50 protein-coding genes and 1 tRNA gene (2 of these 51 running past the window's edge) are annotated in these 57671 nt (G+C 42.1%); 19 read left to right on the top strand and 32 right to left on the bottom strand.

Annotated features, from left to right (window positions below):
• The 6 genes in view from H6F42_RS03295 to H6F42_RS03270 are tightly spaced (at most 50 nt apart) and all read right to left on the bottom strand, a layout consistent with a single transcriptional unit that may run on beyond the window.
• On the bottom strand, window positions 1-383 hold the 5' end (the start) of the coding sequence (locus H6F42_RS03295) for an isochorismatase (protein ID WP_190397927.1). The gene continues 670 nt to the left of window position 1, outside the view; 383 of the gene's 1053 nt are visible here — the first part of the coding sequence; the start codon lies at window positions 381-383; the stop codon falls past the left edge of the window.
• A gap of 24 nt (window positions 384-407) precedes the next feature.
• Window positions 408-1004 (bottom strand): hypothetical protein, encoded by a 597-nt coding sequence (locus H6F42_RS03290; RefSeq protein ID WP_190397926.1) that lies wholly within the window; start codon window positions 1002-1004, stop codon window positions 408-410.
• Between the two features lie 22 nt (window positions 1005-1026).
• Window positions 1027-2886: a hypothetical protein gene (locus H6F42_RS03285; protein ID WP_190397925.1), complete on the bottom strand. Its 1860-nt coding sequence runs from the start codon at window positions 2884-2886 to the stop codon at window positions 1027-1029.
• Window positions 2887-2896: 10 nt separating this feature from the next.
• The gene (locus H6F42_RS03280; protein WP_190397924.1) at window positions 2897-3685 is read right to left on the bottom strand and encodes an ADP-ribosylglycohydrolase family protein; all 789 of its coding nucleotides are present in this window, start codon (window positions 3683-3685) and stop codon (window positions 2897-2899) included.
• Complete coding sequence (locus H6F42_RS03275; protein WP_190397923.1) at window positions 3679-4458, bottom strand: ADP-ribosylglycohydrolase family protein; 780 nt, start codon at window positions 4456-4458, stop codon at window positions 3679-3681. The genes H6F42_RS03280 and H6F42_RS03275 overlap by 7 nt, the downstream gene beginning before the upstream one ends.
• Window positions 4459-4508: 50 nt before the next feature.
• Window positions 4509-5354 (bottom strand): protein phosphatase 2C domain-containing protein, encoded by an 846-nt coding sequence (locus H6F42_RS03270; RefSeq protein WP_190397922.1) that lies wholly within the window; start codon window positions 5352-5354, stop codon window positions 4509-4511.
• Window positions 5355-5463: 109 nt separating this feature from the next.
• On the opposite strand from H6F42_RS03270, the gene H6F42_RS03265 reads away from it, so the two are divergent.
• From H6F42_RS03265 to H6F42_RS03245, 5 genes are all read left to right on the top strand, one after another.
• The gene (locus H6F42_RS03265; protein ID WP_190397921.1) at window positions 5464-6156 is read left to right on the top strand and encodes an NUDIX domain-containing protein; all 693 of its coding nucleotides are present in this window, start codon (window positions 5464-5466) and stop codon (window positions 6154-6156) included.
• Window positions 6157-6317: 161 nt separating this feature from the next.
• Window positions 6318-7028 (top strand): ribonuclease H-like domain-containing protein, encoded by a 711-nt coding sequence (locus H6F42_RS03260; RefSeq protein WP_190397920.1) that lies wholly within the window; start codon window positions 6318-6320, stop codon window positions 7026-7028.
• 46 nt (window positions 7029-7074) lie between these two features.
• Window positions 7075-7365 (top strand): BolA family protein, encoded by a 291-nt coding sequence (locus H6F42_RS03255; RefSeq protein WP_190397919.1) that lies wholly within the window; start codon window positions 7075-7077, stop codon window positions 7363-7365.
• Between the two features lie 17 nt (window positions 7366-7382).
• The gene (locus H6F42_RS03250) at window positions 7383-7529 is read left to right on the top strand and encodes a hypothetical protein (RefSeq protein ID WP_190397918.1); all 147 of its coding nucleotides are present in this window, start codon (window positions 7383-7385) and stop codon (window positions 7527-7529) included.
• A gap of 219 nt (window positions 7530-7748) precedes the next feature.
• Complete coding sequence (locus tag H6F42_RS03245; RefSeq protein ID WP_347272282.1) at window positions 7749-8345, top strand: lysophospholipid acyltransferase family protein; 597 nt, start codon at window positions 7749-7751, stop codon at window positions 8343-8345.
• A gap of 29 nt (window positions 8346-8374) precedes the next feature.
• Here the strand turns inward: H6F42_RS03245 and H6F42_RS03240 are convergent, their stop codons facing one another.
• Complete coding sequence (locus tag H6F42_RS03240; RefSeq protein WP_190397916.1) at window positions 8375-9376, bottom strand: photosynthesis system II assembly factor Ycf48; 1002 nt, start codon at window positions 9374-9376, stop codon at window positions 8375-8377.
• 103 nt (window positions 9377-9479) lie between these two features.
• Window positions 9480-9881: a rubredoxin gene (locus H6F42_RS03235; protein ID WP_199288889.1), complete on the bottom strand. Its 402-nt coding sequence runs from the start codon at window positions 9879-9881 to the stop codon at window positions 9480-9482.
• Window positions 9882-10196: 315 nt separating this feature from the next.
• On the opposite strand from H6F42_RS03235, the gene H6F42_RS03230 reads away from it, so the two are divergent.
• The 4 genes from H6F42_RS03230 to H6F42_RS03215 all read left to right on the top strand — a co-directional run bounded on the left by H6F42_RS03230 (window position 10197) and on the right by H6F42_RS03215 (window position 15285).
• A complete protein-coding gene (locus tag H6F42_RS03230) occupies window positions 10197-10913 on the top strand; it encodes an SDR family oxidoreductase (RefSeq protein ID WP_190397915.1) in 717 nt (238 codons plus the stop codon).
• Window positions 10914-11161: 248 nt separating this feature from the next.
• A complete protein-coding gene (locus H6F42_RS03225; protein WP_190397914.1) occupies window positions 11162-13540 on the top strand; it encodes a hypothetical protein in 2379 nt (792 codons plus the stop codon).
• A gap of 350 nt (window positions 13541-13890) precedes the next feature.
• The gene (locus H6F42_RS03220; protein ID WP_190397913.1) at window positions 13891-15048 is read left to right on the top strand and encodes a hypothetical protein; all 1158 of its coding nucleotides are present in this window, start codon (window positions 13891-13893) and stop codon (window positions 15046-15048) included.
• Between the two features lie 152 nt (window positions 15049-15200).
• Window positions 15201-15285 (top strand) — tRNA-Ser (locus H6F42_RS03215).
• 200 nt (window positions 15286-15485) lie between these two features.
• Here H6F42_RS03215 and H6F42_RS03210 read toward each other — a convergent pair.
• Entirely contained in the window at window positions 15486-16238 is a 753-nt protein-coding gene (locus H6F42_RS03210; protein WP_190397912.1) for a DedA family protein, read from the bottom strand.
• 289 nt (window positions 16239-16527) lie between these two features.
• Window positions 16528-16932 (bottom strand): NIL domain-containing protein, encoded by a 405-nt coding sequence (locus H6F42_RS03205; protein ID WP_190397911.1) that lies wholly within the window; start codon window positions 16930-16932, stop codon window positions 16528-16530.
• 381 nt (window positions 16933-17313) lie between these two features.
• Here H6F42_RS03205 and H6F42_RS03200 point away from each other — a divergent pair, with 381 nt between their 5' ends.
• The 3 genes from H6F42_RS03200 (at window position 17314) to cobM (ending at window position 20754) form a co-directional block, all read left to right on the top strand.
• Window positions 17314-18702: an N-acetylmuramoyl-L-alanine amidase gene (locus H6F42_RS03200; RefSeq protein WP_190397910.1), complete on the top strand. Its 1389-nt coding sequence runs from the start codon at window positions 17314-17316 to the stop codon at window positions 18700-18702.
• Between the two features lie 63 nt (window positions 18703-18765).
• On the top strand, window positions 18766-19812 hold the full coding sequence (gene cbiD, locus H6F42_RS03195; protein WP_190397909.1) for a cobalt-precorrin-5B (C(1))-methyltransferase CbiD: 1047 nt from the start codon (window positions 18766-18768) through the stop codon (window positions 19810-19812).
• A gap of 147 nt (window positions 19813-19959) precedes the next feature.
• The gene (gene cobM / locus H6F42_RS03190; RefSeq protein WP_190397908.1) at window positions 19960-20754 is read left to right on the top strand and encodes a precorrin-4 C(11)-methyltransferase; all 795 of its coding nucleotides are present in this window, start codon (window positions 19960-19962) and stop codon (window positions 20752-20754) included.
• Window positions 20755-20835: 81 nt separating this feature from the next.
• On the opposite strand, the gene pyrR is transcribed toward cobM, so the two are convergent.
• A complete protein-coding gene (gene pyrR, locus H6F42_RS03185) occupies window positions 20836-21384 on the bottom strand; it encodes a bifunctional pyr operon transcriptional regulator/uracil phosphoribosyltransferase PyrR (RefSeq protein WP_190397907.1) in 549 nt (182 codons plus the stop codon).
• 484 nt (window positions 21385-21868) lie between these two features.
• Window positions 21869-22201, bottom strand: coding sequence for a thioredoxin (gene trxA, locus H6F42_RS03180; RefSeq protein WP_190397906.1), 333 nt, complete (start codon window positions 22199-22201; stop codon window positions 21869-21871).
• A 640-nt stretch (window positions 22202-22841) separates the two neighbouring features.
• Between trxA and H6F42_RS03175 the strand changes: the two genes are divergently transcribed.
• Complete coding sequence (locus H6F42_RS03175) at window positions 22842-24272, top strand: MFS transporter (RefSeq protein WP_190397905.1); 1431 nt, start codon at window positions 22842-22844, stop codon at window positions 24270-24272.
• Between the two features lie 306 nt (window positions 24273-24578).
• On the opposite strand, the gene H6F42_RS03170 is transcribed toward H6F42_RS03175, so the two are convergent.
• From H6F42_RS03170 to H6F42_RS03150, 5 genes are all read right to left on the bottom strand, one after another.
• The gene (locus H6F42_RS03170; protein WP_190397904.1) at window positions 24579-25364 is read right to left on the bottom strand and encodes a DUF3120 domain-containing protein; all 786 of its coding nucleotides are present in this window, start codon (window positions 25362-25364) and stop codon (window positions 24579-24581) included.
• Between the two features lie 75 nt (window positions 25365-25439).
• Complete coding sequence (locus H6F42_RS03165) at window positions 25440-25634, bottom strand: hypothetical protein (RefSeq protein ID WP_190397903.1); 195 nt, start codon at window positions 25632-25634, stop codon at window positions 25440-25442.
• A gap of 25 nt (window positions 25635-25659) precedes the next feature.
• Window positions 25660-26235 (bottom strand): Uma2 family endonuclease, encoded by a 576-nt coding sequence (locus H6F42_RS03160; protein WP_190397902.1) that lies wholly within the window; start codon window positions 26233-26235, stop codon window positions 25660-25662.
• A gap of 246 nt (window positions 26236-26481) precedes the next feature.
• Window positions 26482-27897 carry a DUF6602 domain-containing protein gene (locus tag H6F42_RS03155; RefSeq protein WP_190397901.1) on the bottom strand — a complete coding sequence of 472 codons (1416 nt, stop codon included), beginning with the start codon at window positions 27895-27897 and terminating at the stop codon, window positions 26482-26484.
• Window positions 27898-28186: 289 nt separating this feature from the next.
• On the bottom strand, window positions 28187-29512 hold the full coding sequence (locus tag H6F42_RS03150) for a dihydrolipoamide acetyltransferase family protein (protein ID WP_190397900.1): 1326 nt from the start codon (window positions 29510-29512) through the stop codon (window positions 28187-28189).
• Between the two features lie 407 nt (window positions 29513-29919).
• Here H6F42_RS03150 and dnaK point away from each other — a divergent pair, with 407 nt between their 5' ends.
• Entirely contained in the window at window positions 29920-31821 is a 1902-nt protein-coding gene (gene dnaK, locus H6F42_RS03145) for a molecular chaperone DnaK (RefSeq protein WP_190397899.1), read from the top strand.
• A 52-nt stretch (window positions 31822-31873) separates the two neighbouring features.
• Here dnaK and H6F42_RS03140 read toward each other — a convergent pair whose 3' ends face one another.
• On the bottom strand, window positions 31874-33361 hold the full coding sequence (locus tag H6F42_RS03140; RefSeq protein ID WP_347272281.1) for an MBOAT family O-acyltransferase: 1488 nt from the start codon (window positions 33359-33361) through the stop codon (window positions 31874-31876).
• An 11-nt stretch (window positions 33362-33372) separates the two neighbouring features.
• A complete protein-coding gene (locus H6F42_RS03135) occupies window positions 33373-33735 on the bottom strand; it encodes a DUF1830 domain-containing protein (protein ID WP_190397898.1) in 363 nt (120 codons plus the stop codon).
• An 897-nt stretch (window positions 33736-34632) separates the two neighbouring features.
• On the opposite strand from H6F42_RS03135, the gene H6F42_RS03130 reads away from it, so the two are divergent.
• Together H6F42_RS03130 and H6F42_RS03125 are read left to right on the top strand one after the other, a co-directional pair.
• Window positions 34633-36270 (top strand): photosystem II high light acclimation radical SAM protein, encoded by a 1638-nt coding sequence (locus tag H6F42_RS03130; RefSeq protein ID WP_242018307.1) that lies wholly within the window; start codon window positions 34633-34635, stop codon window positions 36268-36270.
• Between the two features lie 169 nt (window positions 36271-36439).
• Entirely contained in the window at window positions 36440-37612 is a 1173-nt protein-coding gene (locus H6F42_RS03125) for an Era-like GTP-binding protein (RefSeq protein WP_190397897.1), read from the top strand.
• Window positions 37613-37681: 69 nt separating this feature from the next.
• Here H6F42_RS03125 and H6F42_RS03120 read toward each other — a convergent pair whose 3' ends face one another.
• On the bottom strand, window positions 37682-38947 hold the full coding sequence (locus tag H6F42_RS03120) for an FAD-dependent oxidoreductase (protein ID WP_190397896.1): 1266 nt from the start codon (window positions 38945-38947) through the stop codon (window positions 37682-37684).
• A 316-nt stretch (window positions 38948-39263) separates the two neighbouring features.
• Here H6F42_RS03120 and H6F42_RS03115 point away from each other — a divergent pair, with 316 nt between their 5' ends.
• Complete coding sequence (locus tag H6F42_RS03115) at window positions 39264-41663, top strand: PAS domain S-box protein (protein ID WP_190397895.1); 2400 nt, start codon at window positions 39264-39266, stop codon at window positions 41661-41663.
• 150 nt (window positions 41664-41813) lie between these two features.
• On the opposite strand, the gene H6F42_RS03110 is transcribed toward H6F42_RS03115, so the two are convergent.
• The 6 genes from H6F42_RS03110 to H6F42_RS03085 all read right to left on the bottom strand — a co-directional run bounded on the left by H6F42_RS03110 (window position 41814) and on the right by H6F42_RS03085 (window position 48753).
• Entirely contained in the window at window positions 41814-42596 is a 783-nt protein-coding gene (locus H6F42_RS03110; protein WP_190397894.1) for a glycosyltransferase family 2 protein, read from the bottom strand.
• A gap of 118 nt (window positions 42597-42714) precedes the next feature.
• Window positions 42715-43359 carry a class I SAM-dependent methyltransferase gene (locus H6F42_RS03105; protein WP_190397893.1) on the bottom strand — a complete coding sequence of 215 codons (645 nt, stop codon included), beginning with the start codon at window positions 43357-43359 and terminating at the stop codon, window positions 42715-42717.
• A gap of 13 nt (window positions 43360-43372) precedes the next feature.
• Window positions 43373-44569, bottom strand: coding sequence for a glycosyltransferase (locus tag H6F42_RS03100; RefSeq protein WP_190397892.1), 1197 nt, complete (start codon window positions 44567-44569; stop codon window positions 43373-43375).
• Between the two features lie 141 nt (window positions 44570-44710).
• The gene (asnB, locus tag H6F42_RS03095; RefSeq protein WP_190397891.1) at window positions 44711-46546 is read right to left on the bottom strand and encodes an asparagine synthase (glutamine-hydrolyzing); all 1836 of its coding nucleotides are present in this window, start codon (window positions 46544-46546) and stop codon (window positions 44711-44713) included.
• Between the two features lie 555 nt (window positions 46547-47101).
• Window positions 47102-48259, bottom strand: a complete 1158-nt coding sequence (locus H6F42_RS03090; protein ID WP_190397890.1) for a glycosyltransferase family 4 protein — start codon at window positions 48257-48259, stop codon at window positions 47102-47104.
• A 257-nt stretch (window positions 48260-48516) separates the two neighbouring features.
• Entirely contained in the window at window positions 48517-48753 is a 237-nt protein-coding gene (locus tag H6F42_RS03085) for a hypothetical protein (RefSeq protein WP_190397971.1), read from the bottom strand.
• Window positions 48754-49149: 396 nt separating this feature from the next.
• On the opposite strand from H6F42_RS03085, the gene H6F42_RS03080 reads away from it, so the two are divergent.
• The gene (locus H6F42_RS03080; protein WP_190397889.1) at window positions 49150-50355 is read left to right on the top strand and encodes a peptidoglycan DD-metalloendopeptidase family protein; all 1206 of its coding nucleotides are present in this window, start codon (window positions 49150-49152) and stop codon (window positions 50353-50355) included.
• A gap of 56 nt (window positions 50356-50411) precedes the next feature.
• Here H6F42_RS03080 and H6F42_RS03075 read toward each other — a convergent pair whose 3' ends face one another.
• The 6 genes from H6F42_RS03075 to H6F42_RS03050 all read right to left on the bottom strand — a co-directional run bounded on the left by H6F42_RS03075 (window position 50412) and on the right by H6F42_RS03050 (window position 56600).
• On the bottom strand, window positions 50412-51272 hold the full coding sequence (locus tag H6F42_RS03075; protein ID WP_190397888.1) for a pentapeptide repeat-containing protein: 861 nt from the start codon (window positions 51270-51272) through the stop codon (window positions 50412-50414).
• A gap of 102 nt (window positions 51273-51374) precedes the next feature.
• Complete coding sequence (locus H6F42_RS03070; protein ID WP_190397963.1) at window positions 51375-53126, bottom strand: succinate dehydrogenase/fumarate reductase flavoprotein subunit; 1752 nt, start codon at window positions 53124-53126, stop codon at window positions 51375-51377.
• A 90-nt stretch (window positions 53127-53216) separates the two neighbouring features.
• Entirely contained in the window at window positions 53217-53852 is a 636-nt protein-coding gene (locus tag H6F42_RS03065) for a DUF3782 domain-containing protein (protein ID WP_190397887.1), read from the bottom strand.
• Window positions 53853-53980: 128 nt separating this feature from the next.
• Entirely contained in the window at window positions 53981-54895 is a 915-nt protein-coding gene (gene yidD / locus H6F42_RS03060; protein ID WP_190397886.1) for a membrane protein insertion efficiency factor YidD, read from the bottom strand.
• Between the two features lie 300 nt (window positions 54896-55195).
• Window positions 55196-55885: a GUN4 domain-containing protein gene (locus H6F42_RS03055; RefSeq protein WP_190397885.1), complete on the bottom strand. Its 690-nt coding sequence runs from the start codon at window positions 55883-55885 to the stop codon at window positions 55196-55198.
• 151 nt (window positions 55886-56036) lie between these two features.
• Complete coding sequence (locus H6F42_RS03050) at window positions 56037-56600, bottom strand: hypothetical protein (RefSeq protein WP_190397884.1); 564 nt, start codon at window positions 56598-56600, stop codon at window positions 56037-56039.
• A 733-nt stretch (window positions 56601-57333) separates the two neighbouring features.
• Between H6F42_RS03050 and H6F42_RS03045 the strand changes: the two genes are divergently transcribed.
• Window positions 57334-57671, top strand: partial view of a hypothetical protein gene (locus tag H6F42_RS03045; protein WP_190397883.1) — the start only. 361 nt of this gene lie beyond the right edge of the window; 338 of the gene's 699 nt are visible here — the first part of the coding sequence; the start codon lies at window positions 57334-57336; its stop codon lies beyond the right edge, outside the window.

Here is a 57671-nt window from a genome sequence, read left to right as displayed (position 1 = left end):
TGTTCACCCGCATCATTCACCCAAAAAATAGGATGGAAGATTTGCATGGCGGTGTGAGTATCCATCGTGGGTGCAATTTCGCTGATGTGGTGCAAGTTGCGATAGATAAATTCACACAGGCACACATTATCTTCGATCGCCCCAGTGCCAGATCGTCCACCCACAAATAGCTCATGATCAGGAATACAAAAGGTATTCTGCACATCGATCGCCATCAGACAAATTTTCTTGCGATCTTTAGCGGCAGGTGTGATGCCATGTTGTTTTGCCCATGCTTCGGCTTGGTTTGCCCGTTCCTGATAGGGAACGCGCCATACTGAACCGACTTTGTGGCGATCAAAAAAGGCAGGAATTGGAAGTTGTGTAACAATTTGATTAGTCATGGTTAGAGTTCTCCTGTTTTAAAATTATTGAAAAGAGAGAGAAAGAATGCCCAGAATTTTGTCAATATTGCTGAGTTGGTACTCAGTTAAGTCAATTTCGACAAGGCGATCGCAAAGGCGTAAAAACTTCCAATCGTTACCAGTAGTGGCGGCTCCATAAATTACAGAAATATCATTCTCATGTTGTTGATTAAAGAGTTTTGCTGCCCACATTTCCGCAATACATTGACCTAACGCTCCGTTGATATTTTCCTTTTTTGCCTCGACTACGACCACAACAGGCGCTTTGAGCATTAGCTGTGATGGCGATCGGCTAAGTAGAAAATCACAAACTCCATTTAATCCAGAATCACGATCAATATTTAGTTCCACGCCTGAGAATAAACTCGCTTTGTCTAAGTATTTTTTGCGAACTTCTACTAAAATTGGCGCAATAATTAACTCTGACCGCGCTTTTTCGGTATTCATGGCAAGCGCTAAAGGGACAAATTCCTTGAGAAGTTGGTTTAGGAATTCACTAGATTCTGCTAGGGGAGAATCGTTTAGTAAATTAGCACGTTCAGCAATTGTGAGGTCAAAGGCTGTCTGAACTGACTCTAAGGTAAATTCGCTGTAGGACATGGCAGATCACCCAAATATATTGCTAGGACAATTGTAACTGTATAATCTTCTGTGAGTGAATCACATAGATACCTTGTGAGCTAACGATTAGAGAACAGCCGCTATCGACATAGGGTTCAGTTTCAGGGAAAGTTTTTGTAATCATAATCTGTCCATTGTTTACCTCAACTCTAGCGATACCTTCGTCAGTGGGAACGAATAGCCAATTCGCGATCGCACTGCCGCCATGAATATTCATCAGCCATGCGCGATCGCCTTTAGGTGCGGCAAGGGTTGCTACTAAGTCACCATTGGAGCGCAACACAGAAACGCGATGGATGATGTTGCCTTGCTCTTGGGTGGCGGTGAAGAACCAGCAGAGGTCATTGCTAAAGACACAATTTGCATCAATTAGTTCTCCTTGAATGGGTGGAATATTTACGCGATCGCCTATTCCCACACGCTTAGCATCAAAGGTGAAAGCGACACTAATCGCACCAGCTCGATAAAAGCCAAAACCAAAAGTCTCTCCAATCCAGAACTGAGTTTGTCCTTCGAGAATATCGCCGATGTATTCGTTACCTAGCTTGCCATCGCGGAGTAATTGACCTTGATCAATCCAATAGCGAGAGAAGGAATTGGCTCGGATTAGCTCGGCGGCGATCGCTTGCGGTAGTTGTCCTTGCGTGAGTGTAAGCGCTTTGCCTTGCTTGGTAACGATTGTGGACTTACCAAAAATTGCGAATTGAATACTAGCATCGAGTTCTCCTGATAATAAGACTGTGTTATCTTCACGTTTGAATTCGTGGTTAGCGTGATAGAGATAATTGAGAGAATTGTTTTGTAAAGCGACTTGAAGAATTACGCCTTCGGTTTGAAAAATCTGTAAAACCTTACAAGACGTTTTTCCAATCTTGTTCCCCTCTCCCTGTGGGAGAGGGGCTAGGGGTGAGGGTCTACAAATTGGGCAAGTAGTTCTTAAATGTTCAATTCCACATTGATTACATTTTGTCCACCGCATTGATTCGAGCAGTTGCTGTGGGAAGTCTCCACGCCAATCTTTTTCAAAGCAGTTATGAAAATGCTGTAATAAATCATCGGATAGAACCTTGTAAGGAATTGCAGGTTTCGGATAGCGCACATCGGGATGAAAAACGGTGATTCTTTGCAGAGGTCTGGCACTGTGAGGAATCATTGCAGTTTGTGATTTGGGCTTGTATACACCACCATAGGGATCGACATAGAGGAGGCTCTGCATCAACATCACGGTGAAGGCATACCAGTCAGATTCAGGATTATGGGGACTATTAAGAATGGGTTGATTGGCTGTGCGATCGCACAAAATCGGATCAACAAATCGCGCTGTAAAAACCTGACAGGGAAACTGTCCAAACTGAAAGGAATCAGCATCAATAAGATTGACTTGATTTTGAGAAACAAGTAAATTCAAATCATTGAAATCGCCAATCGTGACATTGACTTGATGAATTTTCAGGACTGATTCATGAAGATCGCGAAATAGTTCGGTTATAAATTGCTGCGAGATGGCGTTAGTTTGGCGATAATTGCGATCGCTATATTTCAAAAGTGGAACTGTATTTTGCAAATAAGGCATTGCATAGCCGAGAATCATTCCCTGTTTATCCTTTGCTAAAGTTTCAGGTTTAATAACTCTCACAGGCAAATTTTGCGGAAAAGCAGGTAATTTTTGCTGATGAAGAGCAATTCTGACTTTAGCCGCCAATTGTTCTTGGGGCAGTAACTCATAATCAGGATGATCGGAGGGTTTAAATAATTTGAGAACCTTCCCATTTTTGAGATCATAGATATCTGCTTCGCCACCTTTGCCGATCGCATTTTTAGGATTAACTTTAATTCGCTTTTGATTAAGATAGATATCCATGATTTTGTGCCTAATATTTCAAATAGCAAGGCAAGTTATAAGTTCCGTTAAACTCAAGCACAGTGTTCCAAATCCGCCGATCTAGTTTTTTCCATACTTGTACCGCGATCACATTAGGCACACCACCATAAAAGGCTTCAGCAATACCTCCTGTAATTGCGGCAATCGTGTCACTGTCTCCCCCAAGGGATACCGCATTACGAATCGCATCTTCAAAATCCGTTGATTCTAAAAAAGCAATAATTGCTTCAGGCACACTTTTTTGACAGGAAACTTCAAACTTATAATTGGGACGAATTTCATCGATGGTGCGATTCAAATCGTAAGCGAAAGTTTGCTCAATATAATCTTGAATCTCTTGCTTAGTCTTACCTTGACGCGCTAAGAAAACCGCCGCCGATGTCGCCTGTCCGCCTTTGATACCTTCAGGATGATTGTGAGTTGTGGCGGTGCAACGTTCTGCTTCTTTGAGAACATCTTCGAGATTGTCATAAGCCCATGCGATCGGACTTACTCGCATCGCCGCACCATTACCCCAACTGTTATATCCTTCCTTGCCATTTCGCATTGCCCAGCAAGTAAACCTCTGTCCAAATCCTGCTAAAGGGTAGCGCCAAAAGCATTTTTTGAAGTTACTCGCATAGCTAGTTCCCGTGAGAATGGAATGAGCAACAGCATAAGTAAGAACGGTATCATCACTAAAATGACTGCCAAAGGAGAATAGTTTGAAATCTTTGCGCTTCATGGGAAGCACTTCATAAATGGAGCCGATAATATCACCAGCGATCGCGCCTAACATAGTCTATACCTCGTTCTAAATTCTTCAACTACTTCACGCATTGCTTGGGGTAAATAGCTTAAAGCTTTATCCGCTATATCCTTTGGTACACCGCCATAAAAGGCTTCAGCAATACCGCCCGTAATACAAGTGAGGGTATCGGTATCACCACCAAGGGAAACGGCATTGCGAATTGCATCTTCAAAATCCGCTGATTCTAAGAAGGCGATAATTGCTTCAGGTACTGTCCCTTGACAGGATTCATTAAATACATAGACAGGACGAATTTCATCTAAAGTTCTATCTAAGTCATAACCAAAGGATTTAGCGATCGCCGCTTTTATTTGCTCTTTACTCTGACCATTACGCGCCATATAAATCGAAACAGCCGTTGCTTGCGCTCCTTTAATTCCTTCAGGATGATTATGCGTAACTTCCGATGATCGCTTTGCTTCGTTCATTACTGATTCCCAATCATCATAGGCAAATCCGATAGAGCTAACTCGCATCGCGGAACCATTACCCCAACTACTGTAAGGTTCCATATTTTCAGAATGAATCCATTGAGCAAATCTGCCACCATACCCACCTTTTACCTGTGGATATTTACGCGCATAATGTTTGATATATTCTGCATAATTTCCAGCCTTTATCAGGCAATCAGCCACAGCCACAGTCAAAACCGTATCATCGGTAAAATCACATCCTTCACCAAAAAGAGAAAAGTCTTGAGAACGATGATTATTAAACTCGTAAATGGAACCGACAATATCACCGACAATTGCGCCTAACATAATTTTCAAGTAAAAAGATAAAAGGGAAAAATATTCTTGCTCCCCTCGCCCTATGGGAGAGGGGCTTGGGGTGAGGGTCTTCGTATTACCACCAAAGTCGTATCATCGGACAAAATACCCGATCGCTTAACTATTTCTCGTTTTTGCCAATCAGGTTTGACATCTTCCCGATTGAGCATCGCTAACTTACGTCTGATGGCATCAGGATTTTTGAAATAACGATCTTCTTGCCAAAATTGATTGATGTCTTCAACTTTTACTAAATCATCAATGCCATCGGTGGCGATGAGAAGGGAATCTAGTTCTGATGTTGGAAGGCGATCGCGTATTTCAAAATTAACCGCATCAGGTTTGTAAAGACCATAGGCAAGATAGGGCGGTGCATTATCGGCATAGGGTGGAATTTGATTAAGTTCACCATTGATAGCGATCGCGCCATCTCCCATTGAGAAAGTAACTGTTTGGCGCTCCTTAATCACAACACCAAGAATCGTAAATAATAAATAATCATTTACAAATTCCACATCGCCATTGGTAAGCACCACTAAATCCTTTAACTTTTGCAATAAATTAACTTTAATCAGATTCCAAAATTCAGGATCAGATAGTTCAAAATCATGATTGAGAAGATTGCTAATCTCCGCAATAACTAGCTTCGCTCCGATCTTTGCACCAACTTCGCTATGTTTACCACTGCCGCAGCCATCGCACACCACCGCAATCACAAATTTTTCATTAGTAAAAATCTGATAAGCATCCTGATTATTTTTGCTAGCCAGAACATGATTACGCCCGATGATGGAACCGCTTGCATATTCAAATTGATTAGCCAAATTGCTAGAAGGGCTAGAAATTTGTGGCGATCGCTCATCGAGAATATCTACTTGTTCTTGCATCGCGATATAGTGTATAAACTACACAAACTAATATAGTGTTATTTATACACTATGTCAACTATTACTTGCAAAATTTCTGCTAGGCAGAAATTTTGCCTACCCCAAACCTATGTCCTATACCTACGAATATCCCCGACCCGCATTAACAGTGGATTGCATCATCTTTGGGCTTGATGCCCAGTTAGAACTTAAAGTTATGTTAATTCAGCGCGATATCCCACCCTTTCAAGGACAATGGGCGATTCCTGGGGGATTTGTTCGCGTGGATGAAACCTTAGAGCAAGCCGCTTTGCGTGAATTGCAAGAAGAAACGGGGATTCATGATGTTTATTTGGAGCAGCTATATACCTTTGGTGATTTAGAGCGAGATCCTCGCGATCGCATTGTTACTGTTGCCTATTACGCGCTAATTAATCTCGTTGAACAACAAATCCAAGCATCCACCGATGCGCGAGAAGCTAATTGGTTCCCACTTCATGCCATACCATCTTTAGCTTTTGACCATGAGCAGATTTTACAAAAGGCGATCGCCCGACTCCGTGGCAAAATTCGTTATGAACCCATTGGGTTTGAATTGTTGCCCAAAAAATTCACCTTAACGCAATTACAAAAACTTTACGAAACTGTCCTTGCTCGCGATCTGGATAAACGTAACTTTCGCAAAAAACTTCTCTGCATGGACTTACTGCTCGAAACTGGGGAGTTAGAGCAGGGTGTATCCCATCGCGCCGCCAAGTTATACCAATTTGATGAGACTAAATACCTACAACTCAAGCAAAATGGCTTTAATTTTGAACTCTAAGGAGAGAATAAGTCGCTAAGCTCCACATTCCCTCCTTGGAGCTTACATTTTTATTTGCAATCTAACTTAGCGATCGCAAACCGAGTATTACCGTTAGGATATATAAATGGTAGTGATCTGCCTGCTAGTCTTTCTCCTAGCCCACCTCTGAGCCAAACTCTATGTATAAAAGGGAATTCAAGCTTCCAAGTCAATATATAAACAATTTCTACGATGGCTCAATCTATGATCTTGTATTTTTAGACTTAGAGTGGTGTCGCGATTTTCAGAAGGAGGGACTAGTACAAAAAATTTTTGGATATACGCTTACTCGCATTTTAGAAGATAGTAATGAGCAGTACATTAAAATTCAATTTATTGAATCAAGTACTCAAGAGAAAAAGATAATCCAAGACATTTTAAATGACCTACAAATCTTACAGGGAAAGTATTTCATTGGTTATGGACTATCAACCAGTGATATGTTTTGTCTGCGTAAAAGGATTGAAGCATTAGACTTTATTCCTAAAATTGATAGTATTAGAATCCTTGATTTACAAAGAACCAGTCAGCGTAATGATCTTAATCAAGGGTTAAATAATCTCTTTGCTTATTTAGGAATTCCGATTTATAAAAGAATTAAGGGATATTATATTTTTCGGAATGGGATTAAGATTTTAAGAAAGGATAAGGGCTACGAAACAATTCTTAATGAAATTTATGAATATTGCTTAGAGGATGCCGAAAACTATTTTCATATTATTAGTAATTGGCAAACTCAATTTCCTTTAGTCGATCGCAATAAACATCAAACCATTAATCTCAAAATTGATGCTCGCTCAGAACAACGCATAAACTCAGTTCGCAGAGCCGCTTTACAAAGACCTTCTTAAATTAGAAAATCCAGAGAATACATCGCCTAAATTAATAATCAAAAATATGGATAATATCGCCACCATTAAAAGCACTTTGCAAGAAAAAATTGGTGCAGCAATAGTTGAAATAGAAGACCGTAGCGATTTGCATAAGCATCACGAGGGACGAAAAAATGCACCTGCTGGGAGTGGTCATTATGATGCGATCGTGGTTTCCACAAACTTTGCGGGTAAGACGATGATGCAGCAACATCGTATGGTCTATGCAGCTCTATCCGACCAAATGCAAACTACAATTCATGCCCTGTCGCTGAAGACATATACCCCAGAACAATGGCAACTAATTAACCAATAGATGGAATTCCTAAAAGCGTGACAACACTTTTAGGAATTCAAAACCAAACTCATCTTGCTTGGATAGTTGACAAAGCCCAAACCCCAGAGAGAGTGGCGGCATGTGTTGCCACTCTCTCTGGGGTTTTGAATATAGAAAAGCAAGAATTAGCCAGTACAAACTAAAAACCAAAAAGCGAGTTGCGGCGCTTCGTGCCGCAACTCGCTTTTTGGTTTTTATGTCCTAAACAAAACTTACATTGCTATAAAAGTAGAGTATGTACCTAATTCGTACTAAGTTTAAGAAATAGTGTTCTGGACAATTGGTAAATGGAAAACAATACAACCTGTACAAATACCAAAATTATTGAGAAAAATCGTGGGGGAAATCCCATCTTTTATAAGATGTTCAAATGGATGGTCGTCAGACCCTTACTCTATTTGTTCTATCAAGAGCGCATTTACGGCACTGAAAATGTGCCACTGACTGGCAATCTCATCGTGGTTAGTAACCATGCCAGTGACTTTGACCCTTTGATCGTGGGTAGCTGCATGGGTCGTCCCGTTGCCTTCATGGCAAAGGAAGAACTATTTGAAGTTCCTGTGTTAAGTCAAGCTATTAAGGCTTTTGGGGCTTATCCAGTCAAGCGTGGGGCAGGCGATCGCGCCGCCATTAGATCGGCGATCGAGTCCATTAATAAGGGTTGGGCAACAGGAATTTTCTTGCAGGGGACTCGCACTCTGGATGGCAAAATTACCGAGCCGAAATTAGGGGCGGCGATGATTTCTTCAAAAACTAATGCTCCTTTTTTACCTGTCAGTGTCTGGGGTACAGAAACAATTTTGCCGAAGGGGGCTAAATTTCCGAAATTATTTCAACCTGTGACGGTGCGAATTGGGGAGTTAATCCCTGCACCAGAGTCAGGCGATCGCGCCACTCTTGAGGCGTACACAAAAAAATGCGCGGATGCAATTAACGCACTCCACGCATTAGGTAGATAAAAAGAATCCCCGCCAAGCGGGGATTCTTTTTATTCGGGAGAATAGGCAAGTAATGTGCCATTTTGTCCAACAACAAAGCCGCGATCGCGGGAAAAGAAGTAAATCTTGTAAAGGTTAGCACCCACATTAGCGGCAGAAAGGTCGCGTTTCCAAGTTTTGCCACTATCCTCGCTATGCAGCAGTCGAGAGCTACCACCAGAGATCCACACATTGTTTGCATCTTGATAGGCAAGATCGAGCAAGCCAAAGCCGCCGCCTTCTTTAGGAGTTATCTTTTTTTCCCAAGTTTCAAATTCGCCCACTTCACTAAATTGGACTAGTCCACCACGATTAAGCATCCAGAGGCGATTGTCGGGAGTGTAGCCCATATTCTGAACACGGCGAGAGCTATTGCGATTGTGCTGAATCCAAGTTGTATCCCCCGGCTGCCATGTGGAATAAAAGTTACCATTTGCCGAAATGGCGACATAACGACCATCTTCACTGCGGTTGAGATTACGAGCATTACCTACGGCTTGAGTAACCAGCGCTTTCCAGTTTTGCCCCCCATCTTGAGTGCTGTAGATTGCGCCTAAGTCCGTAACCATTTCCGCCGAGTTATAGCCAGAAGCCACGATCGCAAAGGGATCACCCGGGAGCTTAGAGCTAAGTCCGATGCGTGACCAAGATTTACCGCTATCGGTTGTATGTAGTAGTAAGGCAGGTTGACCAGTGAGCCAACCCTCTTGTCCAGAGAAGCTAATCGATGAAAAGCGATAAATGCCATCGCCTAGATCGAGTTTGCGCTCTTCCCAAGTCGTGCCACCGTCGGTGGATTCGAGCAAAGTAGCGTCAGTACCCACTAGCCAACCGTGATTGGGTTCCGACTTATCAAACCAAAGATCGAGGGGAGTAATCGCTACGGGTAGCTCGACCTTATGCCAACTGCCTCCTTCAGCCGAAGCGCTGGGCATTCCTACACCCAATAGTCCCACACATACAAATAGGCAAAGTAAACAGGATGTAAGAAAGCGTTTTATGCTTTTTTTCATAAAAGTAAATAAAAGTGAGTAAAAAATATGAGTTATGATGCCGAATATGAAATAAGTTGCCACAAGGCGACGCGATCGCCTAAGGTGATGCCCCTTTGTGACCTTAATCTAAAGCGTAAAGGCTAATAAAGAAAATTACAGCCAAGGCGAGGGAGCCAAATATAAGTAAGTTTTTTTGTCCCGGAGTAAGGACGTTAACACCAAAGCCATAGCCTAGATTTTCAGTAAATCCAGAGGGTTTAGCGGCTACGCCAATATCTGCAAAAGATTTTTTCTTAGTATTACAGACAGGACATCGCCAGTCGGCAGCGATTTCCTCAAAGGGCGTACCCGCAGGAATATTCCTTTTGGCATCGCCCATGGATGGTTCATATATATAGCCACATACGCCACATTCATGACGGTGGGGTTCTTCTTGGTCTTCAGAAGCTTCAACTATGGTGATATTGAGTACGGGCTTAGTTTCTGCGCCAGAGTTTTCCGTAACGTTTGATTCGGGTTCCATGATTTTGGTCGTTGTGAGCCGATGGTTAAGCGATCGCTTGTTAATTCTGTTACAAATTATTACATCTTTTTGACAAGCTTGCCTAGTTGCGAAAATCACACAGGTTGACCGAAAACAAAACTTGGTTTGAAACTTTTTAGGTTCTCAGCGAAACTTACCTTGCCATCCACTTCCTCTCTTCCCACCCAAAAATTAGCTGTGCGGCGAGGAGCGTCGCACAGCTAATTTTTGGGTGGGAAGGGATTATGTAAACAAAAGTAAAGTATTGTAAAGATGATCAAGCATAAATACTTTACTTTTAAGAAGCTAAACAAGATGCAAAATAAAGTTGTTGTCGTTGTCGGTGCAACAGGTGGGATTGGTTCAGCGCTTGTCCCGAAATTAGCAGAAGCAGGCGCAAAGTTAGTTCTCGTAGCGAGAGATATTCATAAATTAGAGGAACTCGTTCATAACATCGAAGATGATTACGATGCTGAAGCGATCGCAATTCCTACGGATATTACGAAGTATGCTCAAGTTGAAGGAATGGTACAACAGGCGATCGCCCAATTTGGACAGATTGATGTCTTAGTTAATGCCGCAGGTGCAGGTGTTCTCAAACAATTCAATCGTATTGAGCCACAGGAACTTGATTACCTGCTCGATCTTAATCTCAAGGGGAATTTTTATACGAGTCAGTTAGTTGCCAACGTGATGAAAGATCGCAAGATTGGGCATATCTGTAATGTGATTGGCATTTTGGGCAAACATCCGATGGCAATGGGAGCCGCCTATTGTGCCTCCAAATTTGGAGCCGTCGGTTTTAGCAAATGTATGGCTGATGAGGTGCGTCGCTTGGGGATTAAGGTAACTCTGTTTTATTTTGGGGGAATTGATTCACCCTTCTGGGATAATGTCAGTCTCAAAGTCGATCGCAGTAAGATGTTGACGACTGAAACTGCGGCAAATGCGATTATGTTTGCGCTCTCCGCCGATCCACAAGCTGTACCGATGGAAATCAACATTCAACCTGAAAGTCATTTATTCTTTTAAAAAAGAGGAGGCGCGCTTAGCGCCTTTTTTTTTGGATAAGATGTTTGTTGCAAATTACTGAGAAGTATTTCTATCTCGCCTAAATCGCCTTTAATTATAGATAGTCACTTCCCAGTATCAAAATAGATATTAAAAACCAAGAACTAGGGTTGCGGCGCGAAGCGCCGCAACCCTAGTTCTTCACTGGGAAGGGAGTAGTCACTTTTTCTAAGGGCAATAGTCCTATAGGTTGGAGTTCGGAGAGCAATATGCAAAAGCGGCATCTATATATATTGTCAGGATTAGCTACAATCTTTATCTGTGGTGCAGCACTCAAAGCGGCGGAAGTATTTCAGTCTCGTACCGTCAAAATACCTAGTCCTGCCGAAATATCTAAACAAGCGGATTCCTTCAGCCCTGAAGAGATTTCCCAATTAGAGATTGATGACATTTTGCGCGATCGCCTCCGCTTCGATCCCCAGTGGCAAGAAATTGCTCAAGCAATCCGCCAAGATATCATCATCAAAAAATGGGGAAAAGATGGTGTAGCAAATCCCGCTTGGAAGCGTTATGGCGCAAAAGCTTATCCATTGCTAAGCTATTACGCTCGCTCTCGCGATGAAACCAGACAGAAGTATGGTATTGAAGGTATTCGCAGTCTTGGGAAACCCTACACAACGATCTGGCTCAAAGGACATATTAAGCGGCGGTTGACCTCTCCTAGTTTTTATGATGTCGCTCCCTACATCTCGGAAGCTCAAAATAAGGACTGGGAAAAAGAATTTGGATTAGATGACCCTAAAGTGCGCGCAGAGTTAATTAGTTTAGCCAAAGCGAACCTAGAACCCCGAAATTCGCCGCAATACTACAATCAATTCAATTTTGACTTCTTATCTAGACTATTAGGCTATGACGCTGTATATGGCAAAGCTCCCTATCAACGAGATAAGAACTTTGCAGGACTATCTGAGTGGTTGCAATTTGAGCAGTTACCGCAGCCGTCCGATCGCCAAATCCAAGCAGCGATCGCGACCTTCCAGAAATTATCCACAGAGGCTCAAGAATATATCTTGGTTGAGCGATTAGGCGCAATTAAAGCTGGCGAGATTACTCCCTCTGCTCGATCATTCTTTCGATCTTTGGCAAATCAATCTATCTCGAATTTGACTCCCTCGGCAGCCTCCGATCGCCTTTGGGCGATCGCCGAGCTAGATCGACATGGAGATATACTAGGGACAGAACTACTCAAAAACATCTTAAATAACGATCTGTCTCAGCTTCATTCTCTCTCTCGGATTGTCAGTTACGAAAATTTTACGCAAAAGGGGGACTATGCCTATTACTTGTTATTGGGAATAGCGGAGAAATATCCCCAATCCAAATTTGTTCAAGCCTGTCGTGAATATGGCGATTTGACAGGACGCTCCTATTTTAATGCCCAGCCCCGCAGCCAAGACATCCTCACTCGCAATGAAAATCGCACCGACAAAGAACGTCTAAATGCATGGCAAGACTGGCTGAAAAAATATCCTGACCACTCGGGAGCCGATGATGCTAATTACTTTCTGGCTCTCGCTCTCCAAGATAATAACGACATCATGGGAGCGATGCGAATCTGGATGAAAATTATGACGCAGCCCATGGGCGATCGCGATGCTATCTATCTTGCCTTTCCCCATGTGCGGACTCTTCTTGACGTGGGATTGTCCATAGAGCAGATGCAGACTCTCCTACAAGAGCCAGAAACCCAAACCCTTGCCCCTCTCTTGCAATATGTGATCGCTATTCAATATGCGCGATCGCAAAATTATGCTAGAGCCTTAGAGCTTACTAAAAATCTCGATCTAAATATAATTCCTGATCGCATCCTCGAAGACTACTATCAACCCCAAGGACGCTGGTGGCAAGATGATAATCGGGTAGTCAATTTCAAAAAAGAAGCTCAATCACTGCTAAGTGAACAAAAGTTGCGCTGGCAAAAACTCCAGCAATGGCAAATCGAAAGCACCCCTGAATCTCGCTATCAAATTGCCTCCGATTGGGCAGGTATCGGTGGATGGAAAAATGGCTATTTCCCCATCTGGGATGGATTTAGAGCCTATCATCTCCCCTCCGACTGGAACTGTCGTCAGTGGTGGGTATGCGACGAATCGAAACGCAGCAGCTCGGAGATTTTGGCTAAATATCAAGGCGGAAGCCAAAACGCGATCGCTCTTTCTCTCTATCAACAACTAATTGAAGAAAAGAGTATTCCCTCAGAAATTCGCGAAAAATCACTATACATGATTGCGATGACCTTACTTGCCCAGTGGGAAAACCACACTTTCTCAGAAACCCAAAGTATCCATCCCCCCGCAGGTGTCACTGCAAGTGGAAAATATCGCCAACTCAGTGTGAGCCGAGGCAGCTATTCCTATCAAGACTACGAACAACGGGAAAAGAGTATGCTCACTGACTATCAACGGCGGATAGATACAATTATCACAGAGCTACAGGTTAAGTTTCCTCAGAGCCGCTATACCGACGATTTGTTATTTTCCAGCTTCTTTCTCAGTGACCAACCCCGCTATTTACAGCGATTGGTAGAGCGCTATCCCAATAGCGATCGGGTGAATGAGGCAAACTTTCTCTTAGAGTTAAAGAAATAAGCGGTATACATCCTTCTCTAGTGCTACTTATAGCTGCGTAACCAAGAAGAGAAGGGTGGCACGAAGCGCCACCCTTCTCTTCACCAGCAACAGTAAATCTAAGCATAGATAAGGATTTAGCAGTAAATTCAAGAACCAATTTTTGATTGACTCCGCTTCGACGAGTCAATCAAAAATTGGTTCTTTGTTAAATTGCAGATCCCGAATGGTGAGAATTCTTTCTAAACTATTGCGAGTTCTCTCAAAACGTGATAGAACGAAATGATGAGTTTCTTCCATCATAAGCAAAAGTATGAGGAAACAAACTAATCAAAACAATCAATCACTATTATATCTTTGGTTCCCATAATATGAGTATAGATCTATCTGTAAGTCTACAGCCAGACGGCTTTGGCGCGTCTTTACAAGCTTTACAATCCCATTTGCAAGGATTCTTAGCTGAATACGAAGACAAAGTAGCACAGGCTCGCGCTCAACTTGCTCACGTTGAAGCACTTTTAGGAAGTTTGCCTGCTGACACCCCTAAAACCAAAGGTAAAAAGAAAGAAACTGTAGCTGCTCCTGTTGTTGTCCCGCCTGTGGTAATTGCTGAAGTTCCACCTGCTCCTACAAAAGGTCGCAAACCTAAAGCTGCTAAGCCTGAAGCAACTCCTGTCGCTACACCTGTTGCTAAAGGAAGAGGAAGAGGACATCGTCGTGGTTCCTTGACAATGCGTCCCTCCTACGATGGTCTGACCCTTACAGAAGCGATCGAAAAGATTTTAAATGAACGTCAAGGGCAAGCTGTAAATGCGGATGATGTAGTCGATATTCTTTACGGTGAGCTAACTGAGACAGTATTCCGTGTTGCCAAAGAGCGCGTCACTAAGAATCTATCCAAGGGTAAAGGCGAAAATAGATGGAAGCGTGTTCCTACCCAACTTGGCTACTACACTTTGTCCCTAGAGACCTTGAAAACTGTACCTACTTCGACCATTAAAAGAGGTCGTGGTGCAGCAGCAGCTAAAGCTGAAGCTCCTGCCAAGACTCCTAAGGCGGCGAAAGCTCCTAAAGTAGCCAAGGCTCCGAAAGCACCTAAAGCGGCTCCTAAGACTGCGGCTAAAGCAACTAAAACTCCTGCGGTCAAGGCAACTCCTGCGGCAAAAGCTCCTAAGGCAACCCCTGCGGCAAAGACTCCTAAAAAGGTAGCCAAGGCTGCTGAGGCTACGGCAAAGGCTCCTCAACAAAAGAAATCAGGTCGTTTAAGCTCTCTTGTGATGCGTCCACTTTATCAAGGTAATACCTTGACCGATGCGATCGAGAAGGTTTTACAAGAACGCAAGGGTGAGTTTGTCAATGCTGATAGTGTTGTCAAAGCTCTATATGGCGACCTTTCGGTAGAGAATTTCCGTCAAGCTAAGGATCGTGTAACCAAGAACTTGTCTAAAGGCAAGCTAGATGGTAAGTGGGAAAGAGTTCCTAATCAGCTAGGCTATTACACCTTGTCGATGTCTGCGGTTAAAGCATAGATCCTTTGAAGTCAATCTCACTAATTATTAACTTTAAAGTCCCTATTCTTTTGGTGGTAAGGGAGTAAGTAAATAAAAAAATAAAGACTCGCAACGCGAGTCTTTATTTTTTTACTTGTGTTGTGCAGATTGATGCTTTAGAATAACCAACGGGAGAGATGGCAGAGTGGTCGAATGCGTTCGACTTGAAATCGAATGTTGTGAAAGCAACCGAGGGTTCGAATCCCTCTCTCTCCGTAAAAAAGAGGAGCTGCCAAAAGGTAGCTCCTCTTTTTTGATCTAAACCTCAAAGAGAGTTACGGCGATTTGCGCCGTAGTACCCAATTAAGAAATGGCTACGCCATTTCTTAATTTAAAAACCTTAGGGAGTTATACCAATTCACGAAAGCGTGATCACACTTCCGTGAATTGGTATAACTCCCTTTGAGGTTTGATGACTAATCTTTATCGATCGCCTGTTTGACCATAACTTTTTCCTCAGCAAGGGGGATGAGGACTGTAGATTCATGTCCAGACTGAAGATTAGGATGGCTGGGCTTAGACTCGGGTGACTTGCGACTATTGCGCCACAGAATGTATTTTTCCTTAAGCCAACGGAAGGTCGGAGGAGAGGCAAACCACAACACGACACAGCCTAAAATGATAGAGCTAATTTTAACTACACCTGAAACCAATAGCTCCAACGGAATTAAGGTTCCTGCATAGTAAGCCACGCCAGTGGTGACTATTCCCCAAACTAAAGCTCCCGTAGCATTAAAAAATAGGAATCGCGAGTAGGGCATTCCCGACAAACCTGCCATTGGCCCTGCAAAAATCCGTAAAATGGCGATAAAGCGCCCAAAAAATACGGCGCGATCGGCACTACCCCGAAATTTTTCACGAGCGATTTCAATTTCGTCCGTGGGCATTCTAAACAATTTGCCAATTTTTTCTAGTGCTGGTAGCCCGCCCCAACGCCCTAACCAATACCCCGCACTGTCCCCTAAAATCGCACCTGCGACAGTGCATAGCAAAACTAAAGGATAGCGCAGCTCCCCATTACCAGCGAGGAAACCACCGACTAAGGTGATTGTTTCGCCTGGTAATGGGATTCCCGCGTTCTCTAGCATGATGCCAAAGAAGACGAGCCAGTATCCATACTGCTGCGTCCACTCTTGAATAATTTCTAACGAAAAAAACTCAAAATGCATGAGTTATGACTCAAAATTGAATGGGTTAAATTATTTGTGAAAAATTGTTACTTTTTGTATCATTATAGGCGCTTTAATAATTACTCTGCCTGTTTTTTACCTTACAAGTAGCAATTAGGATGATAAAACTGATTTTAGGGTTTTTAGTGACCTAGACTCTATAAATTCCTAAAATTAGTTTGTAAGCAACTTGGCATAGTTAAAAACCCAAAACCTGTGGCGCACGCGCAGCGTGCGCCACAGGTTTTGGAAGATTATATTTAACTGCGCCTAGCTACTTAAATAAGCGTTATAGGTTGATGGAGATTGCATTTACAGGGCAAGCAGCAATACATTGCTCACAGACTACACAACGCGATCGCAAAAAATTAAGTTGAAAAGTTTTCGGATCGAGGGTTAAGGCTTCGGTGGGGCAAACTCCTGTACACACGCCACAATCAACACATGTAGTATCGTCAATTACAATCTCGCGTCCATGTAATGAAACCTCGATATCCTGCGATCGCATCCAGTCCATTGCTTCTTCGAGTTGGTCAATATCGCCTGATAGTTCTAAGACCATTTTGCCAACTTTGTTGGGTGCAACTTGGGCGCGGATGATATTGGCGGCAATGTTAAAGTCTTTGGCAAGACGATAGGTGAGGGGAATATTGATGGCGCGTTTGGGGAAGGTAAGATTAACTCTTTTTTTCATGATTTACAGCACATTGCATAACGAAACGGTGCAGCAAAGTCTTTAAAAGTAATGCTTCGCATTACTTTTAAAGACTTTGCTTTTTTAATAATTCTTACCCTTAATTAAAAAAATAGACTCTTTGTAGCGCGGCTTCGCCGCGCTACAAAATAAGAACCAGACTCTCTGTAGTAGGGCTTTGCCGCGCTACAAAATAAGAACCAGATTTTTTGTAGTACGGTTTTACCGAGCTACAAAATGAGAACTAGATTTTTTGTGGCGGAGCTTCGCTGCACCACAAAAGAAATTCACTATATTGCATAATAACCTGCCAGATAGGGCAAAAGCTGATAGACTTACGAAGACTTTTTTGCTTGCTGAAATTGACTAGCAGATAGGGATATGGGCAAAATATTTATTTCCGCAGGTCACGGTGGTTTTGAGGGTTCATTTCGCGATCTCAGCGAAATTGTCAGTGGAGTCACTGACACCGCCGAGCTAGCAGCGACAAGAGACTTAGTAATTGCTGAACTCCGATCGCGTGGTTTGGCGATCGCGAGTTCTAGTGAGGACTTAAATTTAACTGAGGCGATCGCTTGGATTAACGAAAGAGCCACCAAAGAGGATGTGGCTTTATCATTGCATTTCGATATTGTGAATAGCACCGAAATGCGGGGAGCTACGACCTATTACATTACCAATAACGCCATTCGGAAGCGGCAAGCCGAAATTCTCACCAATGCCATCACGAAGCGCGTACCTGAAATCGCCAATCGTGGGGCAAAAGCAGATGCGATCGCGAGTATCGGCAGTTTAAGTTTTTGTCGTCAAATTTCTATTCCCTCGATGATGTTAGAACTAGCTTTTAGCAATAGCTCGCAGGATCGCTTGCTGATGCAAACTCGGCGGCGAGATTATGCCATTGGGATTGCTGACGGTTTACAGGCTTGGATTCAAGAAACCGCCACAACTATTCCCGTCTTCACTCCTTCCAACCGCCCCCAAAAGATTAAGCCCACAACTTATCCAGAGATTAATATCAATCTCAATGGACAAAGCTATGAAGAAAAGGGAATTTTAGTAGTTGGTAATGTATATGTGCCAGCGGATTTAGTCGATCGCCTTGGTTTCGATCTGAGTCAAATTCCGCTAAATTGCCGTATTCGCTATCAAAATATCGTTTATGTCCAAGCCATTTCCTTACGGGAGCTAAATACTTCTGTATTTTGGGATAGTGCCACCCGCACTCTCTATCTCAAAACTATTTTTAAAGTATTTACTGGTCAAATCGATCAAATTATGGGAGTGGGGAACACCTCCGAAGTGCAGTTGCTCATGTTCCTCAAAAATAATAATGAATCTGCGCTGACTAATTATGGCGATTTACCCCATCTGTATCGTGAAGAGGCGGCGATTGAAGGGGTGAACCATGACATAGCTTTTTGTCAAATGTGTGTAGAAACTAATTTTTTACGCTTTTCTCAAAGTGTGGAACCTGAGCAAAATAATTTTGCAAATCTAGGCTCAGGGATTTCTAGTGCTAAAAGCTTGTCTGGAGCTAGTTTTACCGATCAGCGAACTGGTGTAAGAGCGCATATTCAGCACCTCAAGGCTTATGCGAGTACGGCTCCTCTCTTTCAATCTGTCGTGTCGCCACGATTTCAGTTGGTGGCTAGGGGTGTGGCACCTGTGGCAAGTAAGCTGACGGGTCGCTGGTCAATCGATCCCCTGTACGATCGTAAAATTCTCGCGCTAATTCGCCGCCTCTACGAATCCGCAGGTATTTTTTAGATAAAAAGATTGCTTTGCAATCTTTTTATCTAAGTGACTTCCAAACGTTGCAAAATATTAAGTATGAAATCTGGTTACACCCTTCCTGTCTTTGCGATCGCTGCCGCCAAAGCCGCCATCCTTGCCTTAAGCAACCAAAATTCCAGTTTGGTAAAGATGGATTTATTAGAAGCAGGAATAGGGGAAATCGCGATCGCCCAAAGTGCAGTTATTGATCAAAATACAGCCTTAGCGATCGCCATTAGTGACCCCGGGGATAACCTTGATCTGACCGCAGGAACGCCTGTCTGGGCTTGGGTAAGTCTCGAAGAACGACCTAACGAAGATTCTTCGCAGTTAATTTTAGAGGCTGGGGAAGGTTTGGGGAGAACAGCTCAAGGGGAGCCAGCTATTTATCAATTAGCAAAAAATTTAGCGGAAGTTAATCTAATTCCTTTATTGTCGAGGAATATCTCGGCGAGAGTGCGCTTTATTTTGCCTGAAGGGAAAGCGATCGCCAAGCGAACTTCTAATGCCGCTTTTGGAATTTTTGAAGGTTTATCTTTACTGGGGACTTCGGCAATATCTAAGCCCCTATCCGTAGAGGAAAAACTGGATGAATTTCGCGAAGACTTGCAAAAGAAAGCGGCTATTTCCTCAGAATTAGCCTTTTATATTGGTGCGAATGGCTATCAAGTTGCTCAAAATCTGGAATTTGAAACTTCGCAATTAGTCCAAACCGCTAATTGGGTGGGAGCCATGTTAGTGGAAGCGGCTTTGTTGGGCGTTACTTCTATCACGTTGGTGGGCTATCATGGCAAATTGCTCAAGCTTGCGGGTGGAATTTTTAATACTTCCAGTCACTTAGCCGACGCAAGGATTGATATTCTTGTCCGTGCCGCAGTTCATGTGAATTTGTCCCTCGATATCATTCAGCGCATTGAAAAATTACCAACTGCTGAGGCCATACATCAATTATTAGTGGAGCAAGATTGCGATCGCCCAGTTTTTGAATATCTAACGCAACAGATTACACAACGGGCTGCGGCCTATATCCATAAATATACTGATCGCCAAGTAAAGGTGAGAACAATCCTATGCGATCGCTTAGGAAAATTAGTTCTTTCCTAATAAATAATTTGGGCGGGCTTTGCCACCCAAATTATTTATTACTCTACTCCAAAGATTAGTGGTGCGGCGCTTCGCGCCGCACCACTAATCTTTGAGTGGAAAGGGATTAGGAAAGAGTATCCTGCATATATTGAACAAAAAAATTTAATGCTAGAACCAGTTTATATAGTGGGTGCGGGGCCAGGTGACCCCGATCTAATTACCGTCAAAGGGAGAGAACTCCTCACCAAAGCTGATGTCATCATCTATGCCAATTCCCTCATCCCCGACTCAATGCTTAAGTTTTGTCGAAAAGATGCCGAAATTATTCCCACAGCAAGTAAATCCCTCGAAGAAATTATTGCCATTCTCCTCGACAGAGTGCGATCGCAAAAATTAGTAGTTCGTCTCCATGATGGCGACCCCAGCCTGTATGGAGCCATTCAAGAACAAATTATGGCTTTAACCGAAGCCGAAATTCCCTTTGAAATTATTCCGGGGGTAAGCGCTTTTCAACTAGCCGCCGCTCGACTTCAGGTCGAACTCACCGTTCCCGAACTAGTCCAAACAATTATCCTCACCCGCATTAGTGGACGCACCCAAGTTCCCGAAAAAGAAGAATTATCAAAACTCGCGGCTCATCAAGCTTCTCTCTGCCTCTATCTCAGCGCCCATCATGTGGAAAATGTGCAAGCCAAATTAGCGGAACATTATCCTTTAGATACGACCGTAGCCATTTGCTATCGATTGGGTTGGGATGATGAAAAAATCTTGACCGTACCTTTATCGGCAATGGCGGCAACCACTCGCCAAGAACAGCTCACCCGTACTACTCTGTTTGTGATTAGTCCGGCCCTTAATCATACAAAGACAAATTATATAAATTCTAATAGTGAGAAAAGCACCGAAAAGCGATCGCAACTATATAGTGCGAACTACAAACGTTTATTTCGACAGCCCTAAAATCAAAACTAAAAATGGCGCAGCCATTTTTAGTTTTGCCATAAGAAGAGAGAGGCAGCGCATAGCGCTGCCTCTCTCTTCTTAGAAAATCGGTTTAATTAGCTCTACCCCGTCGCGATTATCTCCAGCCGCATTCAAAAAGACCTTCACCTGCTCGTCCTTAGACGTTGGCAAAGTTCGCCCCACATAATCGGGATGAATTGGTAATTCACGATGACCGCGATCGATTAACACTAATAAACGCACCACCTTGGGGCGACCATAATCATGGATAGCACTTAAAGCTGCGCCAATCGTTCGACCGCTATAAATTACATCATCTACTAAAACTACAGTTTTGCCATTGAGGTCAAAGGGAATTTCAGTGTTACTTGGTGTTCGTAAGCCAATCCGATCTAAATCATCTCGATAAAAGGTAATATCAAGCGCTCCCGTAGGCACTGAGACTCCTTCCAGAATTTGGATCTGCTTAGCGATCGCCACACTAAGCGGTACTCCACGAGTATAAACACCTAGCAAAACAACATTCGCTAAATCATCACTAGCTTCCACCACCTGTGAAGCTAATCGATTTACGGTACGGCGTAACTCGTCAGCAGATAAAATTTCGACAATCTTAGATTGCGGCACTACCTAGCTCGTTAAATTGATAAGAGGGACTTATATTTCTCTAAATATACAGCGCTTTGCACTCAAACCCAAATCCAGAGATTTTTTGAAAGTGCTGCAAAGCAACACTTTCAAAAAATCTCTGGTGGCGCTTTGCGCCGCTATTCTATTCTTAGTTTTTACATCTGTTGCCATTCTTAAACCAGAAGGGAGTTGCGGCGCAAAGCGCCGCAACTCCCTTCTGGGGTTTTGAGTTGTCTTAATACAAGTGACCACAGCTATAAATGCCCAAACCTATAACAATACTTGTGGGCATTGCTCTAAAATGAAAAGTCCAAAAGCACAGTAGTACTTTTGGACTTTTAGAAATCAAACTCATATCAGGATAAGTAAGTACAGGCAATTAAATATAAAATCCAAAACCTTTGGCACAAGCTGCTCGTGGGTCACAGGTTTTGGTTTTTTAATTACGTTTAGCTACTTATGAGATTAACCAAGGAGGTTATTAATCTTCAGGTACATGTCTGTCGATAGTACTAACTAATGTTGTTTTGGGAACAGCACCGACAACTACATCAACACGCTGACCATCCTTAAATATCATCAGTGTAGGAATACTGCGAATGCCATACTGACCAGCTACAGCAGGATTTTCATCTGTATTCAGCTTAAAGACTTTAATTTTGCCCTCATATAGTGCGGCTACTTCTTCTACTACAGGAGCAACCATACGGCAAGGACCACACCAAGGGGCCCAAAAATCTACTAGAACAGGGATGTCACTTTTAAGTACGTCCTGCTCAAAGCTAGCATCTGTGACTGCGATCGCTGATGACATGCTTTGCTAACTCCCTAAATACTAAAAACTTATACTTTCAAAAATTATGTGTAGGTAGTATAACAGCTAGAATCACAAATTTAATAAAAAGCAAAATTGTGAAAACTATCCTTACCATAAGAAATTGAGCGTAATAAAAAAAACAAAGAGAAGTGGCGAACGTACAATGTGTGCCACTTCTCTTTGTATACCGCAATTAGCACTCAAAAGAACCACAAGAGATCCCCTAAAAGTGTTGCAAAGTAAAGCTTTTAGGGGATCTCTTGGTTTGGATGGGAGCGAATAGCGCTACATCTCCTAAAAAAGAGTGACGGCGTTTTGCGTCATCACTCTTTTTTGAATCTTGATTTAAAGCCTTGCTAAGTACCTAGGCTTAATAAAACCAAGAACCCAAATAAGCTGATTCGCCAGCTTCGCGGGCGAATCAGCTTATTTGGGTTTTATATCTAATTATGCCTACCTGCTTATATCTTTGGTGTTTGCCTCTTAAACCTCTACAGTAAGAGTGGTAAAACAAAACTTATCGCCCAAAAATAAGAAACCGCCTTTGCTGCTCATAAGCTCAGGCGGAATGTGGTGTGAGGAGTGAACGGAAACTTTCGTCTCCGCTTACATATATATTGTAGTCTAATCCGCAAATATGAACACGATCGCCCAATTTTTTCGGGTTTTTCAGAGCCGCAAGATGGCGGCACTTTTGTCACTTGGTTTTGCGTCAGGATTACCCTTTGCCCTAACCGATGATGCTTTTCGTGCATGGCTTACCAGTGCTAAGTTTGACCTCAGTACGATTGGGTGGCTCGGTTTAGTTTCTTTGCCCTATTCACTCAAATTTTTATGGTCACCGCTAATCGATCGCTTCGTGCCACCATTTTTAGGTAGGCGACGCGGCTGGATCGCCCTAACTCAAGGGGGGTTAGTACTGGCAATTTTAGCGATCGCTTTGCAAATGTTTACAGTTGACCAATTAGATGTGCCTAGTAGGAGCAGTGCTTTACCAGTTTTGGCATTCACAGCGTTAATTCTTGCCTTTCTTAGTGCTACTCAAGATATTGCGATCGATGCCTATCGCACCGATGTCTTAAAAGTTGAGGAAGTAGGAGCGGGAATCGGTATTTGGGTAATGGGCTATCGGATCGCTCTTCTATTTGCAGGATTTGTTGGTTTTAATTTAGCAATTCGATTTAGTTGGAAATCCTCATTTTCACAGTTTCTTTCTAATATTGGGTTTTCTAGCCTCAGTCTTAACCGATTTGGTTGGGCTTGGGTATATGTATTACTAGCAGTGGTAATGAGCTTTGGGTTAGTTGCTACGCTCTTAGCTCCTGAACCTCCCGAAGTTGAAGCCCGTCCCGCCACCCTTGATGAAGCTGTAGTCAAGCCATTTCAAGAATTTTTTCAACGTTTAGGACTAAGCAAAGTTTTACTAATTCTCGTATTTACGATCTTCTATCGCTTTAGTGATGCCATGGTTAGCAAAATGGCAGTTCCCTTTTTAAAAACGTTGTTTGATGACGGCACAATCGGCACGGTGCGGCAGGGCATTGGGGTAGTTGCCACCATCGTCGGAACCTTAGCGGGGGGAGCGATTCTCAGTAAAATTGGGGTAAACCGATCGCTATGGGTGTTTGGATTTTTACAAGCGATTAGCAATATTGGCTACTATGCGATCGCGGTAGTTGGTAAAAATGAACTGGTATTGCTAGCCGCGATTAATGTCGAAAATTTTTGCGGTGGCATGGGAACCGCAGGCTTTTTAGGATTTCTCATGGTGCTGTGTAATCCCAGTTTTTCGGCAACCCAGTTTGCCCTCCTCTCTAGTCTTTTTGCGGTCGGACGAGATCTCTTGGCTTCGCCTTTCTCTGGTGAGGCAGCGCAATTTATTCAGCGCAATATGCCCACATGGTCGAGCATTAACCAAATTCCTTTACTCGCTGGCAGTGATGGTAAAGGTTGGGCGCTATTTTTCTTGTTTACCCTAGTTCTCGCCATTCCGGGGATGATGTTTTTACCCTTATTTGCGCCTTGGAATGGCGAATTTAAGAAATTTGACTCCTTACCAATGGATTAATTTTCAAAAGTGTTGGCGCGAAGCGCCAACACTTTTAAGATTTCCGAAAAGAATTGAGTAGCTTCGCTACTCAATTCTGGAATTTTATTTTAATGTTCGCTAATATTTCACCCGATCGTGTGAGGTAAATGGGTAGCTAGTTCGACTAACCTACTAATCAATGAAGCCTTAAACTGACTGCACCCAGCGCCCCAACGCTGGGTTTTTATTTGCCTAAATTTGCCAGAATTTCCTAAACTTTCCCAAAAAACAGTTAAGTACCGCACTTTCGCAATATAAAAAAAGAGTCGCTTAGCGACTCTTTTTTTATCCCAATATGGCAACACTGAAAAATAATAAATCCACAAAAATTGTGCCTAACACTGCACCAGCAAACGCCCAGTAACCAAGCTGAGGCGATCGCATGGCTCTATTGCCACTCATTAAGAGCAATGCAGCTAAGACACAAGCCCATGTCATGCCCCATGGAGTTTCGACTAGAGCTAAAGCGTTTTTAAGGATCGGTTTAGCGAAGCTAATATCTGACTCCACTTGCATCAATGCTTGCCAATGGGGAAACAGGTGGGTGATGTAGAAATAAAAATCGGTAATCGTTGTTCCTAATAATGAGCCGATATAAAACCATCCGCCAACTCGGTGTGAATCTTGGCGAGTTGCCCAGATCGCCCAAGGTAAAGCCAGAGCTTCTACAGGCACATGATAGGCAGGTTCCCAGCGTAGCCATCCCCAATAGAGAGATCCACATAACCATGTCAGGCTAAAGCCCCAAATGAGACTTCCCCATGTTTTGGTTTTAGGTTCTGATTGGAGATGCTTGGCGATCGCTAGCCAACCGACGGTACAGATCAAGCTCAACCAAGGGGCATAACGCACTAGGGGAGCTTCAAAAAAGACGGGAACAGATACTAAAAAAAGTGATGCAAACCAAACTTGCCAATGCTGCACTAAGGAAGCGATAGCCAGTAAGTATTGCGATAAATATTGGGGAAACGCAGACGTAACATTTGCAGTTAGGGATATTGCCTGAACTGTTGATGTAGAACGTGCTAAGGTGCGCTCCTCTAGTTCAACCTTGTCAGGATTTAAAAACAAAGTATCTTAAAAAGTTATGTTAATTTTTATTACTTAATATATTAACAGGCTTTTTTAACCAATCTAGCGTAGCCTCTAGCTTTTTTTAAGATTGTCGCTTACCCATTGCCGAAATTCCTTGAGTGTTTGGCGATCGCCTATATCTTCCAGCAATCGCTCAAAGGTTTGCCAACTGATGTTTTCTAGCCAAATCCTTTGTTCGGCAACAGGTCGAGATTGATCAACCTGAGTTGTTGTAATTATTTCAAGAGGCTTAGGGATGGCAATCATGACGACTCACCTCGAAAATTCGATATTAAAAATCTAGGGTTCTAAATAAATCGCTGAGAGCAACCTTGAAATTAGGAATTACGTCTTCGCCATCTAAAATGTCATCACCACGCAGTAAGCGATCGGGTTGAGGACTATGGTAAACCAGCACAAATTTTTCATCGGGATGGATGATCCATAGCAATCTGGTTCCGCTTGCAAAATATTCTTCAACCTTGGTATGAATTTCTTCAAAGGTATTGCCGGGGGAAATAATTTCCACAACTAAATCTGGCGCACCGTCAAAAAATCCTTGGGGCAAACGTTTCAGACCCGTTAGACGTTCTTTGCTTACAAAGGAAATATCAGGCGATCGCTTGTTACCACCTTTCATTTTAAAAGCAGTACTTGAGTCGCAGGTAACACCAAGACGGTGTTGTCTGACAAAAATTTCGATTAAGCCGCCAAGGAATATGCCGATATTCCCATGCTCCATGCCAGAGTTACCCAAAGTTATCAACTCCCCATCAATAATTTCGTAGCGATCGCCATGATCAGGCAGAGCCATAAACTCTTCATCAGTCCAAATTTTAGCTTTAGCTTTTTCTGTGGCGATCATCATGACTTTATTTTCGGCTAATGCGTGAATTCACTAAGTATGTCATTAAAGAAAACCTGTAAATGGACAGATCCCCGACTTTTTCTACTCAAGCAAAGGTAATTTACAAATTCATAAAAAAAGTCGGGGATCTTACATCTATGCTTTCTAAGTTTTTTTATGCCTAGTTACTTAATTTAATTCTAGCGCAAGCTTAAAGATGCTCAGCCCAAAACCTCACAACTCAAAAAATTTTGACAACGCACTCAATTATTTTAAGTAAATAAAAACTAAATTTGATTCTTGTTCTTTGAGGTTAATTATTCTATCCGAATCTAAATATTCATCATTATCAATAAATTGTAGAATCATATAACTTGGTGTCACATTGTTTTCATTACACCAGTTGTCAAACCTATCTTTTTCTGAAGATATCAATCCACTACCATCTTCATTAATAATTATATAAGTAGAGGAACTTATGGGGCGCAAATAGTCACCATCTCGCATGAATACACGTGACTTGATTAAATTATTATAGACATCAGAAAAATCAACAGAATATTTTTCTGATAAATACTCATCTATTCCATCAGTAAGAGATAAATAGCCCCCATTCATTGCCATGTTATGAATAGCGATAATAGATGCGATAGAAAGTCCATAAGGTTTCCACCGAGTATAACTTTCTCTTTTTAACCGTTCCTCTTTAATTTCTATAATTCCATAAATCCATCCAGCAGCAGAGCCATTTACTTCATGCGCTTTAGCAATAATTAAAGGACTTAAAATCTCTAGATCTAAGTCGTTACCCCATGGCATTTTGATGTCAAAATAAATGGATATTTTTGTCCATATTAATTCTAGAATCATACGAGCTGGATTATATCTAGAGGAAGATATTACAGCCCATTCTTCTTCATTTAGTTTACTCAAAATTTGTGCAAAAGGAAATCCATTTCCTTTTACAAGACAAAACTCATTAGACGTAACCAACGAAGGAAAACTTACTACCCCAAATCCTGTTCTATTTTCTTTGGTTTTAATTGCATCCTCTAAAAAATCGATAAACACTTTACGTAAACCACTCTGAGTTTTGTATCCCCCATATCCATGAATAATACTAATAGGCGCTAATGAGTCTTGAAGGAGAGATTCAAATAACATCTGATCACAGCTTGAAAGACAATTAATATCACAGAATTCTTCTGGAGCAGACCTACCTGTAATTCGAGAGAAGCTTTTTCTTACTCTTAAGATGTGTAATTTAAAATTATCGATATCCTCTAATTTATAGTGTTGAGCATACTTTTTTCTAATATGACTCAAATGAAAATAAGCATCATAAAAGTCAGATTTTCTTAGAGTTTTTTTGACTTCAAATATACAAAGAACTTGTTCAATTGGATAAATATATTGTTCAGTTAAACCATACCTTTCCCCCTCTCCATTGACAAGCATACAATCGATCTGTTCAGGACAAAGTTCTTTGCCAATAATGATAAATCCTGATACAAGCTTAAGATTAAGCTCTTTAGGGATTATAAATTCTCTGTCAATTCCTTGTTTAGTAATTTCTTCATAAGCGGTTCCTAGTGTTGGCATATGAGACATATTAAACTCTTTTAGTTTTTTGGTCTCTTCTTGTATAAAGCTTTCCAGCAGTTCTGATGCCTTTTTAATCATTGTTTAGATTTTTTTAAAATGAACGACAGACACGGAAATTTGATAGTAATCACATGTTAATTAAGACTTACTCAAAATCAATAAACAATTTTACTTAATTTTATAAATATAGTAGGTAGAGTGCTGTTAGTCGAAATAACCCGCCAATGAACAATGCGTGAACATACGATAAACAAAGCTTGGATGCGTTACGCTAGCGCTAACACATCCTACGGATAAGATTACAAATCAAAAAGGAGGTCGTAGCATCAAGTACTACGACCTCCTTTTTAATAAACAGCCAGAAATATTACAAGGTCAAAGATTGAGGATTGGTTTCAATCAACTTGGCTAGATCCTGCAAGAACTGCGCCGCATGAGCACCATAGATCACACGGTGATCGGCAGTGAGGTTGACTTGCATTTGATTAGCAACCTTGATTGCGCCATCCTTAGTCGCCATGACTTGAGGACGAGAACCACCGATCGCTAAAATTGCACCAGTTCCGGGAGGCAAAATCGCATCAAAGCGATCCACGCCAAACATACCCAAGTTAGAAATAGTGAATGTGCCAGAGTTATATTCTTCGGGTTGCAATTGCTTCGCACGGGCGCGATCAACTAAACCTTTCCAATTGCGAGAGAGAGTATACAAATCTGTTTGATCGGCATTTTGCAACACAGGCGTAATCAAGCCGCCATCATCCATCGCCACAGCAACGGCAACATTAATATTGCTCTTGTACTCGATACCGCGATCGCTAAGGCTGGCATTTACTAAAGGATGCTTTTGCAGAGTTACGGCAACGGCTTTAGCCAAGAGAGCCGTCATAGTTACGCCCTTAGACTTGACTTGCTTGTAGAGAGCATCCAGAGCATCGGTGGTAATCGTGTAACCCACGCGGAATGTAGGCACTGAGAGGCTTTGATTCATGTTATTGATCACTGCCTTTTGCAAAGTCGTCAAGGACTGAGAAGTACCTAACGCAACAGGAGACGCAGCTTTAGCAGGAACAGGGGTAGCAGCAGCTTTTGGAGCAACAGCCACAGCAGCCCCAGGGGCAGGAGTAGATGCGGGGCTTAAAAATGCTTCGACATCGGCGGCGGTGATGCGTCCATTGGGACCAGTGCCTGCGATTTGGGTGAGGTCAACGCCATTATCTTTGGCGATACGCTTGGCTCTGGGGGATACGATCTGACGACCTGATGGAACAGTACTAGCTGCCTTTCGAGGCGAGGAGATCACGGTATCGGGAATGGATGCAGTCGAGGCGGCGGTAGGGGATGAAACTAGCTTGGAAGGTGGTTCTTCATTACCTTTTTGGGAGGAGGTTTCAGGGGTAGTTGTGCCTGTTTTCCCTGTAGCAGCCTTCTTTTTAGCTTCTTCGATTTCTTCTTTGGTTTCCGCAACATAGGCGATCGCCGAGCCAACGGGAGCAGATTCACCGGCGGGCGTGATAATTACACCGAGATAGCCTTCGTAAAAACTTTCGACATCCATATCTGCTTTGTCTGATTCTACGATCACGACTGTTTCGCCTTTCTCCACCTTATCCCCAGGTGATTTCACCCATGAGGTGATTTTGCCTTCAGTCATGGTGGAACTAAGCGCGGGCATGAAAATTTCGTAAATCATAGGAAATTTATAAATATCTAAATATCAATGCAGAACTGAAATGTGAAATCAACAAAATCAACGTCTGAAGTCGAAACGCTATCTCAAAACGCCATCATAAATCTTAACGTGTTTTTGCGATCGCTTACATCAATTAGTAATATCTCTGTCTGTACTAGCGTTTTCTAAAAAAGCTCCTACTCCCTTCCCACCGAAGAAATATGCATATAAAACCAAGAAAGAGCTATGCGCGGCATAGCTCTTTCTTGAGTGGGAAGGGGGTAGTTGACCTCTACAAACGCTGTATAGGCTGTTTTGTACGGTAAACCCTACAGAATTAGGTAGAGTCCCCCTGATGTGCTAATCGGGAAAAGTAGTTAATCTTGTATGAGTTCAAAGATTTACAAAACTTAGGAGTTGGAAGCCTTATGGCTAAAGTAGTTGGAATCGACTTAGGTACGACAAACTCAGTCGTCGCCGTCATGGAAGGGGGCAAGCCAACGGTGATTGCAAACGCCGAAGGCTTCCGTACAACACCATCGGTAGTTGCTTACGCCAAAAATGGCGATCGCTTAGTTGGACAAATTGCTAAGCGCCAAGCCGTGATGAACACCGATAACACTTTTTATTCAGTAAAGCGTTTTATCGGTCGCCGTTATGACGAAGTTAGTGGCGAATCGAAGCAAGTCGCTTACAAAGTCATGAAAGTTGGCGAAAACGTCAAAATTGACGCTCCCGCCGCAGGCAAACAATTTGCCCCTGAAGAAATTTCTTCGCAGGTTTTGCGTAAGTTAGTCGATGATGCCAGCAAGTATCTCGGCGAAACTGTAACCCAAGCAGTGATCACCGTTCCTGCATATTTCAATGACTCTCAACGTCAAGCAACTAAAGATGCTGGCAAGATTGCAGGTGTTGAAGTTCTCCGTATTATTAACGAGCCTACAGCCGCAGCTTTGGCTTACGGACTTGATAGCAAAACTAACGAAACCATTCTTGTATTTGACTTAGGCGGCGGTACTTTTGACGTATCGATCCTTGAAGTTGGCGACGGTGTATTTGAAGTAATGTCCACCAGTGGCGACACTCACCTCGGTGGTGATGACTTCGATAAGAAGATCGTTGATTTCTTAGCTGGTCAGTTCCAGTCGGCTGAAGGCATCGACCTTCGCAAGGACAAACAAGCATTGCAACGTTTGACTGAAGCTGCCGAAAAGGCAAAGATTGAGCTTTCGAGCGTCACTCAAACAGAAATCAACCTTCCATTCATCACCGCTACTCAAGATGGACCTAAGCACTTAGACACCACCTTGACCCGTGCCAAGTTTGAAGAGCTTTGCTCTGACCTGATCGATCGCTGCCGTATTCCTGTCGAGCAAGCAATCCGTGATGCCAAGATCGACAAGTCGAAGATCGATGAAGTAGTTCTGGTTGGTGGTTCTACCCGTATTCCTGCGGTGCAAGAAGTCGTTAAGAAGATTCTTGGCAAAGAGCCTAACCAAAGCGTTAACCCTGATGAAGTGGTGGCGATCGGTGCAGCCGTGCAAGCGGGTGTATTGGCTGGAGAAGTTAAGGACATTCTCTTGCTTGACGTTACTCCTCTCTCCCTCGGTGTCGAAACCTTGGGCGGCGTAATGACCAAGATTATTCCTAGAAACACCACTGTTCCTACCAAGAAGTCGGAAGTCTTCTCTACAGCCGTTGATGGACAGAGCAATGTGGAAATTCATGTTCTCCAAGGTGAGCGTGAAATGTCTAACGACAACAAGAGCTTAGGAACCTTCCGTCTCGACGGTATTCCTCCTGCTCCTCGTGGCGTACCTCAAATCGAAGTTATCTTCGACATCGACGCTAACGGTTTGCTATCCGTAACCGCTAAGGACAAGGGAACTGGTAAAGTCCAAACTATCTCGATCTCTGGTGCTTCCACCTTGCCTAAGGATGAAGTGGAGCGCATGGTTAATGAAGCAGAACGCAACTCTGCGACTGACAAAGAGAAGCGCGATCGCATTGAAGCGAAAAACCAAGCTGACTCTCTCGCTTATCAAGCTGAGAAGCAAATCAAGGATCTTGGTGACAAGGTTCCTGAAGCTGACAAGACCAAGATCGAAGGATTGGTCAAGACTCTTCGTGAATCAATTGCCAAGGATGATCACGAAGCAATCACCGCTCAAGCTGAAGAATTGAAGCAAGCGCTCTATGCTCTTAGCTCCTCTGTCTATCAACAAGGTGGTGCGGAAGCTCCAACTGGTGCGGCTCCTGAAGACGAAACCCGTGATGCAGCAAGTGGCGATGATGATGTCATTGACGCTGACTTCACTGAATCTAAGTAAGTAACATAAAAAAGCGGTGCAATGCACCGCTTTTTTATGTTTTTTCTAAATTCTAAAAATCAAAGTAGATGAAGGGTAGCTTCTTATCAGGGCTGAGAATACTGACTAAAAATAGACTGATAGGGACGAGAAATAACTTCACTTGCCAATGTAATTGCCACTTAGCGCGATCGCATTGATAGGCAACCAACGACATCATCACCACCCCACCCATTAACAGAGCAATTTGTCCAATTGTGATACCAAGGGACTCCACATAAATTTTTACGCCAAACTGAGGATCGCTTTGGTAGCCCCATAGTCTTTGTAAAAACATATTCGTATCAGCTAAGTTAGGCAAGCGGAAAGGAATCCAACCTATAAAGACCACTAACTGAGTCATGATTACTGCCACAAATTTCATGGGCAGAGGCTTCCAGATTTTATTTAGTCCTTCAAATACTGAGCAAATTTCCATCCAGAGTCGATGCCCCACAAGGGCAGCCCCATGCCAAACTCCCCAAATAATAAAGCCCCAGTTTGCGCCATGCCAGATCCCGACCACGAGCATAATGATCATCAAGTTAAGACAAGTTCGCCACAGTCCATCACGAGAACCGCCAAGGGGAATATAGAGATAATTCCGCATCCAAGCCCCGAGGGTCATGTGCCAGCGTCGCCAAAAATCTGAAATACTTGATGAAAAATAGGGGAAATCAAAGTTTTGGGGTAGTTTGAAGCCTAAAAGTAAGGCGCTACCTCGCGCCATATCAATGTAGCCACTAAAGTCGCAATAAATTTGAATCCCATAGGCAATTAAAGCTAGCCAAAGATCTATACTTCCTGCACGTTCGGTATTGCGAAAGCAGATATCGACCAAACGTGCCATATTATCGGCAATAATTCCTTTTTTGACAGCTCCACAGGTAAATAACCATACACCTTCTGCAATATCTGGTAAGACGGGACGCGATCGCGTTAGCATTTGGGGCAGAAATTCTTGATAGCGGGTAATTGGGCCAGAAAGAATCTTGGCAAAAAATAACTTATAAGCTGCAAAACTGAGAAAATCCCTCGCAGGACTATTGCCGCGATAGGTATCAACGAGATAGGCAATTAACTCAAAAACAAAAAAGCTTAAAGTAATGGGCGGAATAATATTAGTCTTTGCCCAAATTGCAAGTGAGCTACCCACGGGCAACCCCGTGATATTGCCGATTATGGTTGCGACAAAGGGAATATATTTAAACCCAAACAGTAGCAATACATTAAAAAATATCCCTACAAAAAGTAGCCACTGCTTTAAAAACTGATCTCCTTTACGGATTTCCCCCCCTAACCAAAAAGTAATCGCCAACATTACAATCAAGAGCCAAACATATTGCACTTGAATGAATGAGTAAAATATCAAGCTTGCCGTCAAAATCACTAGCAAGCGCATTTGCAGGTTTGGAACTAGCCAATAAATCAGCGTCGTCCCAATCAGAAATTGGACATAATCAAGGGACAAAAAATCCATTTTTATGCCAAGCAAGAAAACCTGAGCATAAAGTTGGGACAAAAAATCCATTTTTAGGAGACCACTTCAGGTTCAGGCAGATTGAGTAACTCCGTTGGGGTGTCTAGTGGGGCATCATCAATTGATCTGATGGGAACCCAACTTGGCAAAGCGCAACTGGCTTCTTCTACCTGTAATTGGACACAGGGAATTGTATCCGAAAGAATGGAACTTGCCATCATTCCTGTATGAATTTCTACATGAGCCGTGGCGATCGCCTCAAAAATTAGATTCTGCCCCGGAAATACCACCCTCTCAAAGTACCACTGTGGTACATCCGTAATTCTGGCAATTTGGATTTTGCTAGTAGCATTGACGTAGGAACAGACAATCTTTTTATCGTGCAAATTTACTGGTAATGGGTCAAGGATAGACATAGGTGCTTACGTTTTTATATAGTTTACTAATCAAAAAATAACATGACTTTTAGAGGTTTATTTGTCGCTATTTAATCATTAAAATTACTTTTTAATAATAAAGTTAAGTGAGTGGGGTCATTGTGTTTTAAGAGCATGGTAATTATAAGCTCGCCTATGATCTCGCAATTTAAGCTAGACATCAAGCTATCACTCAAGACTACCTAGCGATTGTAAACACTACTACCAACTCTTAAAACTGTTTAATTGTTATTTTGATTGCCAGCGCCATAATTATAAACATTGTGAAATTTTCACTATAGAGGGTGGTGATTTGGTAACGAGTATAAAAAATCACCAAAATTGCGAAATTACCCTGTAGAAAATTTCATTACTCTCTTCCCACCTAATAATTAGCTGTACGGCGCTTAGCGCCGTACAGCTAATTATTAGGTTTTCATGTCTATTTATTTAGACGGGGAAGTAAGTAAGTAGCTAGGCATAAATAAAAAACTAGAACCAAAACCTGTGGCGCACGCGCAGTGTGCGCCACAGGTTTTGGAGTTTTATATTTAATTACGCCTAGCTACTTAGGAATACAGCGCTTTGCGCTGACTTAAACCCCAGAAATATTTTTGAAAGCGGCGCGAAGCGCCGCTTTCAAAAATATTTCTGTACTACTCAAAGCCTCAATAGGCTGTATTTACAAAGATGATATGAGTTACCTTGCAACTCATATCATCTTTGTTTGGCGCTTTGTAGCAATGCTAGGTTGGACAGCTATATAATTAAGATATGTAAAGACCTATTGCTTAAACTGTATCTATTGATGCTCTAAGCGATCGCGGTGGAAGTCTTAAAAAATAATAAAAACATTCCAGATAATAAAAAATTAATAAAACTCAGAGATAAAGTCCTATGTCCGCTAATGATCTCCTAAAAAAACCCACCACCTCATCAGGTGAAATATCTGAAGCTAATTTGTCAGCTGATTTAACGGGGTGCGATCGCATTCTTTATATTCGCCTACCCTGTAATCCCATTTTTCCCATAGGCGTAGTTTACCTATCCGATCATATTCATAAGGTTGCGCCCCATGTGCAGCAAAATATTTTTGATTTGGGGACAGTCCCACCCCTAGATTTTTATGCGGCGCTAGATCGGGCGATCGATAAGTTTCAACCAAATTTATTAGTATTTTCATGGCGTGATATTCAGATCTATGCGCCAGTAGGCGGACGTGGTGGCAACCCTCTCCAAAATGCCTTTGAGTTTTACTATGCCAAAAATCCATTCAAAAAATTACGGGGTGCAGTAAATGGATTGCGCTTATTTACGTCTTACTACACTGAGCTATGGCGCAATTCACAATTAATTAGACGCGGCTTAAATCGGGCGCGACGCTATCATCCTGAAGCGAGAGCCGTAATTGGTGGCGGCGCAGTGAGTGTTTTTTATGAGCAACTCGGAAATATTTTGCCCAAGGGAACAATTATTTCCGTAGGTGAAGGGGAATCTTTACTGGAACGCCTCGTCCAAGGGCGAGAAATTGAAAGCGATCGCTGTTATGTAGTGGGTGAAACCAAGCCTCGAGCGAGATTAATTCACGAGCAACCCGCACCCATTGAAAAAAGTGCCTGTGATTACGAATATATCGAATCCATCTGGGAAGATTTTAATTACTATTTCCGCGATCGGGACTTTTATATTGGTGTGCAAACTAAACGTGGTTGCCCTCACAACTGTTGTTATTGCATCTACACCGTCATTGAAGGGAAGCAAGTTCGCATCAATCCTACCGATGAAGTAATTAAGGAAATGCGTCAACTCTACGATCGCGGAGTTCGCAATTTCTGGTTTACCGATGCTCAGTTTATTCCCGCCAAAAAATTCATTGATGATGCAGTGGAGTTATTAGAAAAGGTTAAAGCTTCAGGCATGACCGATATTCATTGGGCAGCCTATATTCGTGCTGACAATCTCACGCCTTACCTCTGTCAATTAATGGTAGATACGGGCATGAGCTATTTCGAGATTGGCATTACCAGTGGCTCACAGGAGCTAGTTCGGAAAATGCGAATGGGCTATAACCTCAAATCAGTTTTACAAAATTGTCGCGATCTAAGAGCCGCAGGATTTAATGAATTAGTTTCAGTTAACTATTCCTTTAATGTCATCGATGAAACTCTAGAAACGGTGCGGCAAACGATCGCCTATCATCGTGAACTGGAAGCGATCTTTGGTGCAGACAAAGTGGAACCTGCGATCTTCTTTATTGGTTTACAGCCTCATACCCATTTAGAGGAATATGCCTTAAAAAATAATATCCTCAAAGAAGGTTATAACCCCATGAGCATGATGCCTTGGACTGCGAAGAAACTGCTCTGGAATCCTGAACCTTTGGGTTCTTTTTTTGGAGAAGTCTGTATGGAAGCATGGCAACGCGATGATGATGATTTTGGTCGTACCGTGATGAATATTTTAGAAGAACGTCTCGGTCGCGCACCCTTGGAAGAAGCTCTTTCTTCACCTATGAAAGAATTAGTAAATGCATAAAAGAGAAAGTTCGCAACGCGAACTTTCTCTTTATCAAAAATAGTAATGGCGGCGCTTAGCGCCGCCATTACTATTTCATTGCTATATAATATTTAGTCAGCGAATGGAATAAGATGTATGGTTCAAGCCGCAAGTCCCCAAGTCAAGTATCTATCCTCCTAGCCTTTTCATGCAAGATTATCCTCTACAAGTACGCGATCGCCTAATTAATTATCGGCATCTATTTCAAAAAGAGTTAATAGATTCCGAACTATCTCAACTATCAACGCTGGCGGATAAATTAGAAAAGAATACGATCGCGATCGCAGTTTTTGGCATGGTATCACGGGGCAAATCTTCGCTAATTAATGCTTTGCTAGGACAGAAGATCAGCGAAACTGGCGCTATTCATGGCGTAACTAAGGATGTGGTGGTCTACGAATGGGAAGCTAAGGGCAAGCTTCAGATACGATTAATTGATACCCAAGGTATTGATGAAGTGGGTGGAGGCATGAGAGAAGAACTAGCGCTTAAAGCTGCCAAACAAGCCGATTTAATTTTATTTGTAATTGCTGGGGATATGACCCGCTTGGAACAGGAGGCGATCGCCCATTTACAAACATTTTACAAACCGATTTTGCTAGTTTTTAATAAAACCGACCTTTACACCACTTGCGATCGCGTAGCAATTCATGCAGCTTTGCAAAATCCTGAAATGCAGAAGTTAATTTCCCCGCAAGAGATTGTTTTAGTAGCTGCCGATCCCAAGCCCATCAAGGTTCGGCTTCAATATAGTGATGGGCGTAGTCAAGAAGTTTGGGAGAAGCCACAGCCAGAGACTCAAGAGTTAAAGGAACGAATTCTTGATTTACTAAATACTGAAGGCAAGGCTTTACTAGCTTTAAATGTGTCGCGATCGCTTTTGGAAATTCAAGAAGCAGTCACCCATAGACATTTGCAGAAATTGCAATCATCGACAGCGATCGCCACTTTTGTATTTATATCAGAGGCAATTGCGATTTTACTAGCTCCTGCTCTTTGGCTAGATGCTTTAGTGAGTGGTACTTTGAGCAGTCTATTAGCTATTTGGACAATCGGTAAATATCCAATTCAAAAACAATATGTTTGGTTAATTATGGTTATCGCGATCGCTACTTTGTCAGGGGTTTTAGGGCTTGATTACGAAGTTACTCGCTATGTGCAAATTCTCTGGACAGGATTAAGTTTAGTAGTACTTTTAAATGGAATTACTAAGGATATTGCGATCAGTCAGGGCTATGGAAAATTAGGAGCCAAAAGTCTCATAGAACAGATTATTCATTCGGTTCCTGATAGCTCTATATTGCAAAGATTTCGAGGTTAAGATAGATAGCACGAAGTGCTATTCCCATCCCACTCAAGAAATAGCCATGCGCGGCGAAGCCGCGCATGGCTATTTCTTGAGTGGGATGGCTAATTCTTCACTGGGAAGGGAGTATCGAGAAAATTGCATATCTTCCAATATCGAAAGATCTTGAACTTTGACCTTGCCTTGCATGGCGATCGCAATCGCCTCAATTACAATCTTGGCGTTATCTCCCACCATACTTGCGCCAAGGATCAAGCCTTGATGATTACAGATGATTTTACATAATCCTAGATTTGTCGATGCACTTTCTAGAATACAAATAGATTTGAGCTTTTGTTGCTGGGCGGCTAACTCGGTCATGCCGATTTGCGCTAAGGGGGGATTGGTTGGCACAAAAGTGATGGCAGGCTTAGAAATAGATTTTGATTTCCAGAAAGAATTTCTTTGAGAAACTTTTTGCAAAATCAAATCAATATCCGCTTGACTATGAACTTGATAAATCCCCCGATCGCGAGGAATTGCTAGATCAATTGGCTCAACGGGAATGAGCAGGCGATCGCATTCTAAGATTTGGTTATCTAGCCAAATTTTGGAGCGCCGATGCTTAGTATAACTAACCGCCGTAATTTGGGTATTAGTATAAATTTCCACCCCTTCGGCTTCGAGTTGGGCTTGCAAGGTACGGGCGATCGCCACGTCCACTTCGGGCAAAATATGCAAACTATTGGTAATTAAGGAAGTATGCACACCCAAAAAGTTAAGAGACTGGGCGATCGCGCAAGCATCGGCATCACCACCTAAAACTGCGATCGAATTGGGCAAATCCTGCAATTGCAAAAGCTGTGTTGCCGTTAGATAGTCATGCTCCATCAAACCAAAGATTTTCGGCAAAAATGTTGGTTGGTCATAGGCGATCGCATAGATATGTGCTGTTAATATCTGTCGTGATGGATTTTCTTCAGAGAGAGCCGCCTTAGGATCGTCTTTGTTAATCTCTAACACATGAAGATCTTGCAATTTTTCTCGAAATCTACATTTTCCCAAAATCACATCAACGCCTGATTTGGGAATATTCTCTAATATTTCATCAAGCCTATATTTGCTCAGGAAGGGAGCAATATTATTTGCGAATAAATGTTGTCTTTCTGGTCGCCCCTCTAAAGGTAATTGATTACTAAGACTAACTATTAACTGTTGGAAAACATGATGAGCTTCAGCTACATTTAGGTAATTATCGCTAACTTGTCGATCCCATATCCACGCAACTCTAGCGCTGCTTTTGATAGCCAGATTTACCAGCTTAAACGCATTGGCACTCATGCCAATTACCGCAAGGTCATAATCGACCATAAGTTTATTTAGTCTCTCGTTAAGTCAATTACTAAGTGGCTGTGGTCGTCACTTGTATTAGACCAAGAAGAGAGTTGCGGCGCTTCGCGCCGCAACTCTCTTCTTATTTTGGTGTCCTAACAAGAATGTCAACAGCTATATGTAATATATAGCAATCCTATTTTATTGGTGAGATTAAAGGATTTGAGAAAGAGCGTTCCGCGCCCTCTCTCAAATCCTTTAGGATGGCTATAGCATTTCTCAGTATAGTGAACTAAGGATTATTTCCTCTACCTTGGGGATGTCCGCCATCTCCAATTCTCCTAGGATAAAATCAATGCTAATACCAGAAAGCATTTATATAGATCTTGCCATCGATCGCCATCCCATTGTTCTTTCATGGGAGCAATCGGTGCAGGATGCCCTCAGATGCATGAATCAGGCTTTTAATTTAGATAAACTCGGTTTAGGAGATCGCGTATCGAGAGAAGCTAGGGCAGGATGTGTCTTTATCTGTGATAGAGATAAACTCGTAGGATTATTAACAAAATGGGATGTGCTGCATTTAGTTGAGCATCAAGTAGATTTACAAAATTTGAAACTTGCAGACGCGATCGCCCCTCTGGAGCAATTAGTAAAAAGATCCGAACTTCACGATCTAGATGCTTTAAGCGAACTATTAGCAAATTCCCGCAGTGGTTATCTACCCATAGTGGATGAAAGCAAGAAAATATTAGGCTTTGCCACACAAGAGCGTATTCTCGCGGCGAGAAACAAAAAAACCGAAGATAGCTTAAACCGAACTGAGTTACAAAAAAAAGCAATCTTAACCGCTATTCCAGAATTAATGTATCGAGTTAGCGCTGAGGGAATTTATTTAGAATGTTTTATGAGCAATTATGTAGAGGACTTGCTACCCAAGGGTTTCGATCCAATTGGAAAACATTTTTCAGAGGTTTTACCCGCTAATTTAGCGCAACGAAAACTAAAAGCTCTCCAAACAGTAATTGCGACTGGTCAAATAGAATCCTTTGAACAACAATGGAATATTAATGGAAAAGTCCAGTATGAGGAAATTCAGGTCGTCAAAATTAGTGAAAAAGAAGTTTTGACAATTATTCGGGATATTAGCGATCGCAAGCGATCGGAAGAAGCACTCCGTGAGTCAGAGATGCGCTTTAGAAATGTATTTGATAATGCTGCTGTAGGCATCTCTCTGGCTTATCCAAATGGCGAACATCTAGCTGTCAATCAAGATTTTTGTAACATGCTGGGATATTCTCAAGAAGATATCAAGTTACTCAATTTTCAAGATATAACCCATCCTGATGATTTAGAACTCGACTTATATCACCATCAAAAACTCCTAAAAAATGAAATCGATAGTTTTCATATTGAGAAACGCTTTCTTCATAAAAATGGGGATTTTATTTGGACATTAATGAGTGTTTCCTTAGTGAAAGATTCCCAAAACAATCCTTTGTATGATATTGCTTTAGTCCAAAATATCAACGAATTGAAGACAACTCAACAGGAATTACAAAGTCTCAATCGAGATCTAGAAATTAGAATTCAGCACCGCACAGCCGCCCTTGTAGAAAGTGAAACTCACAAACAACAAATCTTAAATGCTATTCCCGATCTATTACTAAGACTGAAACCTGATGGAACTTGCATCGATTGCATCTTACCTACTGTCCCCGATAAAGAACCATTCTTACCAGTTAAAAACCATATTTCCGAGGTCTTATCGCCTAAAACTCTAAAGGAGGTACTCAAAGTATTTAATCAGGCGATCGCCACGGGGGAAGTTCAATTTTATGAACATAAAATCCATAAATATGATGAATGGGTATATGAAGAAGTGCGCGTCAGTCCCTGCGGCGAAGATGAGGTACTTGTCTTGGTACGCAATATTAGCGCTCGCAAGCAAGCTGAAGAAGCCCTCACGCTTAGTAATGAAAAACTAAAAGCTACTAATAAAGAACTAGAGAGACTGACTCGCCTGAAAGATGAATTTCTGGCAACTATGAGTCACGAACTCCGCACGCCTCTCAATGCAATTTTGGGTATTTCGGAGGGGCTACAAGAACAAATTTTTGGAGAACTTAATCAACGTCAACAAAATTCTTTAGCAACAATTCAAAGCAGTGGAAAACATCTGCTAGAAATAATCAATGATATTTTAGACGTAGCTAAAATTGAGTCAGGTAGGTTTACCCTTAACTTAACAACAGTCCCATTGAAACAAGTTTGTGATAGCAGCTTGAGCTTCGTCAAACATCAAGCCATTCAAAAAAATATTCAATTAAATCTTCTAATCCAGCCCCAATCTCCCCACGAATTGGTCATTGATGAGCGTCGAATCAGACAGCTATTAATTAATCTATTAAATAACGCCATAAAATTCACTCCTAAAAATGGCACAGTCACGCTAGAAATACAGCTAATAGAATCTTCTAATCCATCTTTATCGGAGAATAACCAAGCTTCGACTACCCATGAAATATGCTTTAAAGTCTGTGATACAGGTATCGGGATTTCTAAAGAAGATATTGCTAAATTATTCCAACCCTTTGTACAAATTAATAGTAGTCTCAGTCGTCAATATGCAGGAACTGGGCTAGGTCTAAATTTGGTCAAAAAACTTGCGGAGCTACATGGAGGGCTAGTCAGGGTTGAGAGCGAAGTAGGAAAAGGTAGTTGTTTTACTGTCCTTTTGCCAGTAAATAGGTAGAGGTGGGCGGCTCCGCCGCCCACCTCTACCTATAGCAATGTAAGTTTTGCTTAGGACATAAAACCCAAAAAGCGAGTCGCGGCGCGACTCGCTTTTTGGGTTTTGGTTTGTACTAACTAACTTTTGCTTTGCTATATTTACTGCAAAAGCCTATTTAGAAGATATTTCTCTTTCTAGTTCAATCAAGCGAATAGCTAGCAAAATCTCAGCTAGCATTCTTTGCCAAGCATAATACCAACCAGCCCATCCGTCTAAAATACCACCCTTCAAAATCAAGCAGTAGAGCAAAATCACTATTGGTGCGATTACCTTCTTTTTACGAAGGCGATCGCCAAAACTTAACTGCTCGGTTGGTAAACTCAATAGTTTTTTAGATTCAATCTTCATATAACGATCTTGCGCCCACAACCAACGACTTAGAGACTTGCGATCGTCATGGTTAATACAGGACTTCAGTTTCCCAGAGTTGCCGCTAACTTGTAACAGTTGTGTGTGTCCGTCATCCACATAGGTAGATTTATGCTTCCGAAATAGAACTTGGCGCGGAGGGAGAATAGTTGCTCTTAAAGGCTTCCCAAATACACAATAATGAAAACCTGCAAAATATCCATCAATAAACTCTGAAGATTTATGTTTCAGAGTTTCCTGTATTTCTCTAACCATTTCTTCGGGTAAAACGTAGTCCGCATCTAGGGATAACACCCATTCGGTTTTAACCTGCTCTAGCCCATAATTCCATTGATTAGTATGTGTATCAAACTGTCGTTGAAAAACTTCTACTTGAGGATATTTATGTAATATTTCGAGAGTTATATCTTCGCTAAAACTATCAATTACAACAATTCGTTTAGCCCAAGTTAAATGTTCTAAGGTTCGCCCAATATTAGGCTCCTCATTATAGGTAAGAATTAATGGCGTTATGTTATCTAGCATCTATGAACTAATTTCTAATTTCTTTTTTTGATATCTGTAGCTCGATCCAGTCAAGATATAAAAGTACAGAAAAAGAGGTCTATAGTTTTCACAACTTATTTGGCAGTAATATATATTCTTAATCTCCTAATTTTGCGGAGACTATCATCGACTTCCATAGATAGCTAAATCGACCAACAAAAGTAAATTTTAAAGACCTAAAATCTTCTTCAGTAAGAATTTGGGACAAAGTTTTAACAGAAAAAAACTTAACATGCCCTCCATCCCATAAAGCAGTAAAATGATTATCCATTTTTCCTGTTAAAGCAAGAATTAAATTTTTAATATATCCATGATAGGGAGTGGTCAGAATTAATCTACCATTGGGTTTAAGACATCGTTTAGCAGATTTAACTAACTCTCTTGGATACATTAAATGTTCAATTACTTCGGTTGATATTACAACGTCAAATTCTCCTTCTAGCTTCGCGTAAGGAATATCATATACACTAGCATTAATAAATTTGCATTCTGGGAAACTTTTAGTAGCAGCAGCAATGCCAGAGATTGAATCTTCAATTCCGACGACTTCATATCCTTGTTTAGCCAACAAGTTACTAAGACTACCGTTTCCACAACCAATATCTAAAACTCGTAATTTGTAGTTTTTCTCCTGTTTAATCTCGCTTAGTAAACTAAGCAAAGTAGGGAGTAAGTATTGATGGTGATGCCCCGAATCGTTAGTTGTGTAGGCATATTCGTAAGTAGAATTTTTAGTAGACATAGATATTATCTTTCTAAACTCTAATAGTGTCTTGGTAAATTGTAGCAAGTTGTGCGCTGATGGATTCCCAACTGTAATTTTCAGAGATTATTTTTCTAATTTTTTGTCTATTTATTCGTTGTTGAGTTGAGCTTTGCTCAAAGTTTTGGAAGAAAATTTGTAATGTGGTAGCGATCGCTTGGATATCTAGTTGAGTCACATAGCCGATCGCCTGTTCTTTGACCATGGGCGCGATCGCCACGCCATCGGTAATGAGAACAGGTGTACCTGCCGCCAAAGCCTCGATCGCGGCAATGCCAAAATTCTCGGAATGGGATGTGAGCGCAAACAGATCCGCACCTTGCAAATAAAGATATTTAGTTTCGCCTTTTACAAAGCCTAATAAATGAGTGCGATCGCTGATACCGTGAGTTTCTAAGAGGACTTTGATTTGATGAACATAATCACGATCGCCGCTACCTGCGATCGCTAATGCAAAACTATGCTCCTTTAATTTGCCCAGCGCAGGGATGAGATATTCTAAACCCTTTTTAGGATGTAGCCTTGACATAAATAAGATGACAGGAATATGACTGGGAATTTGAAGTATTTGATGAAGTTTTTCTTGAGCGTTAGGAATCAAATCGGGAATATGCACTCCATGCGGCAGCACAAAATTATCAATATTTAATCCTAACTGGGTAAATTCTATTCTTTCCTGTTCGGCAGTAAAATGGAGACATTTACTCTGCAATAGATTTGATCGTTCGATTATATTGAGATAGATTTGTTTCCGCTGCTTACTCTGTTGTAAAGACCATTCACAAAGCTGTCCGAGAGGACGATTGATGTAAGGAACACCTTTGAGCCGAGCGATCGCCATCGCGATCGTTGACGCATAGGAAAAAATTGCATGAACATGGACTAAATCGTAGTCCTTAATATGTTGCCAGAGCCAACTGGTCAAAGCTCCTGAAAAAGCAAACTCTCGCACTGCATTGATATCAGGCGAGAAGCGTGGAAAAAAGCGAATAGGAACCTTTGCATATTCCTCTAGTTGATCTGTAAGTTGATACAGAGGTACATCTAAAAGTTCTTTGCCATTGTCATTGGTTGTGGCAATCTCTGCATCAATACCCTGCGATCGCAAAGCACGCACCATTTCAATGATGGCTTGACTAGGACCTCCGCGCACTGCTGCTATAGAGGGAATAACGTGCAGAACTTTCATGGAAAATTATTAGCTAGGAATTAGGCAATAGCCATAAAGATACACTATAGCAAAAGCCCCCCCAAGAAATTTTTTGAAAGTCTTGCAAAGCAAGACTTTCAAAAAATTTCTTGGTTTAGACTTGAGCGCAAATCACTGTAACTAAGCGGAAATTGTTTGCCACCAATTTTGGAGAACTACGAGGCTCCAACGTCTATACCATTGCTTACGGGTTAACGGGATCTGACGAGGGACTTTAATATCCATTGTGTAATCACCCCAATCCTCACTAATCCACTTCTCAAAGGGGAATGTAAATCCACGTTTTCGGCGATTGGTAATGTATGCGGGAATTTCTGGAATAGCGCTAGTTAATAGAAGTTTGCTTTTTTGGAGACGTTGCGAAGCGGGGATCTGACTAACTTCTTTAAATAAATGACTATCTACAAAAGGTACACGTAATTCTAAGCCCCATTTCATGCTCATCACATCACTATCCCGTAGAAGTTGATTTCGCATATAACGACTCAGCTCCAGATAGGAAACCTCATCTTCGGGGGTAGGAAAACTTAGGGAGCTATAGTTATTTATCGCTGAGAAATTAGTGATTTCGCTTTGTAGGCGATCGCCTAGATCTTCGCCAAGATAAAACTGTACTAGTTGCATTGCTTCCCAGTCTGAAAAGACTCCTCGCGCAAGCCCATAGGAATTTTTAATGGAATTTTCTTTAGCAAGAAAAGCTCCCAGTCTTCGATATTTAGGCGATCTATATAATTTTTCTATTCTCTTACCAGTGATCTTAGAAATCGCATCAAAGAAAGAAAAAGAGTGGCGCTGCTGGAAAATACTGGGAACCTTCTGGAATGTGTCATAACCTCCAAATATTTCATCACTACCTAGCCCAGACAGCACAACTTTCATGCCATGTTGATGGGCAATTTGGGACACACAGAAAGTATTTAAGCCATCAATAGTTGGCTGATCGAGCGTTTTCCAATATTCAGGCAATAGTTTTTTGCCAACCTCAGGTGTAAGTAAATATTCAGTATGGAGAGTCCCAAAATCCTTGGCAACTTGACGCGCAATTGGTCCCTCGTTCCATTTTTCTTCATTAAATACGATGGAGTAGGTGCGGAGGTCGGTATTCCCTAACTGTCTCGCGATCGCCACAATTGCCGTGGAATCAATACCGCCGCTTAGAAATACGCCGACGGGAACATCACTAATGAAATGGTGCTTTACACTATCAAATAAAGCATTTCTAGTTTTAAGGATTGCCTCATCTTTAGTGATTGCCGAGCTATTATTCTGGGATGGAAAGTTGATTTCCCAATATTGATGCTTTTGAATATTTCCATCTTTCCATTTGAGCCAACATCCCGCTTCTAAAGATTGAATGCCTTCGATGATGGTATAAGGTTCGGAAATAGAGCCGTTAATTAAATAGCTATATAAACCAATAGCACTTAATTGCTTAGGAATAAGCCCCGTAGAGAGAACCGATCTAATTTCTGAGGCAAATATGAGAGTGGAATTTTGATAGGAATAGTAGAGGGGTTTAATACCGAGTGGATCACGAGCAATAAAACATTCTTTTTTTAGATCATCCCAAATGGCAAAGGCAAACATCCCCCGCATGAGACTCAAACAATCTTCGCCATACTTAGCATATAACTTGAGAATCACCTCGGTATCAGTATGGGAAAAAAATGTTTCTCCTTCATTTTTTAGATGCGCCATTAGTTCTAGAAAGTTATATATTTCTCCATTAAATGTAATCCAATAGCGTTGATTATCAATGTGCATCGGCTGATGTCCATTTTCGCTGAGATCGAGAATCGCCAGTCGGGTATGGGCGATCGCCACCGTGCGATCGCTAGATAGATAAATACCACGATCATCGGGACCCCGATGATTAATGGCTGTTTGCATAAGTTGAACGTATTTTTCAAGGCCAATTTGAGAATTATTAGTTAATATTCCAGCTATTCCACACATTCTTTTCTCCTTTTCGTAGCAATAACTGACTTTGTAGGTATGGACAAAAATTTATGGCAAATAATTTATAAATATTGCCTAGAAAAAATAGGCTTCCCCCAAGTAAAAATGAGATTTAGTTGAATAGACTAAGCATTTCCTGATTTCATAATTTTTATATTTAACAACGTAATTCAAATTTATTGAATAGTACATATAGCAGATATTTTGATTATTTAAATTAAGCCTACCTTATTAAAATGGATTCACTCTGTATCCTATGCATTTACTTAGAAAAAATCTTAATACAGCAACTCTATTTTATTTGTGAAATTAAAGAATTTGAGAGCGTGCGTCCCGAAGAGGCGCACTCTGAAATCCTTTAGGAATGCTATATCAACTATTTTCATTATGAAACCGATTTTGATATTTATAGAGCTTGACGCTTTCTAAATGAAGAATGATTTTAATTATGGCTATAATTTGTACTCTCTTACTAACCTATAAAGTAGGGCTTGTAAAGTGAATAAGATCTATTCTTTGAGAGGGGAAGGAGTATCCATTGATATCCACTGTTCAGTTCAATATTTTGGATAGATAATTAGCTATTGTTTGTTGAAATTTCTCAAATCCGAAGGTAGAAATCGCTTTTTGTCGTAATAAATTGGGCTGATAAATTAGTTGATTATCATTTTCTTTTTTTAAAATTTTTATAATTGCTTCGGATATTTCTTGAGGGTCATCTGGGTTGATTAACACCCCTAAAGCTCCATGACAGAGAGCATCTACCGCCCCATCTAAACAACCTCCCAACGTTGGTTTTCCACAGGCAAAAGCTTCTAAGTAGACGATGCCAAATCCTTCCCTTTTGCTGGGCATGGCGAATAAATCGCAGAGATTGTAGTAGTCGCACAAATCCTCATCGGGAACAAAGCCCACTAAGGTCACATAATCCTGTAAATTATTTTGCTGAATTATTTTTTCAATCCGATCGCGATCGCTACCTTTACCGACGATTACATAATGCACATCAGGGATATGTTGGCGAATCATGGGTAAAGCTTCTAGTAAGCGGTCATAGCCTTTGTATTGTTCGGAAGCAACTAGGCGCGATACGGTAAGAATGATTTTTTGTTCGGCTCTTAGTCCATATTTTGTTAACAAGTGCTGGGGTTTAGGCGCAATTTTCCAAGCATCGGCATCGAAAGTATTATGTAAAATTTCAATTTTGGCTGGTGATAAGCCTTGCTCTTGGCAGAGGCGATCGCGCGTAAACTCACTGACTGCAAAGATGCGATCCGCACCATGTAGCGACTTTTTGAGGATTGAGCTTTGAATGTCCCAAGCTTCTACACCATGAGCGATCGCAATATATTTTGTGCCGAGAATATTTTTTAAAAACCAAGCGATCGGCGCAAAATTTAGATGCGTCATGATCACTAAGTCTGGTTTTTGGGCGATCGCTAAGCTAATTAATTTCAGGGAAAAAACTAGAGTTTTTAGAAATGAGGGAGTTTTCCCTGTGCAGTAAATTTGGATATTAGAAGTGTCACCTAGGCGATCGCGATTTTGTCTAACTAAATTCTCTAAATCATTTTTCAGGACAACGCCTATCTTGCTATGGGGATATATATTGTGGATAGCCTGTAAGAAAAACCCCGAAAAAACCTGTATTCCACCTTTGGATGAGAAAAGTTCGGGAATCCAAAGATGAATAGTGTGATTTCTAGACATTTTCTAATCCATACTCCATATTTCTAGAAACTTGAGGCTTTTTCCAGAAATAAACTTTTAATTTACAAAATACGATGGCAAATATTGTATAGCTAATGTCAAGTTGAACGATTACATGCACCAAAAAATTCATTTCTCTAGAATGAGTTTTTTTGGTACATCCAATTGTAGCTATAGTTACTTGCATTAAACCCCAAAAAGCGAATGGCGGCGCGAAGCGCCGCCATTCGCTTTTTGGGGTTTGAGTTCTGGCAAGACTAGCTTAAGCGGCAAAATTGACCTGAATGCAACTTGATTTCGCCAAAATCAGGAATCCATGCTGCCCAATGACCATCAGGATATTGACACATTAGCAAAGCTTCGTCGTAACAGCTTTTAGTGGGAGGCTCTAGCAAATGTACCCAAGTCGAAGGCATAGGCACTAAACATTGAGGAGAAGAGTTGCGTCTAAGATTTCTGGTAGTTGGTGATTTGGTGTGGGTTGCATTTTTCATGGCGTTATCTCTTCTTTTAATCAAGTAATTACTGTTGTCAAGCCTTACAGCGCTTTTACGGTTACTAAATAGAAGTATGTCATGGAATTAATATATTGAATATGTTTAGTAGTAAAAGATACAGAAAGTTATTAAAAGTTAAAAACTAACTTACAGCGCTTGGGGTTTTCTTAAAACCTCGATATATAAAAAAACTTGCGAAGCAAGCTTTTTTCACCAAGAGAATTTTTGAAAGTGTTGCTTCGCAACACTTTCAAAAATTCTCTTGGTTTGGGTTTGAGCGCAAAGCGCTGTAGTATCAGCAACGATGGGCTTAACGTTAAGCGAGATCGGCTTTTATAAATACCCAAATGCGGTTAAAATCTTGCCCTAGTTGGTGGATATCTGGTGGACTGCATGGACGATCGCCATTATTGGCAAAATTGGCAAAATACTAGAAAGCAATGGCTGACCAATTTGCCCCAATTGTGGGCTGTGGTCATAACGATTGTAGCGATCGCGATTGTCTGGATAGGCTTATTGCTAATTCAACCTGTCCAAGCTCAATCCGTTGATGAGTTAAAGAATTATCAAAATTTTGTCGATCAGCAACGCCAAATTATTCAAAAGCAGCAAGAACAGATTAATGCTTTGACTAAGCCTGCCCAATCAAGGCTAGAGGCGCTTAGACGCAATGTGAGAGTGACTGACGCTCAAATTAAAGATAACGAAAAAAAGATTCGTCAAGCCAGAGAGCAATTACAAAAGTTAAGTTTTAATCTGCAAGAACTGGAATATGACCTCAACAAAAGACGGGACGCAACCACCGCAAGATTACGCTATTTGCAAAGGCAACAACTGCAACGCTGGTGGGTGACCTTGCTGAGCAGCAAAAATCTCAATCAGTTTGCCGATCGCCGCCGTCAGATTGAACGTATCTATGAAAGCGATCGCAAACTCTTAGCTGATTTAACTCAAAAATCGGAGCGAGTCGAAAAACAACGCAATCAAGTTATTTCCCAAAGAAACGAAATTGAGCTACTTACCCAAAAGCTGAAATATCAAAAAGCCAACATCGAAGCCGAAGTTGTCGCCCAGCAAAATACGATTGATCGCCTCAAAAGCGATCGGCAAGCGCTCTCTCAAGCCGAGGATCGCCTTGCGGAAGACTCGCGCCGCCTATCCCAAATCATCTTGGCAAGGGTGCAACCCTATTCTGGTTTAGTGCTTCCCCCCGGTTCAGGACAATTGATGTATCCCACCATTGGTCCCGTGACTAGCAACTTCGGTTGGCGGGTACATCCCATTTTAGGCACAGAGCGATTTCACTCAGGTATTGACTTTGGGGCGGACTATGGCAGCCTGATCTATGCCAGTGCCCAAGGTCGAGTGATTTATGCAGATTGGTATGGCGGCTATGGTAATGCGGTAATTGTCGATCACGGCAATGGCATGACTACTTTGTATGGTCACTGTAGTGAGCTATATGTCAAAGATGGGGATGTAGTCGAAAGAGGTCAACCGATCGCGGCGGTTGGTTCGACAGGATTTTCGACTGGACCGCATTTACACTTTGAATTACGCGCCAATGGCGAACCGATCGATCCTTCTGCCTATTTGTAACCGTCCAAAATACAAATAGCGGCGCGAAGCGCCGCTACTTGTATTTTGAGTTTGGATTACCAAACATCGGGCAGAATCGCATCTTGGAAATCTGTAGTCTCGGTATTTGCCCCCGAAAAGTTAGTTTTACTCAGATTCGCGCTGTTAAACTCTGCTCGATTGAGATCGGCGCGACTGAGATCCGCTCCAATGAAATATGCCTCACTGCAATTTGTTCCTCGCAGATCGGCTCCCATCAGATCGCAACCACATAGATTTGCCCGATAGAGATTTGCGCCAATCAAATTAGCTCGACAGAGATTCGACTCACTGAGATCGATATCTACCATCGTTGCGCCAATTAAATCAGTTCCTACGAGAGCCGCAACATTGAGATTGCTATGGGACAAATCGGCTTCGCTCAAATTTGCCCGACTGAAATCGGAACCAGCCAAATTTGCTTCCCTTAGTTCGGCTCGGCTTAAATTTGCCCCGATCAGTACTGCGCCCACCATGCTCACACCATTCAAGCTCGATAGATTTAACTTAGCGGTGGAAAGATCGGCGCGATCTAGTCGGGCTAATTTCAGGTTAGAGCCACGCAAATCTGCTCCTGACAAATTAGCTTGGCTAAGATCAGCTTCGCTCAGGCAAATCATGCTGAGATAGGAGGCACTCAGATTTGCACCACTGAGATCTATGCCCCTCAGATTTGCCATGCTCATGTCGGCTCCCCGCAGGTTTGCGGAGGAGAGATTAACTTCTCGCATTCTTGCGCCACGAAGATTGACCATGCTCAAGTCAATACCTGATAGATCGACTCCTTCTAGCTGAATTTCGCTGAGATCAACACCACGCAGATCTGGTTGACCTTCTCGCCATTTATTCCAGCTAACGACACCTTGATCTAGCCGTTTTACAAATTCTTCGATCGCCACAGTTAATCTTTGCTCATTAAGTTTGATAGAAAATTTCTATTTTTGGTTGCAGACCCTAAAATGACCTAGCCATTTTAGAGTCTGCAACCACAGAGGGATAAATCAATATTTACGCTCTTGAGGGGTAAAGCGATCGCAATCTAGCTGTTGTAAGCTCATGTCCACAGGGCGATCGCTAGTTTTCACCTTGCCATCCTCTAAATAACCGAGGGTATGTTTGAGGTAATTAGTGTCATCGCGTTGGGGATAGTCTTCGCGAGAATGTGCGCCCCGACTTTCTTGACGGGATAAGGCACTGGACATAATGATTTCGCCGACGGTGAATAGGCTACGGAGTTCGATCGCCTGCATTAGCTCCATATTAAAAGTCAAGCTGCGATCGTCCACTAAAAGATCATTGTCATAGCGATCGCGGATAGTTTGGAGCTTTTGCAAGCCTTCTTTTAATCTTTGGTCATCTCGGAAGATGCCGCAATGCTCAGTCATGGTGTCCTGCAATTGTTGACGAATATCGGCAATGCGCGAGTTACCCTGCTTTGCCAAGATTCCCTTAAGCTTAGCCTTAGCATCGGCGATATAGGGGCGAGCATCGATTTTGGGCATAGGGCGATCGCGGACATAGGCTCCGACCTTTTCCCCTGCGCGCTTCCCAAAGACCACACATTCTAAGAGCGAGTTCGCACCTAACCGATTTGCGCCATGTACCGATACACAAGCTGTTTCTCCTGCTGCAAAAAATCCCGCGATCGCCTTGCTATCTGTGCCAAGCACTTGACAATCAATATTTGTGGGAATGCCACCCATCGAATAATGGGCGGTCGGACGCACGGGCAAAGGATGATCGATACAGTCCACACCCGCTAGGCGCAAGCCTTCTTCACGGGCAAAGGGGATGCGACTGAGGATTTTTTCGCGTCCGAGATGGCGCACATCTAAATACACATAATTACCGCCATTAATGCCGCGACCTTCCATAATTTCACAGGCAATATTGCGGGAGGTGATGTCACGGGGCGAGAGTTCCATTCGATTTTTGCTAATCGGATAATTCGCCATAAAGCGATCGCCATGATCATTAATTAAATAAGCTCCTTCACCCCGCACTGCCTCAGAAATCAGTACGCCCACAGGATATAAACCCGTCGGATGGAACTGCACAAATTCCATATCTTGGAGAGGCAAGCCAATATTTGCGGTCAAGCAAAGTCCATCACCTGTGGAAGCAAGATCATTAGAAGTCGTATTAAAAACGCGCCCATAGCCTCCCGTCGCCATCAAAACTGCCTTGGCGCGAAATACTTCTATTTCCGAAGTTTCTAAGCTATAGGCGACCACTCCCTTAACTTCTTTGCCATTTGCCCCATCTTCATAAATTAATTGCATCACATACCATTCTTGGTAAATCGTGCCGCCTAGGCGCAATAAATTCATGACTAATTCGTGCAAAATTGCGTGTCCTGTTTTGTCCGCCGCATAGCAAGCCCGACTATAGGTATGTCCGCCAAAGGGTCTTTGGGAAATGCGTCCATCTTCGGCGCGAGAAAAGAGAACCCCTAAATGCTCTAAGTCAATAATTACTTCGGGAGCCGATTGGGTCAAAACTTGCACAGCATTTTGATCGGCGAGATAATCGGAACCCTTAACCGTATCGAAGGCATGGGTGAGCCAGTCGTCATTATCGACATTTTTGAGTGAGGCGGCGATCCCTCCCTGTGCAGCAACGGAGTGCGATCGGATCGGATGCACCTTAGAAATTAAGCCCACACTTAGCTCTGGGTAATTTTGGGCAACAGCTAGGGCGGCTCTAGAGCCAGCTAAGCCACCCCCAATAATCAGGACATCATGCTCAATCATTAAAATCTCAACTGCGTAAGGGTTCGACAAATAATTGTGTATCTTGGCAAAGCCAAGATACACAATTATCGATTAGAGGTTTGCTACAAATTACCAAGTTATCGGTTTAAATTTCTGATCATTAACAATTTCTACGGTGTCCCCTGACGGACGAATTACGAATAATCCTTTTTGATAAGCATATCGATCCACCCCTTCATTAATCTCTATACCTGCTACTGCACCATAGGCTTGATAGTTTTTATAGGCGGGAAAGGCTAATTTAAATTTTTCTAGTTTCTCTAAAAACTCATCGACATCATCCTTAGAAAGTCGAGATTTACATTCCACTAACACCACATCAGTTGTATCGACCACTAAGATGTCGATTTCCATAGCAACGTTTTGGCGCTTGACGCTGACTCTCGGATGTTTTTCCTTTACATCAATGCCGCGATCTTGAAATAGCCTAACTACAGCAGGTTCGACTAACTCTTCAACAAATCTACCCCAACGACTTGTTAAGCCATTAACAGCACGAGTCGTCTCAGCTACTGATTTTCTAAGTTTGTCAAGTGATTTATCTAGCTCAGCCGCTCTTTTGTCAGCTTCAGCCGATCTTTTATCAGCTTCAGCCGCTCTCCTGTCGTACTCTAGGCGAGAGATGCGAAGCTCTTCTTGAAATTCCTCGCGTGATCTACTAAAGATTGCGTAGATATCTTCTATGGTTATTGGTTGTTGACTCATAATTATTGGCTCTTACGAAATAGGCGATCGCATTATCTTTAAATGATATCTTCCTTTTCTAACGAGGGATTAGTAGGAGCTTTGAGAGAGATTTGGCAATGCAAACCCTCCCTCAAAGGCTCTAAAACCTAACCACAGCTACCGCAATCACCACAACCACTGCAATCAGCCCCTCCCAAATCACATCCACTGCAATCCATTCCCGATAGGCAGTCGGCATCACCACAATTTAGATCAGGACTGCAACCATCTAAGGGATTGTCACAATTTCTTTCATCGCCGCAATTACTGGGGATCACATTAATCACATCCAGCGCATCCGCACAATTGGCGCAGTCAGCACAGTCATTGCAATTGTTATTACTAGAAGCATTAGCATCACTGTTGTTGGCTTGCGATCGCCTTTTTTTTGCCCATTGCGAACCGCCCAGAGGATTGGGACTTTGAGGATTATCAGAATCACCTAACTCTTCTGAACTATCAGACTCTTCCGAACTATTGGAATTAAGAAGATCGTCCAGTCCTTGCGGTTCTAGATCACTATCAAAATCAGGTAAATCTTTAAAGTCCTTAAAGTCTTCAAAATCATCCAAAAAATTATCTGGCTGTTTAGAAGGTGGCTCAGAATTATCAGAGTTGGAATCGATCGCTAAAATCCGCTGCCCTCTAGTCTGCTTAGCCTGAGCATAGCGATAGTCCCGACTAGCAGAATAATTAGGCTCTAGCTTATTCTCTGGCTGGGGATTGCGGCAATTTTGGCGACACCTTGCCCTACGCTCGGCTCGGCGCATTTTTAAAATTTCATTGGCTTCCCGACATTCTCGGAAACGTCCCTTAGCATTGGCGATCGCTGTAAAAATTCCCTCTTCAGCAATTACGCGCTTAAAGTATTGCGAACAGGAGTCGCAACCATACAAAACCCGATGGGCGCAGGAAAAACCTTTGTGTGGTGAAATAAATCTCTGATAGCCAGTAATGGCGGTTACGGCTAAACCCCTTGTACCAGTGTCTAGAATTTTGGCGATCGGGAGCTTTACAGTCATTCTTTTCTGCATTTGTCGCCGCCTTTAGTCAATTGGGCTAGTTTTAGCTATGATACAAGCTTTAATTAATCCAGTTACCTAAGACTTAATAATTCTAAAAGAGAGAGGCAGAGGGAAACGCTGCCTAATAATATTGGGGTTAATATACTTGACGCACTTTACAAATTCTTACCCCCCTCAGTCCCCCCTTGAAAGGGGGGAAGTCTGAGTTCTCCCCCTTCCAAGGGGGAGTTAGAGGGGGTTCTAGATATTTGGTGTGTCAAATATATTAACGCCATAATATTGGGGTTTTAAGCGATATTACCAAGCGGGATGAGAAAAAATGGCTTGCATGGTTTTATTGCCGCGCAATTGATTAGAAAGCGGCAAATGTCCCCTTGGTGCGTCAAGACTCCAGATAAACTCATTGGGATAACGGGTAAAGGAGCCATCTTTTTTCCAGCCGATTTTTAACCAAAACTTTTCCCAGCCCTTGCCCAAGCTAAACCAGATTTTGCGTTGTACCGAAAAACCAAATTTACCTTCGGAATACACTAACCAAAGCTGATTAATCGTTTGTAAATCACTAATGGGGATTAATTTTGCTTCGGTGAAATAAAGCCAACCTCGCTTCAAAGCATCAGCACTCGCAGCTTCACATAGTTTCTTGCTAGTCAGGCGATCGGCTTCCTCAAAGTCCTGTTTTGCTAGCAAAGTTTGAATTTCTTGATAGTCAATCCCCTTTTCCGATCGCAAAGTTACCACCCCCTGAGGATAATGGGTCTGGGCGAGGTCGATCGCTTGGGGTAAATCGCTTTGCAGTAGGGTTTGATGGATTTTGCCATCGATCCATGTCACTTCAGTATTGGCAGCCTTGCGGGATTGGATAAACTCATCCAAAACCTGTAAGCCTTCTTCTCCAAGGTTTGCTAATTCGGCGATCGCAGGTAATTGATTTGCCTCTTTACCTGAAAACAACTTATCTTTTAACGCGGTCAGTTTTGTATCCATCAGATCTTCAAAAATCGCAAAAATCGCACCACTTTGAATTTACACCTTTATAGCTGTAATACCATAAAACCTAAAAGAGAGTTGCAGCGCAAAGCGCTGCAACTCTCTTTTGGGTTTTATGGTTGTCCGTGGCTGGACAAATAAAAAGCTATTAGTCGATATAACCCATCAACCCAACATTGTCGATCTCGTTAGATGCAACTGGTCTTGTGCCACCCATTTGGGAGTAGGTGTCACTAACTACTAAGCCTGCGGAACCCACAGGACGCTCACCAGCGATGTAATACTTATCCACAATTACAAAGCCATCTTCGACCACAGGACGCTCACCAGAGGACATAAATGTGCTGGTCACATGTACGCCACTGTTGGTAATAGGACGCTCGCCGCCCATAGTGGTGTAGGTGCTGCTAATTGCTAATTTGCTAGCTTCGATCGGACGTTCACCCGAACTGTTGAAGTACTCAACAGCACGAAAGCCACCATCGACAATGGGGCGATCGCCATAATGTTTAAGAGTTTCAGTCACAATTAATGAACCTTTTTGTTCGATGGATGCGGCTACGGGCTTTGATTCTTCTTTCACAGCCAACGCAGAGATGTCCACAGTACCAGTTTTTGCGGTGGTTTCAGCTTCTGACTTCGCTTTGGTAGGTCGAGATGTTTTTTCTTCGGGCTTGCTAGTTTCTGCTTTCGCTTCGTTAGTTGTACTCATGCTTTGCTTTCCTCAAAATTTGATTGTCATTTGAAATGTAAAAAATATGCTCAAAAACTTTTAATTACTTTTAACTAGGGATGACGATCGCTTGGTGCAATCATCGCGATCGTTAAAAAACTTCTAAAGCTGTAGCCTTTCTAGTTAATTCTACAGAAAAAGTTAATGCTCTCCATATTTTGATAAGTCTTTGCCCCTAATTTAAAAATTGACTAAAAATAAGCTCCTTCCGATTAAATAGCTCTAAATCTAGTGTTTACGTGAGCATTTAGGGATTTATTACATCTCAAAATACAGTCCATAAAGTTTCCTAATCATTAGAACCTAGGACTGTAGGGGCTTAGCATTTGCGCCACAATTTTAAAACTCATCACAGTAATCCTGATCTGCAAATGCTAAGCCCTCTCAGCTTTTGTGAATTTATTGTCCCTGCGTTATGAGGTTTTGGGCAGAGCATTCCCATTGGTATAAACACTTGGACAAGAATAACTTTTGTAAAGATAATCTACGTTAAAATGCTGAATCTCTCCTCAAAGTCACTCCAGCTTGTGTGTTACTTATGACACCTTTAGTAGTTGTTGATAAGGTAAGCTCGTGTTTAGATCAAACTAGTCGCTAAATAAATCAACTAACAACTCTAAACTTTCTTAAATAACTACGAATGTTAGCTGATTATCCGTGCTAGCATACTGTCAAAAATAAAATCAAAAACTACATGGGTGTGGGTCATAACATGAAGCTCCTCAACAAAATATCTACATATTCTCTGGTGACGGCTATCGGCTTTGCCGCCGCCATCTCAGCAAATCCTGAAAATGCCTATTCTTTTACCTTCGGTAACTCCACGTCTATTGCGGGTAACAATAATGGTTTCACCATTATTGCTCAAGGGTTTCAGATTAACCCAGCGGATTTAGGTGGCAAACCTAGGGCGACTTTACAATCTATTAAATTTTTGTTTAGTGTTGCTTCTCCAACTGCGACAGGTACTCTCTTCATATACGACACTTTACCTGGGACTGTATCTGGTACTGGTGCTGGTTCGCTATTTGGAAGCACTAGTGTTACTTC

Origin of the sequence: Pseudanabaena sp. FACHB-1998, from assembly GCF_014696355.1 — a bacterium.
Taxonomy (GTDB): Bacteria; Cyanobacteriota; Cyanobacteriia; order Pseudanabaenales; family Pseudanabaenaceae; genus Pseudanabaena.
Note: the sequence above shows the minus strand (reverse complement) of the source record. Positions and strands in the feature narration are given on the sequence as shown.

Bases quoted from the DNA above. Each gene is read 5' to 3' on its own strand.
- H6F42_RS03105 (WP_190397893.1), bottom strand. From the start codon at position 43,359: ATGTCTACTAAAAATTCTACTTACGAATATGCCTACACAACTAACGAT.
- H6F42_RS03100 (WP_190397892.1), bottom strand. From the start codon at position 44,569: ATGAAAGTTCTGCACGTTATTCCCTCTATAGCAGCAGTGCGCGGAGGT.
- H6F42_RS03130 (WP_242018307.1), top strand. From the start codon at position 34,633: ATGTCCGCTAATGATCTCCTAAAAAAACCCACCACCTCATCAGGTGAA.
- H6F42_RS03280 (WP_190397924.1), bottom strand. From the start codon at position 3,685: ATGTTAGGCGCGATCGCTGGTGATATTATCGGCTCCATTTATGAAGTG.
- H6F42_RS03120 (WP_190397896.1), bottom strand. From the start codon at position 38,947: ATGGTCGATTATGACCTTGCGGTAATTGGCATGAGTGCCAATGCGTTT.
- H6F42_RS03245 (WP_347272282.1), top strand. From the start codon at position 7,749: ATGTTCAAATGGATGGTCGTCAGACCCTTACTCTATTTGTTCTATCAA.
- H6F42_RS03285 (WP_190397925.1), bottom strand. From the start codon at position 2,886: ATGGATATCTATCTTAATCAAAAGCGAATTAAAGTTAATCCTAAAAAT.
- H6F42_RS03050 (WP_190397884.1), bottom strand. From the start codon at position 56,600: ATGAGTACAACTAACGAAGCGAAAGCAGAAACTAGCAAGCCCGAAGAA.
- H6F42_RS03080 (WP_190397889.1), top strand. From the start codon at position 49,150: ATGGACGATCGCCATTATTGGCAAAATTGGCAAAATACTAGAAAGCAA.
- trxA (WP_190397906.1), bottom strand. From the start codon at position 22,201: ATGTCATCAGCGATCGCAGTCACAGATGCTAGCTTTGAGCAGGACGTA.
- H6F42_RS03160 (WP_190397902.1), bottom strand. From the start codon at position 26,235: ATGATGATCGCCACAGAAAAAGCTAAAGCTAAAATTTGGACTGATGAA.
- H6F42_RS03150 (WP_190397900.1), bottom strand. From the start codon at position 29,512: ATGATTTACGAAATTTTCATGCCCGCGCTTAGTTCCACCATGACTGAA.
- H6F42_RS03085 (WP_190397971.1), bottom strand. From the start codon at position 48,753: ATGAAAAATGCAACCCACACCAAATCACCAACTACCAGAAATCTTAGA.
- dnaK (WP_190397899.1), top strand. From the start codon at position 29,920: ATGGCTAAAGTAGTTGGAATCGACTTAGGTACGACAAACTCAGTCGTC.
- H6F42_RS03115 (WP_190397895.1), top strand. From the start codon at position 39,264: ATGCTAATACCAGAAAGCATTTATATAGATCTTGCCATCGATCGCCAT.
- H6F42_RS03255 (WP_190397919.1), top strand. From the start codon at position 7,075: ATGGATAATATCGCCACCATTAAAAGCACTTTGCAAGAAAAAATTGGT.
- yidD (WP_190397886.1), bottom strand. From the start codon at position 54,895: ATGACTGTAAAGCTCCCGATCGCCAAAATTCTAGACACTGGTACAAGG.
- H6F42_RS03240 (WP_190397916.1), bottom strand. From the start codon at position 9,376: ATGAAAAAAAGCATAAAACGCTTTCTTACATCCTGTTTACTTTGCCTA.
- H6F42_RS03220 (WP_190397913.1), top strand. From the start codon at position 13,891: ATGAGTATAGATCTATCTGTAAGTCTACAGCCAGACGGCTTTGGCGCG.
- H6F42_RS03165 (WP_190397903.1), bottom strand. From the start codon at position 25,634: ATGATTGCCATCCCTAAGCCTCTTGAAATAATTACAACAACTCAGGTT.
- H6F42_RS03155 (WP_190397901.1), bottom strand. From the start codon at position 27,897: ATGATTAAAAAGGCATCAGAACTGCTGGAAAGCTTTATACAAGAAGAG.
- H6F42_RS03125 (WP_190397897.1), top strand. From the start codon at position 36,440: ATGCAAGATTATCCTCTACAAGTACGCGATCGCCTAATTAATTATCGG.
- asnB (WP_190397891.1), bottom strand. From the start codon at position 46,546: ATGTGTGGAATAGCTGGAATATTAACTAATAATTCTCAAATTGGCCTT.
- H6F42_RS03200 (WP_190397910.1), top strand. From the start codon at position 17,314: ATGGGCAAAATATTTATTTCCGCAGGTCACGGTGGTTTTGAGGGTTCA.
- H6F42_RS03090 (WP_190397890.1), bottom strand. From the start codon at position 48,259: ATGTCTAGAAATCACACTATTCATCTTTGGATTCCCGAACTTTTCTCA.
- H6F42_RS03210 (WP_190397912.1), bottom strand. From the start codon at position 16,238: ATGCATTTTGAGTTTTTTTCGTTAGAAATTATTCAAGAGTGGACGCAG.
- H6F42_RS03225 (WP_190397914.1), top strand. From the start codon at position 11,162: ATGCAAAAGCGGCATCTATATATATTGTCAGGATTAGCTACAATCTTT.
- H6F42_RS03065 (WP_190397887.1), bottom strand. From the start codon at position 53,852: ATGAGTCAACAACCAATAACCATAGAAGATATCTACGCAATCTTTAGT.
- H6F42_RS03110 (WP_190397894.1), bottom strand. From the start codon at position 42,596: ATGCTAGATAACATAACGCCATTAATTCTTACCTATAATGAGGAGCCT.
- H6F42_RS03275 (WP_190397923.1), bottom strand. From the start codon at position 4,458: ATGTTAGGCGCAATTGTCGGTGATATTGTCGGTTCCATTTACGAGTTT.
- H6F42_RS03270 (WP_190397922.1), bottom strand. From the start codon at position 5,354: ATGCAAGAACAAGTAGATATTCTCGATGAGCGATCGCCACAAATTTCT.
- H6F42_RS03235 (WP_199288889.1), bottom strand. From the start codon at position 9,881: ATGGAACCCGAATCAAACGTTACGGAAAACTCTGGCGCAGAAACTAAG.
- cbiD (WP_190397909.1), top strand. From the start codon at position 18,766: ATGAAATCTGGTTACACCCTTCCTGTCTTTGCGATCGCTGCCGCCAAA.
- H6F42_RS03290 (WP_190397926.1), bottom strand. From the start codon at position 1,004: ATGTCCTACAGCGAATTTACCTTAGAGTCAGTTCAGACAGCCTTTGAC.
- H6F42_RS03230 (WP_190397915.1), top strand. From the start codon at position 10,197: ATGCAAAATAAAGTTGTTGTCGTTGTCGGTGCAACAGGTGGGATTGGT.
- H6F42_RS03135 (WP_190397898.1), bottom strand. From the start codon at position 33,735: ATGTCTATCCTTGACCCATTACCAGTAAATTTGCACGATAAAAAGATT.
- H6F42_RS03175 (WP_190397905.1), top strand. From the start codon at position 22,842: ATGAACACGATCGCCCAATTTTTTCGGGTTTTTCAGAGCCGCAAGATG.
- H6F42_RS03260 (WP_190397920.1), top strand. From the start codon at position 6,318: ATGTATAAAAGGGAATTCAAGCTTCCAAGTCAATATATAAACAATTTC.
- cobM (WP_190397908.1), top strand. From the start codon at position 19,960: ATGCTAGAACCAGTTTATATAGTGGGTGCGGGGCCAGGTGACCCCGAT.
- H6F42_RS03265 (WP_190397921.1), top strand. From the start codon at position 5,464: ATGTCCTATACCTACGAATATCCCCGACCCGCATTAACAGTGGATTGC.
- H6F42_RS03055 (WP_190397885.1), bottom strand. From the start codon at position 55,885: ATGGATACAAAACTGACCGCGTTAAAAGATAAGTTGTTTTCAGGTAAA.
- H6F42_RS03205 (WP_190397911.1), bottom strand. From the start codon at position 16,932: ATGAAAAAAAGAGTTAATCTTACCTTCCCCAAACGCGCCATCAATATT.
- H6F42_RS03070 (WP_190397963.1), bottom strand. From the start codon at position 53,126: ATGATTGAGCATGATGTCCTGATTATTGGGGGTGGCTTAGCTGGCTCT.